A 57,671-nucleotide genomic window follows, 5' to 3' on the forward strand; every position below is an offset into this window, starting at 1 on the left:
GCGTACTTGGACTTGTCCACGTCCTCCTGGGTGTAGAAGACCCGCTTGTCCACAGATATGCCGCGGTGCAGCACGGCGGCCGCGGCGAGTGTTTTGAACGTCGAGCACATCGGGAACCGCTCATCGGCCCGGTATCGCACCGACGCACCGGTCCGCGGGTCGAAGGCGAACACACCGAGCCGGGCTCCGTGTTCGCGTTCGAGGTCACGCAACTGTTGGGTCACATTGGACGCGGACGCGGTCCCCTGAACCGCGACCGACAACAGCGCGCCCGCACCCAGTGCCAGGGCCGAACGACGGGAGGTGGCTTTCACACCGATTCCTCTCGATAGTCGTGAACGTCTATCAGGACGTCGCACGATCATGAAAGGTTGCTCAGACCACGAGGGCTTGCACCCGCGACCCGCCGTTGCCGCCCAGCTGCCGCCACGCCGCCCACGCTTCGGTCAGCCGGCGGACGCACTCGGTCAGTTCCTCCGGCGGCGCGGTGAACGGCAGCCGCAACCGGTCTTCGCTGCCGCCGCTCGCGTCCAGCGCACCGCCGGGCAGCACCGACACACCGTGGCGCAGCGCGAGTTGGGCGAAGCTGGACGCGTCGCAGCCGGGCAGCCGCACCCACAGGCACTGACCGCCGGCGACCTCCTCGAATGTCCAAGGCAACGCCGAACGCAGCGCCGCACACAAGTGATCATGGCGCTGTTTCAACACCTCGGCGCGGCGCCGGCCCAGCTCGTCGAGCCGTGGCACGAGCTCGGCCGCGGCGAGCTGCTCGAGCGCGGCGCTGCCGAGGTCGTGGATCACCTTCACCCTGGCCAGGCGCGCGATGTCCGCCTCGCCCGCCCGGATCCACCCGACCCGCAGGCCGCCCCACACCACCTTGCTGAGCGAGCCCACCGTGAGCACGTCCGGAGCGAACGCGGCGAGACCGGGCGGCGGGTCGCCGTCGAACGAGAGTCCGGCCTGCACCTCGTCATCGATGAGCTGGATGCCTTGCGCGACGGCGGTTTCCACGATCCGGCGCCGGACCAGTGTGGACATCGTCGTGCCGGTCGGGTTGTGGTTGGTGGGGTTGACGTACGCCAGGCGCGCACCACCCGGCGCGTCCAGCGGTACGACGGCCGCGGCGGCGTCGCGGAACACCTCGAGCGCGCCGGGATAGGTCGGCACCTGCACGGCCACGGTGTCGCCGGGACCGACGAACAGCCGCGCCAGCAGCGCGAGTGCCTGCTGCCCTCCCGTGGTGACCAGGATCTGCTCGGCGGTCGTCGGCACCCCGGCCTCGGTGTACCGGCAGGCCAGCGCCTCCCGCAGTGCGATGTGCCCCAACGGGTAGTAGCCGATGTCGCCGCTGTCCACGCCGGGCAACCGGGACAGCGCGCGCTCGTAGGCAGTGATCAACTCGGGTGGCGGCCCGTGCGGCGCGGTGCACGCGAGCGGCAGCACGCCGTCGAGCGGTTCGAGGTAGTTGACGAACAACGGGTTGATCGCCGGCACCGCACCCGGCAACACGGGCACCGCCGGCGCGACGCGGGTGCCCCGGCCCTGGTGGCGTTCGACCTTGCGTTCCTGGCGCAGCCGTTCGTAGGCGTTGACCACGGTGCCCCGGCCGACCGCGAGGTGTTCGGCCAGCGTGCGGTCCGGCGGCAACGGCGTGCCGGGCGGCAGCTGCCCGGAGTCGATGAGGCGGCCCAGGCGGTCGGCGAGCAGCAGGTACAGCGGCCCGCGACCGGCCGACCAGCGGCCGAGCTGACCGATCAACCGGTCGATTGGCTCCACAAGCAAACCAATTTAGCCGGAATTGGCTCTGTCTGGGAACCATTGGCCTGGCCAGGCTGAAGGACATGACGACATGGAAACCAGCCACCACTGCAGTGCACGTGTCCGCCCCCTCCCTGTCGAACTCCCGCCCCATCAGTGTCCCGATCTACCAGGCGTCGAACTTCGCGTTCGACGACCCCGACGCGCTCGCCGAGGCGCTGGAACGCCCGGACGGCGCCTTCGCCTACAGCCGCTACGCGAACCCGACGACCCGCGCGCTGGAGAACAAGCTCGCCGAGCTGGAAGGCGGCGTGGCCGCCGTCGCCACGGCGTCCGGCATGGGCGCGATCAACTCGGTGCTGCTGGCGTCGCTGCGGGCCGGCGACCACGTGATCGCGCAGCAATGCCTGTACGGCGGCACGTTCGCGACGTTCAAGGACCTCGCGGAGCGCTTCGGGATCGAGGTCACCTACGTGCCCGGCGACGACCCGGCCGAGGTCGCGGCGGCGGTGCGGCCGAACACGCGGCTGTTGTACCTGGAGACCATCGCGAACCCGCTCACCACGGTGATCGACCTGCCCGCGTTCCTCGCGGCGGGCAAGGAAAAGGGGCTGCTCACGGTCGTCGACAACACGTTCGCCACGCCGCTGCTGTGCCGCCCGATCGACCACGGCGCCGACGTCGTGCTGCACTCCGCGACGAAGTTCCTCGGCGGTCATTCCGACGTCACCGCGGGCGCACTGGTCTTCGCCGACGAGCAGCGGTACCGGCAGGTGTGGCAGCACACCATGGAACTGGGTGCGTGCATCGACCCGTTCGCGGCATGGCTGCTGATCCGCGGCATCCAGACCCTGCCGCTGCGCATGCGCCAGCACTGCGCGAACGCCGCCGTGATCGCTTCACGGCTCGCCGCACATCCCGCGGTCGCGGAGGTGCACTGGCCCGGCAACCACGCTGTCGCGCAACGGCTGCTGCCCCACGGGTTCGGCGGCGTGGTGTCGTTCGACCTCGCCGGCGGCCGGGAGGCGGGCCACACGCTCGGCAAGAGCGTGCGGCTGATCAAGCTCGCGGGCTCGCTCGGTGGCGTCGAGTCGACGATCATGCACCCGGCGAGCACCTCACACCGCCAGCTCGACGCCGACGCGCTGCGCGCGGCGGGGATCGGTGAGGGCACGGTCCGGCTGTCGGTGGGCATTGAGGACGTCGAGGACATCTGGGCGGATCTGACCCAGGCGTTGTGAGGCCTAACGCGCGCGAAGGTGCCGGATCACGTCCCGGTACCATCGCGCGCTCTGCTTGAGCGTGCGCTCCTGCGTGTCGTAGTCGACGTGGATGAGGCCGAACCGCTTCGCGTAGCCGTAGGACCACTCGAAGTTGTCCATCAACGACCACGCGAAGTACCCGCGCACGTCCGCGCCGGCCTGCCGTGCCCGTGCCACGGCCGCGAGGTGCGCGTCGAAGTACGCGATGCGGTCGGCATCCTGGACGACCCCGTCATCGAGCACGTCGTCGAACGCCGCACCGTTCTCGGTGATCACCATCGGCAGACCGGGGTACTCGCGGCTGATCTTCACCAGCAGCTCGGTGAAGCCCTCGGGCACGATCTCCCAGTCCATCGCGGTGACGGGTCGCCCGAACGGCACGACCCGCTCGTCGGGATAGGCGTTGAGCTCGTACCCCTCGGCGTCGACGCCGGTGTAGCGGGCGCTGGAGTAGTAGTTCACCCCGAGCACGTCCAGCGGCTGCGCGATGATCTCCAGATCCCCGTCCAGCACGGGGATCTCGATGTTCACCTTGGCGAGGTCGGAGAGCACGTCCTCGGGATAACGCCCGTACACCAACGGATCCAGGTAGATCCGGCGCGCCAGGCCGTCGTAACGCCGCGCCGCCTCCCGGTCGGCCAGGCTGTCGCTCGCGGGCGTGGCGTTGCCCATGTTCAACGAGATGCCGAACTCCGTAGGCAACGTGGCCGCCTCGCGCATTCGTTGCGTGGCAAGGCCATGGCCGAGCAGCAGGTGGTGCACCGCGTTGATCGAGGCCGGGAAGTCCTGTCTGCCCGGCGCCTGCCTGCCCTCGTAATAGCCCAGATGAGCCGAGCACCACGGTTCGTTCAGCGTCGTCCACGTGCGGACCCGGTCGGACAACGCGTCGAACACGAGCATCGAGTAGTCCGCGAACCGGTAGGCCGTGTCGCGGACGGGCCAGCCGCCCGCGTCCTCCAGCTCCTGCGGCAGGTCCCAGTGGTAGAGCGTGAGCCACGGGTCCACGCCGCGGCCCAGCAGTTCGTCCACCAGCCGGTCGTAGAACCCGAGGCCGGCCGGGTTGACCGGCCCCTTGCCGCCGGGCTGCACCCGCGGCCACGCCACGGAGAACCGGTAGGTGTCCACGCCGAGCGCGGCGATGAGCGCGACATCCTCGGGCATCCGGTGGTAGTGGTCGCACGCCACGTCGCCGTGGTCTGCGTTGTGCACCATGCCGGGCACCCGGCAGTAGGTGTCCCAAATGGACGCTGTGCGGCCGTCCTCGGCCACCGCGCCCTCGATCTGGTACGCCGACGTCGCCACACCCCAGTGGAAGGTGGCGGGCAGGGTGTCGATCACCGCATCGTGTGCGGCGATCGGTGCCGTGATGTCCAATGTGGTTCTCCTGTTCACACGACTGGATGCAGCCAGCAGGCGACGGTGCGGTCGTCGCCGGCGTGGCCGGTCGGGACGCCCAGTTCCGGGGAGTGGTCACCGCATCGATCCATCGCGCGCGGGCAACGCGGGTGGAACGCGCACCCGGCGGGCATCGCGCGCAGGTCCGGCGGTGAGCCGGGGATGCCGCTCAGCTCACGGCGCGGTCCCTTGAGCGCGGGGAACGACCGGAGCAGACCGTCGCTGTACGGGTGCAGCGGCGTGCGGTAGAGGTCCGCCGACGCGGCCTCCTCCACCACCCGTCCGCCGTACATGATCGCGATCCGGTCGGCGAACTCGGCGAGCAGCGACAGGTCGTGGGTGATGAACACGACCGAGAAGCCGAGCCGTTCACGCAGCTCGGCCAGTGTGCTGAGGATCTGCCGCTGCACCACCACGTCCAGCGCGGTCGTCGGCTCGTCCATGATCACCACGCGGGGTTCGAGCGCGAGCGCCATCGCGATCATCACGCGCTGGCGCATGCCGCCGGACAGCTGGTGCGGGTAGCTGTCCAGCCGGTCGGCCGAGATGTTCACCAGCGCGAGCAGTTCGCGGGCCCGCGCTTTTCTCGACATCGCCGAGGAACGCGGGGCGTGCGCCTTGATCACGTCCATCAGCTGCGTGGAGACCCGCTGCACCGGGTTGAGGGAGTTCATGGCGCCCTGGAAGACCAGGGCGACCTCGGCCCACCGGAACCGGCGCAGCTCGGCGTCGCGCATCCGCAGCACGTCCACGGTCTCGCCGTCGTCGGTGTGGAACAGCACCTCGCCGCCGCGCACCACGCCGGGCGGTGGCAGCAGCCGGGTCATGCCGTAGGCCAGCGTCGACTTGCCGCTGCCGCTCTCCCCCGCCAGCCCGAGCACCTCGCCCCGGTGCAACGTGAGCGTCACGTCCCGCACGGCCTGCACGGCGTCGGCGCCGAGTCCGTATTGGACGGTGAGGCCGCGGATCTCCAGCACCCGGTCGCTCACGACGCCTCCTCGGACAGCACTGGAGTGAAGCCGACGCGCATGCGCACACCGCGCGCGGACGTGCGGCCGCGCAGGCGCGGGTTGACGTACTCGTCGATGCCGAAGTTGACCAGCGACAGGGCGGTCCCGAGGACCGCGATCGCCAGCCCCGCCGGGACGAACCACCACCACGCGCCCTGCGCGAGCGCCTGCTGGCTCTGCGCCCAGTACAGGACCGTGCCCCAGTTCCAGCCGCCCGCGTCCGACACCCCGATGAACGCCAGCGTGATCTCCGAGACGACGGCGAAGAGCACGGTGCCGACGAACCCGGACGCGATCACGGCCGTGAGGTTCGGCAGGATCTCGAAGACGATGATCCGCCACGTCGACTCGCCGGTCGCCCGCGCCGCCTCCACGTAGTCGCGCCGGCGCAGCGACAACGTCTGGGCGCGCAGCACCCGCGCGTTCCACGCCCACGACGTCAGCCCGATGGTCAGCGCGATCGTCAGGTTGCTCGTCTGCGGCAGCGAGGACGTGATGATGATGATCAACGGCAGCGCCGGGATCACCAGGAAAACGTTCGACAGCGCGGAAAGCCCCTCCCCCGCCGACCCGCTGAGGTAGCCGGACGTGACGCCGACCAGCACCGACAGCACGGTCGCCACGACCCCCGCCACCGCCCCGACGAACACGACGCTGCGGGTGCCGACCAGCACCTGGCTGAAGATGTCCTGACCGAGGTGCGTGGTGCCGAACCAATGCGCGGACGACGGCGGCAGCAGCAGGTCACTGCTGCGCTGCGACGGGTCGAACGGCGCCAGCCACGGACCGGCCACCGCGAGCACCACGAACACCCCCAGCAGCAGGAGTCCCGTGAGCGCCTTGGGATTGGATCGCATCAGCCCTCCCGCCGCGTGCGCGGGTCCAGCGCCAGGTAGGCGACGTCGGCCAGCAGGTTCGCCAGCAGCACGGACAACGTGATGATCAGGAAGATCCCCTGCATCAACGGGTAGTCCTTGGCGCCCACGGCCTGGAACAACTGCAGCCCAAGTCCGGGGTAGGAGAACACGATCTCCACCAGCAGGGTGCCGCCGACGATGAACCCGAGGGCGAGCGCGAAGCCGGACACGTTGGGCAGCAGCGCGTTGCGTGCGGCGTAGGCCACCATGACCCGCCGCTCGCTCAACCCCTTGGCGTGCGCGACGGTCACGTAATCCTCGGAGGAGACCGTCACCATCATGTTGCGCATGCTGAGGATCCAGCCGCTGACCGACGAGATGAGGATCGTCACCGCGGGCAGCAGGCTGTGCCGCAGCACGCTGCCGACGAACTCCCAGTCCCAGCCCGGAACCAGGCCGGTCTCGTAGGCGCCGCCGGCCGGGAAGAAGCTCGCCGGCCCGGTGAGCAATGCGATCGCCACCAGACCGAGCCAGAAGTACGGGATCGACGACAGGAACGTCGTGATCGGGATCAGCGCGTCCGCCCACGAGCCGCGCCGCCACCCGGCGACGGTGCCCGCCGCGGTGCCGATCGCGAAACCGATCACGGTGGTGATGCCGACCAGGCCGACGGTCCACGGCAGGCCGGTGCCGATCACGTCCGCGACCGGGCTCGGGAAGAACGTGAACGACAGACCGAGGTCGCCGCGCAGCAGCTGACCGAGGTAGTGCACGTACTGTTCGGCCAGACTCTCGTTCTTGTCGAGTCCGAAAAGGACGTACAGCGACCGGACGGCCTCGGTCGTCATCTGGCCACGCTGCTTGGTGATCAGCGCCTGCACCGGGTCGCCCGGGATCAACCGCGGCACCAGGAAGTTGATCGTGACCGCCGCCCACGCCGTGACCAGGTAGAAGGCGAACCGCTTGAGGAGGAAGCTCACGTCTCCTCCCGGTACAGCCAGCAGGCCGCGAAGTGACCGCCGCCCAGTTCGAACCGCGGCGGCACCTCCGCCCGGCAGACGTCCATCGCGAACGGGCAACGCGGGTGGAACCGGCAGCCCGGCGGCGGGTCGATCAGGCTCGGGGGTTCGCCGAACCCGCCGTCCTTCTCGGCCACCGCGGGCCGGTCCGGGTCCGGCGCCGACTCGATCAGCAGCTGCGTGTACGGGTGCGCGGGTTCCTGCGTGACGGTCTCGCTGTCACCGCCCTCGACGACCTGGCCGGCGTACATCACGATCGTCTCGTCGGCGAAGTAGCGCGCCGAGGCGATGTCGTGGGTGATGTAGAGGATCGCCAGCTGCAGCCGTTCCTTGAGGTCGCGCAACAGGTTCAGCACCCCGAGCCGGATCGAGACGTCCAGCATGGACACCGGCTCGTCGGCCAGCAGCACCTCGGGGTCCGCGCCCAACGCGCGGGCGATCGCCACACGTTGCCGCTGACCGCCGGACAGCTCGTGCGGGAACTTGTCCAGGTACTGCTCGTTGAGCTGGACCTTGCGCAGCAGTTCCGCCAGCGAACGGTTCAGGTCCTCGCCCTGGTTGCCGTGGATCTTCAACGCCCTGGTGAGGTGATATCGGATGGTGTGCACCGGGTTCAGCGACGCGAACGGGTCCTGGAAGATCATCTGGACCCGCTTGCTGTACGCCCGGAACCGCTTGCCGGACACCGGTTCGCCGTGCAGCCGGATCGTGCCCGAGGTCGGCGGGTGCAACCGCGCGAGCAGCCGTGCGACCGTCGACTTGCCGGACCCCGACTCGCCGACCAGCGCGGTCACGCTGCCCTGGCGCAGCCTGATCGACACGTCCTCCACCGCGCGCACCGCGCGGGCTGCCCCGAAGCGCCGGACCGGGAAGTGCTTGGTGAGACCGTCGGCCTCCAGAACGGGGGCCGACGGCCTGCTGTCCGTCATCATGCGGCGGGCTTCAGGTGCATCACGATGTCCAGCGCGTTCTCCAGGGTCGGCTGCGCCGGGGCGTACGGGTTCTGCTCGTCCGGCCAGCCCACCCAGTTCTTGGTGCTGTACTGGCCACCGCCGTTGGCCGCCGAGGTGATGATCACCGGCATGTCCTCGACGAAGATCCGCTGCAGCTCGTGCAACGCGTTCGTGCGGGTCGTCTCGTCCGCGGCGTTGGCGAACTCGTCCAGCGCCTTGGTGGCGGCGGCGTTCTCGTACCGGCCGTAGTTGCCGTTGATGCCGCCGGTGCCGAGCGGCTTGTACAACGCACCGTCCATGATGGACTGATAGATGTCGTACAGCGTGGCGCCGTTGTTGGTCCAGTGCATCGCGGCCTGGAAGTCGCCGGTGTCCAGGGCCTTGGTCCACGAGTCGGCGTTCTGCAGGTTGACCGTCGCGGTGACGCCGATCTTGGAGAGGTTGTCCTTGATGATCTCCAGGTCGGTGACGTAGTCGGACCACCCGGACGGCACGGTCAGCGTGATGGCGACCGGCTGACCATCCTTGCCCTTCAACGTGGTGCCGTCGTAGCTGTACCCGGCGCCGGTGAGCAGCTTCTTGGCGCCCTCGACGTCGACGGTGACCTTCTTGTCCTTGTACTGCGGGGCGATGAACGAGTCACCGGCGGGCGTGGGGATGCCGGTGATGTTGTCGACCTTCGGGTAGAAGTAGCCGGCCTCGCCCTGGGTGAAGATGTCGTCGCGGTTGACCACCATGTTCGCCGCGCGCCGCAGCGCCGGGTCGTCCCACGGCTTCGACTTGGTGTTGAACCACAGGCCGTGCACGCCGAGCACCGGCGGGAACCACAGCTTGTGGTTCTTCGGGTCCTTGCTGGTGTAGACGGCCTGGTGGTTCGGGATGAACACGAAGCTCCACTCGGCCGCACCGGTCGCGAGCGCCGTGGTCTGCGCGTTGTTGTCGCTGAACGAGGTGTAGCGGAACTCCTTGACCTTGGGCAGTTCCTGCCAGTACGAGTCCCTCACGGTGAGCGTTACCGCCTGCGGCGTGAAGGACTTCAGCACGTACGGGCCGCTCCCGACGGGGTTCTTCACCGTCTCGGTCGTCGGGTTCGCGATGGCCGACCAGACGTGCTTGGGCACGACGAACTGTTCGAGGATCTTCTTCTGGTTGACGAACTGCGACTTCGCGAAGCCGAGCGTGACCTGGTTGCCGGCCGCCGCGATGTCGCCGTACTGCACGCCCTCGATGTTCAGGCCCGCGTTCTTCTTCAGCAGCTCGAACGTGAACGCCACGTCCTCGGCGGTCAGCGGCTTGCCGTCCGACCACGTCACGCCGTCGCGGATCGTGAGCGTCAGCTTGCGGTAGTTGTCCGACCAGTCGAACTTCGTGGCGAGCCAGGGCTTCGGCGCGTCGGTCACCTTGATCTCGTTGACCATCGCCAGCGGTTCGAAGATCAACCGCCGGTAGCCCAGCGACGACGCGGCCGACGAGTTGAGGAACGGGTTGTTGTTCTCGGTCTGGGGACCGTTGGGCATGCCGACGTTGAGCACACCCGCGGAACCGCCCGCGGTGCTCGAGTTCGAGGCCGAACACGCGCCGGTGAACACCACGGCTACAGCGACGACGACGGCGGACGTTCGCCTGAGTCGCATGGGGTCTCCTTGGGGGACAGGGTGAGGCGCCCTCGAGTTGGCGGTGAGTCAACAGCGGTGACCGTCGTCACGTCAATAACGAACAGGTCACGAACTTAGGCTTATTTTTAGACTCGAACTAAGCTTCCCGCCATGCCAGCGAAACGTGCGACCGTGCGGCACCTCCGCCGGCAGAACCGGTCGGTCCTGTTGTCCGCGCTATTCTTCGACGGGCCGCTGAGCAGGCAGGAGCTCAGCGCTGCGACCGGCCTGAGCCCCGCCACCGCCAGCACCATCACCGCCGAACTGCTGGACGAGGGCCTGCTCGCCGAGGCGGGCTCGGTCGAGTCGGACGGCGGCCGCCCGCGCGTGCTGCTGCGCATCAACCCGGACTTCGGCCGGGTGATCGGCGTCGACGTGGGCGAGACCGGCATCAAGGTCGAACTGTTCGACCTGGCCATGACCACGCTGGCCACCGTGGAGCACGCGATCGCACCGGGCGACCCGCTGGCGGTCAGCGCTCTGATCGCTTCCTCGGTGCGCGATGTCGTCGACGGTGCGTTGGACAACGTGCTGGGCGTGGGCATCGGCGTGCCGGGCACGGTCGAGCAGGGCTCCGTCGTGCACGCCCAGACCATCGGGTGGGACGCCGTCCCGTTGGCGGACATGATCCGTGCCGCCGGGATCACGGCTCCGCTGTTCATCGAGAACGGCGCGAAGACCCAGGGTCAGGCGGAGATGTGGTTCGGTGCGGGCCGCGGGGCTTCGCATGTGGTGATAGCGCTGATAGGTTCCGGTGTCGGCGCGGCCGTCGTCACCGATGGCACCCTCTACCGCGGGGGCGAGTGGGGGCACACCACGATCGTCTACAACGGACGACCGTGCCGCTGCGGTTCGCGCGGCTGCCTGGAGGCCTACGCGGGTGCCGAGGGGATGCTCGACCGGTACCGGGAAGCCTTGGGACACGACGTTCCCGGTTCCGACGAACAGTCCAGTGTGGACTCACTGCTGGATTCGGATTCGCCGATCGCTCTTGAGATCGTTGCCGAGACCGTCGGCTACCTCGGTGCGGGCATCGCGAACCTGGTGAACCTGTTCAACCCGGAGCGGATCGTGCTCGGCGGGTGGGCCGGGCTGGCGCTGGGTGCGCGGGAGCTGGACCGGATCGTGGCCGCTACCTCCGCGCACGCCCTGCGGCACCCGTACGGCCAAACCCGGATCGAGCTCGGCCAACTCGGGCCGGACGCCGTCGCCGTGGGCGCGGCGACCCTTCCCGTGGCCGCGCTACTCGAGGCCGGAGCCGACCCCCGGCAGGCCCGCGTGGTCGCCTGACTCTGCTCAGATTCTGGGCAGGTGAGCAGCGACGGCGTCGAGGGTGTCCTTGCCGAAGCTGCCGGCGACATTCTCGGCCTCGGCGACAATGACGATCTTGCCCTCGCGCTGACTGCCGTAACGCAGAAGTCCGGCACTGGCCCCTCACGATCATCTACTCGTGGCCCGTCAGCACCATTGACCGTGCCGCACACCCGGACGTAGATGCGCGCAGTGGCCGCGTTCCGTGCTCGCCTGACGTTGTCACGTCAGGGTTTCCACGACATACGCGGCCGCCTCGGCAATGACACCCTCGTCGTACTTCGCATCCGCGGCCGACTTGCTCGACATGATCGCGACGAGCAGCGGCGCCGAGTCCGGCGGCCACACGAAGCCGATGTCGTTGAGCGTCCCGTAGTCCCCGGTGCCGGTCTTGTCGGCGATCCGCCAGCCCTGCGGCACGCCCGCCCTGATGCGCTTGGCCCCGGTGACGTTGCGCTCCATCAGGTCACGGAGAAAGTCACGCTTGTCCGCGGGCAGGGCGTCGCCGAGGACGATCCGCTGGTAGCTGGTGCCGATCGCCCGCGGCGTGGTCGTGTCGCGCGGGTCGCCGGGCGTCGCCTCCACGATGGCGGGCTCGACCCGGTCCATCCGGGTCTCCGTGTCGCCGAGGCCGCGCAGGTACGCCGTCAGCTCGGCCGGACCGCCGATGTCGCGCAGCAGCAGGTTGCCCGCCGTGCCGTCACTGAAGCGGACCGCGGCGTCGCACAGGGCGCGGATCGTCATGCCCGTGGCGAGGTTCTGGCCGGTGATCTTGGAGCTCTTCATCAGGTCCGCCTCGGTGTAGCGGACGACGGTGTCCAGATGGGACATGGGGTTGCGGTGCAGGACCGCCGCCGTCGCGAGCCCCTTGAACGTCGAGCAGAACGCGAACCGCTCGTCCGCCCGGTGCGCGATGCTCGCACCGGAGCCGGTCGCCACCGCGAAGACGCCCAGTCGCGCGTCGAACTTCCGCTCGATTTCGAACAGCTTGTCGTGCCGCTCAGGTGTGGAGGTGGGCGGTGCGCCAGGTGTGGCGGCGCACCCCGCCAGCGGCAGCAGTGCGAACGTTTTGAGCAGAGTGCGGCGAGCGGTCATCGTTCCCCCGATTGATCGACTACCGCAAACCTACCCGGCGAGCACCTCGCGAAGCTTGGCAGCGAACGCCTCGGGCTGACCGGCGTAACCGTGCTCGCCGCCGAGGAAACCGCCGTGGTGGCCGGGAAACACGGTCGCTTCCTGCCCGAGCAGTTCGGCCATCGCGACCGAAGTTCGCCCGGTGAAGGTGCCCGCGGACTCCTCCCCCACGGCGATCACGATGCGAGTGGGTGCCGCGAGCAGCGCGTCGACGTCGGGCTGATAGTCGGTGATGGCCAGGGAGCGGTCCGACAGCAGCGGGTCGTCGCGTTTGCCGTCGTCCTCGGCCGGCATGCCGAACTGGGCGGGGTCGGCCGGGGGCTGGGCGAAGTACTCGTCGGTGAACTCGCCGTGCCACGAGGTCATCGCGATGAACGCGGCCATGCCGGCGCCCCATCCCTTGGACTGGTAGGCGTCCATGAAGCCGTTGCGCGCACGCTCGGCGGCCGCGGCGTCGGGCAGCACCCGGATGAGCGGCGGTTCGTGCGCGACGAGGGTGGTGACGTCGCCGGGGTGGGCCGCGACGAGCGCGAGTGCGGTGACCGCGCCGCCGCTGCTGGCGAACATCTCGACCGGGCCGGCGCCCACGGCTTCGATGACGGCGTGTACGTCGGAGGCCTGCACCACCGGCGAGTTGTCGACGCGGCCGTCGTCGCGGGTGCTGCGGCCGAGGCCGCGCGGGTCGTAGGTGATGACCATGCGATCGCCGAAGTACGACGCCAGCGTCGTGAAGCCTTCGGCGGTCATCGGCTGGCCGATCATGAACAGCGGCGCGCCCTCGCCGTTCACGTCGTAGGTGACGCCGTTGTTCAGCACGTGCGTGGCCATCGCAACCCCTCCCAGTGTCGAGAAACCGCAGCTTACGCCGGTCTCGAAGATATTCCTTGACACGACTATTCTGTACGGTGAATACTTCTGGCCATGGAGCAGATCGCAGCAGCACTGGGAGACGGAGCGCGGTGGCGCATCGTCGAACTGCTCGCCGAGCGCCCCCGGTCTGTCGGCGAGCTGGCCGAGCTGACCGGGTTGCGGCAGCCGCAGACCACCAAGCACCTGCAGACGCTGGCCCGCGCGGGGCTCGTCACGGTGTTCCCGCTGGGGCAACGGCGGGTCTACGCACTGGAGAGCGAACCGCTGACGGCGTTCGAACGCCGGTTGCACGAGCTGGTCGAGAGCGTGCGCGCGGACGAGCGGGACGTCATCGAGCGCTACCGCGCCGCGATCGAAGCGGAGACCGCGGACCGCGAAGGGTGGGCCGATGGGCGCACCTTCTCGTTCGAGCGCGAGATCGCCGCGTCACTGGAGGTCGTCTGGCGGCACTGGCTGGAACCGGAGCTGCTCGCGTCCTGGTGGGCGCCGTCGTCGATGACGGTCACCGAGTGCGTGCTGGAACCCGGTGGCCGCGCGGTTCTGGAGTATCGCGACGCCGAGGGGCGGTACCGGTCCGAAGGACGGGTCCACACCGCCGAGGAACCCGAGCACCTCGCGTTCGACCTGTCCGTAATGGACGCGTTCACCGGCCACTACGACGTGAGGCTCGACGCGGTCCCGGCCGGAACACGGCTGCGAGTTGATTTGCGCATAACAGAAACGACCACCGAAGCCCTCCCCTACGTCGCCGGAATCGCGACAGGCTGGGGCCAGGTCCTCGACAACCTCGTCAACACCATCACCAGGGGAGCCAAGTCATGAGCCGCAAGGTCACCGCGAACATCAGCATCACCCTAGACGGCCGCTACAACGGTCCGGGCGGGCCCGGTGACCTGGGCGCGATCGTCCCGTACGCGATCACCGAGACCGCGCGCAACCAGATGAACCGGATCTGGGAGAACGCGACAACAGCCGTGCTCGGCCGGCGCAACGCCGAGGGGTTCCTCGGGTTCTGGCCGTCGGTGGCCGTGGACGACAACGCCGACCCGCGCGACCGCGGGTACGCGAAGTGGTTGGTGGACACGGAGAAGGTGGTCCTCTCCACCACGCTGACCGAGGCGCCGTGGGAACGCACGCGCATCGTGAACGCGCCCGCCGCGGACGTCATCACCGAGCTCAAGGCCGTCGGAACCGGGGACATCCTCGTCAACACCAGCGCCAGCGTGATCAAGGCGCTCCTCGCGGCGGACCTGCTCGACCGGCTGTACCTGATCATCTGCCCGGAGATCGCGGGCGGCGGCGAGCGGTTGTTCGAGGACGGTCTGCCGGGGTCGAAGTGGCAGGTCAGCCACCAGGAGATCGGTGACGCGGGCGAGATCGCCGTGGTCTACGACCGCGTCCGTCGAGGAGAACAGCAGTGACCATCCTGATCACCGAGTCCGAGTCGGCGGCCCTGGTCGACGAGGACCTGGCGCTGGCCGCCGCGCGCGAGGCCTTCCTGGCGGCCGGCACCGTCTTCCCGGTCGTGATCGGGCACGCTGCGGTGCCGCACAACCGGTTCACGCTGAAGTCGGGCTCGGCCGACGGCCTCGCCGGTGTCAAGATCGGCAGCTATTGGCCCGGCAACTCCGATGTCCCGCGGCACAGCTCCACCATCGTGCTGCTCGACCCGGACACGGGCCGCCTGGCCGCGGTGGTCGAGGCGGCGACCGCCAACGCCTACCGCACCGCCGCGGCCGACGCGCTCGCCGTCGACACCCTCGCGCGGCCCGACGCCCGCACGCTGACCGTGTTCGGCACCGGGCACCAGGCGTTGTACGAGGTACGGGCGGTGACGAGGGTGCGGCCGATCGACCGCGTCCTGGTCGCCGGCCGCCGTCCCGACGCCGCGCGGACGTTCGCCGAGCAGGTCACCGCGCACACGGGTCTGCCCGCCGAACCCGCGTCGGCGCAGGACGCAGTGTCCGCCGCGGACGTGATCGTGACCGCCACGACCGCGCGCGAGCCCCTGTTCGACAGCGCGTGGGTCGCGCCGGGCACGCACATCTCCGCGATGGGCGCGGACGGTCCCGGCAAACAGGAGCTGCCGCCCGAGTTGTTCGCCCGCGCGTCGCTGTTCTGCGACCTGCCGGACCAGTCCGTGACCATCGGCGAGTTCCAGCACGCGAGCAAGACTCCGGTCGCGCTCGGGGCCGTGCTCGCGGGCGAGGCCGAAGGCCGTCGATCACCACAGGACGTCACGGTGTTCGACAGCTCCGGGTTCGCCCTCCAGGACCTGACGCTCGCTGCCGCGCTCTTGCGTAGGTCGGGGCGCTGGTGAATGTGAGAGCGCTACTCAGAAGTGATCTTGACGGACAGCGCAACGGCCCTGGCCGGCTAAGATCGTTTTCTTTCCACAGAACACGATCAGCCAGGCAGGGCCGTTGCGCTCCGCGTCTACGACCGGACTTGATCACGACGAAATCGAGGAGCCGGTCGCGCGGATCCACCTGATCCGCCCATCACCACCGGCCCGGACGGCCCCCAGTGTTGGGCCTGTACCGATCAGTGTTGCTCGCCGCTACCTGCTCCTGATCGGGCAGGTGCTGTGCCCGCACACCCCACCGTTACCCGAGGCCACCCCAACGACCTGGGCTGCCAAGGCACACCGGTGATCCGGCCCCGCCGCAAACGACCCGGCCACCCCGGCCACACCCCCGACAACCACCGTCTGGAACACAGGCATCCGCATCGTCACCACCTTCGAGCACTACCGCCAAGGCTGGTGATCCACTTCTGAACAACGCTCTTACGTTCGGGTACATCGGAGTTTTCGATCGTCATGTTCGCCGGCACTAAAGGAGGAAACCCCGCTATACCAAGGAAGGCAGCCGAAGCCTCCCTCCTTTACCGACAATGGGCGCATGGGGGCACCGGTCATCGGCCTGTTTCTGCTGGCACCGTTCGTCGGCGAGTTCCTGCTCGGCAACATGCGGGTCGACGAGCTGTGGCTCGGCGTGATCCTGATCCCGTTCTACGGCGGCGGCGCCCTGCTGGTCCGCGAGCTGGGCCGCCGAGCGGGCGGCTGGCCGGCCATGGTCCTGCTCGCGGCGGCGTACGCGTTGATCGAGGAAGGCCCGGTCGACCAGCTGCTGTGGAACGACTCGTACGCGGGCCACAACCTGCTGACCGGCGACTCGTACATCCCAGCGCTCGGCATGAGCGTCGAGCTCACGCAGGCCGTGCTCGCGCTGCACACCGTGTGGAGCATCTGCGTGCCGATCGCGATCGTGGAGACGTTCGTCCCCGCCCGGCGGACCACGCCGTGGCTGGGGAAGATCGGACTCACGGTCGTCGCGCTGATCTACACGAGCACCGCGACCCTGGTGTTCCTCGGCAACTACCTGGAGTCGCACTTCCTCGCGAAGCCCGCGCAGCTGATCGGCATCACGGTCGTGATCGCGGCGCTGATCGCGCTGGCGTTCCGCGTCCGGCCGCTGCCCGCGGTGCCCGGCAAAGCACCGCACCCGCTGCTCGCCGGCGTCGTCGCGTTCCTGGGCACCAGCCTGTACTGGGGACCGGCGAACCTGGTCACGGCCGGGTGGTACGAGTGGGTCGGCGTCGCGGTGTGGTGCCTGCTCGTGGCGGTCGGCGTGCCGCTGGTGATCGGGTGGTCGGGGCGTGACGGGTGGGGGCAGCGGCACGTGTTCGCGCTCGCCGCCGGAGCGGTCCTGACCTACGTGTGGGTGTCGTTCCCGGTACAGCCCGAGTCCGGTGGGTCACCCGCGGTCGACCTGGCGGGCAACGCGGTTTTCGGCGCGATCGCGCTCGTCATCCTGGTACTCGCTGGCCGGAAAGCAGGCGTTGTATTGTCCTCCAGGGGGATGTCGGCCGACTCCGGCGCGGCGGCAGCAGGAGGAAGTCCTTGATCGCGAAGTTCGTCCGGTTCGGGCTGGGCCCACTGGTCCGCTGGATCTACCGTCCACAGATCCACGGAGTCGAGAACATCCCGGCCGAGGGTCCGGTGCTGCTGGCCTCGAACCACCGCGCCGCGCTCGACACCGGCGCCATCACGTTCGCCACGCCGCGGCAGGTGAAGTTCCTGGGCAAGGCCGAGTACTTCGTCGGCAAGGGCTTCAAGGGACGGCTGATGGCGGGGTTCCTCGGTGGACTCGGCTACGTGCCGGTCGAACGCGGCAACGCCCAGGCCGGGCTCGCCGCGCTCGAGGCGGCCCGCAAGGTCCTCGACGCGGGCGGCGTGTTCGCGATCTACCCCGAGGGCACGCGTTCGCTGGACGGCCGGCTGCACCGCGGGCACACCGGCGTCGCCGCGCTCGCCCTGGCGACGCAGGCGAAGGTCGTTCCGGTAGCCCTGCACGGAACCGAGAAGCTGCAGCCCAACGGCGCCCGCATCCCGCGCCTGGCGAAGATCACCGTGCGGTTCGGCGAGCCGATGGACTTCTCCCGCTACGAGGGCCAGGACGCCTCGCCCGCCATCCGCCGCTCGGTGACCGACGAGATCATGTACCGGATCCTGGAGCTGTCCGGCCAGGAGTACGTGGACAAGTACCACAAGCGCCCGGACGCCCAGTAGGAAAGCACTGTGAGGTGTGCCCGGCCGGGCACACCTCACCGCGTCATATCACTGGAACGAGATCCGAGCCGCCACGTGCACGGTGACCGGCTGGTCCACCGCGCCGATCACGCAGCCGCCCGCCACCGTCACGCAGTCGACCGCACCCCAGTGGGCGCCGTCGAGCGTGTACCCGTCGAACGCCTTGTGCGCGACCAGCGTGGTCGAGCCGCCACCCGACGCGTCCGCGGTGATCGTCTTGACCTGCGACCTGTCGCAGACGATCACGCCGTTCGACGGGATCGCACACTCCGACACCTGCACCGTTCCCCCAGCGGTGAAGCCGCTGACCGTCGCGGTGACCTCGGCCCCGTCCACCAGCCCGGTCGACGGGGTCACGGAGATCCCGGGACCCGCGGCGAACGCGCTCTGCGGAAAGGCGAGTGCCAGCGCGACAGCGACGCCACCGAGCAGCACAGAATTCCTCTTCAACATCCACTCCACTTGTTCTGATCAACCGCGGCGGGCCACTCCCGCCGTGGAGTCGAGCCAGTAGCGGCGGCGCTGGAAGGCGTAGGTCGGCAGGTCCGGTGCCGCGCGGCCACCCGTCACGGCGGCCCAGTCCACCGGCAGGCCCCACGCGTGTGCGATCGCGAGCCCTTCGATCAACGCGCGCACCTCGGAGGTCCCCGTGGTGGGCACGAAGTTCATCGACGGGTCGTCGATGTGCCCTCCGAGTTCGAGGACGGCCGTGACCCCTTGCGCGCGCAGGGTGTCGATGGCGTCGGGCAGCCTGCCCGGTTGCCCGGCCCAGTAATCGGCGGACGCCAGCTCGTCGCCGGTGACCAGCTTGCCGGTGACGGTCGAGACGAGCGGGAGCCGCGGCGTGGCCGGCGTGGTCCGGGCGCTGCCGGTGCTGATCAGCTCGCCGGCGACGTCGAGCGGGAACGCGCCGGCGGCGTACGCGGCGGTCACCTCGCCCATGCCGTGACCGAGCACGTAGTCCGGCCGCACTCCCCACTCCGTGAGCAGCGCGAACAGGGCCGCCTCCACCGCGAACGCCTGGTGGTCCACGACCGCGCGGACGCGGTCCAGTGCGGCGGCGAACACGGGGAACGTCCGGTAGAGCTCGGCGCCGTCGCGGTGACCGGCGGAGAAGGCGATCGCGGTGGCCCCGCCGGTCGTGCCGAGCACGACGTTGTCCGCGGGACGTCCTTCGGCGAGCGCCCGCGTTCCCTCCCGGAAGTCCGGGCCGATGATCACGGCCCGGTGCTTGAACGCCGACCGGGTGGTGGCCAGTGCGTGCGCGGGATCCTGGGCGTGCCGGTACAGCCGGTGTGCCTGCTCCCGCAACGCTTCGGGAGTCTTCGCGGAGACGAGCCACGGCAGGGCCACGGCACTCTTGGTCGGCATCGTGGGAGCGGCCTGCTCGATGATCACGTGCGCGTTGGTGCCGCTGACGCCGAACGACGACACGGCCGCCCGCCGGTTCTCCCCCCACGGAACGGGTTCGGTGAGCAGGGACACGGCGCCGGCGGACCAGTCCACCCGCGGTGTCGGCTCGTCGACGTGCAGGGTGCGAGGCAGCACGCCGTGCCGCATCGCCATGACCATCTTGATCACCCCGGCGACGCCGGCCGCGCTCTGCGTGTGGCCGATGTTCGACTTCACCGAGCCGAGCCACAGCGGTTTCCGGCGCTGCTGCCCGTAGGTCGCGATGAGCGCGTTGGCCTCGATCGGGTCGCCGAGCGGTGTGCCGCTGCCATGCGCTTCCACAACGTCCACATCGGACGGTTGCAGTTTCGCGTTCTCGAGTGCCGCCCGGATCAGGCGTTCCTGCGCCGGGCCGCTCGGTGCGCGCAGCCCGTTGCTGGCGCCGTCCTGGTTGATCGCGCTGCCGCGGATGACGGCGAGCACCGGGTGCCCGTTGCGCCGGGCATCGGACAGCCGTTCCAGCAACAGCAGACCCGCACCCTCCGCGAACCCGGTGCCGTCAGCGGCCGCCGCGAAGGCCTTGCACCGGCCGTCCGGCGACACCCCGCGCTGCCGGCTGAACGCCACGTATGTCGCGGGCGTCGACATCACCGCGACACCCCCGGCCAGCGCCAGCGAGCAGTCGCCCTGCCGGATGGCCTGGGCCGCCATGTGCAGCGCCACCAACGACGACGAGCACGCCGTGTCGATGCTGATCGCGGGGCCTTCGAAGCCGAACGTGTAGGCGACGCGGCCCGACGCGACGCTGCCGGAGCTGCCGGTGCTGAGGTAGCCCTCGAGGCCGTTCGGGTCCGCCATCAGGCGTGAGCCGTAGTCGTTGTACATCACGCCGGCGAACACGCCGGTGTCGCTGCCGCGCAGCCTTGCCGGGTCGATGCCGGCGCGTTCCAGTGCTTCCCACGTGAGTTCGAGCAGCAAGCGCTGCTGTGGGTCGGTGGCGAGTGCTTCGATCTCCTTCATCGCGAAGAACTCGGCGTCGAAGTCCGGGGCGTTGTGCAGGAAGCCGCCTTCGCGGGTGTACGAGGTGCCGGGGCGGGTGCGGTCCGGGTCGTACAGGGTGCCGAGGTCCCAACCGCGGTCCGTGGGGAAGCCGGTGATGGCGTCCGTGCCTTCGGCGACGATCTGCCAGAGGTCTTCGGGCGACATGACGCCGCCGGGGTAGCGGCAGCTCATGGCGATGATCGCGATGTCGTCGCCGCCGGGCTCGGGGGTCGCGGTGACCGCCGCCGGCACGGGCGACGAATCGGCGAGTGCACCGCGGATGTGCTCGCCCGGCAACTCCGGCGGCGCCGCCGCGGGGGCCGGCGCGGTCCGGGCGTGCTCGGCCAGCCGCCCCGCCATCGCAGCCGACTCCTCATCCGCACCAACCAGCCCGACGCGGTCGCGCACGCCCGGCAACTCCGGCGGCACGGCCGCGGGGGCCGGCGTGGTCCGGGCGTGCTCTGCCGACCGCCCCGCCGACTCCTCATCCGCACCAACCACCGCGACGCGGTCGCGCGCGCCCAGCGACTCCGGCGGCACGGCCGCGAGGGCCGGCGTGGTCCGGGCGTGCTCTGCCGACCGCCCCGCCGACTCCTCATCCGCACCAACCACCGCACCCCGGATGTATTCCGCCAATGCCTCCGGCGTCGGGTGGTCGAACACCAGCGTCGACGACAACGCCACACCCGTCACGGCCACCAACCGGTTGCGCAGCTCGACCGCCATCAGCGAGTCGAACCCGAGCTCGCTGAACGCCCGCTCGGCATCGACCGCCGCGGGACCGTCGTACCCCGACACCGCGGCCGCCTCGGTCCGCACCAGGTTCAGCACCACCCGGCGCTGCTCGACCTCCCCCAGCCCGGCCAGCCGCAACCCCGCCCGCTCGACCGGCCGATCCGGGGCGCGCACGAGACCACGCAGGATCGACGGCACACCACCGGAGCGCAGCGCGGCCTGGTCCAGCGGCGCCGCAACCAACGCGACCTCGTCATGCCGCACGGCCCGATCGAACAGCTCGAGCCCCAGGTCCGCGCCGAGCGGGGCGATCCCCATCCGCGCGAGTCGCGCGCGGTCGGCGTCGCCGAGCCGGCCGGCCATCCCGATGTCCCACTGGCCCCACGCGATCGACGTGGCGCGCAGGCCGAGCGAACGCCGGTGTTCGGCGAGCGCGTCGAGGAAGGTGTTGGCCGCGCTGTAGGTCGCCTGCCCCGCGGTGCCGAGATACCCGGCCACCGAGGAGAACATCACGAACATCGACAGGTCCAGGTGCGCGGTGAGCCGGTGCAGGTGCCAGGCGGCGTCGACCTTCGGCCGCAGCACGGCGTCGGCGCGTTCGAACGTTTGCGAGGACAGCACGCCATCGTCGAGGACGCCCGCGGCATGCACCACCGCGGTGAGCGGGACACCGGCGATCAGGTCGGCGAGCGCCTCCGGGTCGGTCACGTCGCACCGGACCACATCAACGGAAGCACCCGGTATGTCGATGTCCGCGGTTCCGCTTCTGTTGGCGAGCAACAGATGCCGGGCGCCGTACCGGGTCACCAGGTGGCGGGCGATCAGCGAGCCGAGCGCACCCGTGCCACCCGTGATCAGCACGGTGCCGTGCGGTGCGAGCGAGACGGCACCGGACGGCTCGGGCGCACGGGTCAGCCGGGGCACGGTCACGACGCCACCCCGGATCGCGAGCTCCGGCTCACCACTGCCGACGGCCTCAGGCAGTGCCTCCCACGAGAGCGGATCGCCGTCGACTTCCACGAGCACGAACCGGTCCGGGTGCTCGGTCTGCGCGCTGCGGACCAGTCCCCGCACCGCCGCGTGCGGCAGGCTCCCGGACGTGACGATCACCAGCTTCGCCGAACCAGGACGGTCCAGCCACTCCCGCATCCGGTCGAGCGTCTCGCGCACGGCGGCCCTGGTCGCGTCCGGGACGTCGCCTGCGGCATCACCACACCGCATGACGACGAACCCCGAAGCCGGATCGCCGCATTCGACCGGCTGCCAGGCGAGTCGGAGCAGAGGGGCCGACGTTGCAGGCCGGAGCCGGAGTTCACCGATCGAGCCGACCGGCCTGCCCTGGTCGTCGGCGAACTCCAGGCGCACCGCGCGATCGCCGACCTGGGTCAGGGCGACGCGGAGGACGGAGGTGCTGGTCGGTGTCAGCGACACGTTCTGCCAGGAGAACGGGACCAGCGGCGGGGGCAGATGCAGGAACACGGCGTGCAGCGCGGAGTCGAGCAGCGCGGGATGGACCGCGAACGAACCGCCGGCGTGTTCAGAAAGCCGGGCCTCGGCGAAGATCTGGTCTCCGCGGCGCCAGGCGGCGGTGAGGCCGCGGAACATCGGGCCGTAGTCGTGACCCTTGTCCGCGAGCCGGTCGTACAGATCGGTGACGTCGACCTCGGAGGCGCCCGCCGGTGGCCACGACGACAGGTCCGGGACGTTCGGTGCGGAAGCGTCGAGAACGCCGGTGGCGTGCCGCGTCCAGGGCTCGGATCCGACCTGTGAGTGGAAGCCGATCTCACCACCGGAGATCGTCAGCTGGATCCGCACTTCGCCCTCTTCGGGCAACACCAGCGGGGTTTCCAGTGTCAGCTCGCGGATCGGCCCACCGAGCAACGCCAGCTCGGCGATCACCGTGCCGGGCACGAGCGTCGCGCCACCCACGACATGCTCGGCGAGCCACGGCTGGGCCGCGCGGGACAGCCTGCCGGTGAGCACCCGCCCGCCGTCGGCAAGAGAAACGGCCGTGGTGAGCAGCGGATGGCCGGTCGCCTCCTGGCCCAGCGCCGCGGGATCACCCGGATCGGCCAGGGCGTCCAGCCAGTAGGACCGGCGCTGGAACGGATACGTGGGCAGGTCGACGCGCCGCGCGCCGGGAAGGTAGGCGGTCCAGTCGACCGCGTGCCCGCGCGCGTGCAGGCCGCCGACGACCGCCGCGACGGTCTCGGATTCGGGCCGCTTGCCGGTCGACGCGGGCAGGAACGAACCGGCGACCGCCGATCGGCCGAGCGCGCTGAGCACGGCGGCCGGGCCGACCTCGACGTAGGTGGTCACGCCCAGGCGTTCCAACGTCTTGATGCCGTCGTGGAACCGCACGCCCTGCCGGACGTGCCGCACCCAGTACTCCGGCGTCGCGATCTGGTCCGTCGCCAGGTCGCCGGTCGTGTTGGACACCACCGGAATCGTGGGCGCGGCGAAGGACAACTTCTGCGCCACGCGGTGGAACTCGTCGAGCACGCCGTCCATCAGCGGCGAGTGGAACGCGTGGCTGACGTTCAACCGGGTGGTGCGCCGGAACGCCGCGGCGACGGCCAGGACCGCGTCCTCGGGACCGGACACGACCGTCGCTTGTGGACCGTTCACCCCGGCGATCGTGACGTCCGGGCCGAGCAGGGGCAGCACCTCAGCCTCACTCGCCTCGATCGCGACCATGGCACCGGTCGCGGGCAGGTTCTGCATCAGGGTGCCGCGGGCCGCGACGAGCGTGGTGGCGTCCTCGATGCTCAGCACCCCGGCGACGTGGGCGGCGACGAGCTCGCCGAGCGAGTGGCCGATCAGGTAGTCGGGGGTCAGCCCCCAGTGCTCGAACAGACGGAACAGCGCGACCTCGTAGGCGAACAGCGCCGGCTGAGCGTAGCCCGTCCTGTTCAGGGCGGCCGAGGAGGCGGGATCGAACATCAGCTCGCGCAGGGGTGCGTCGAAGTGCGCGCAGAGCTCGTCGAGCGCTGCGGCGAACACCGGGAACGTCTCGTAGAGCTCCTTGCCCATCCCGGACCGCTGCGCGCCCTGCCCGGTGAACATGACCGCCACCTTGCCGGGACCGCCGGTGGAAGCGATGTCGAGCGTGGCGAGACGAGCCCGCAGCTCGGCGTGGTCGGCGGCGACCACGACGGCGTGGTGCTGATGGCCGGTTCTGGTGGTGGCCAGCGAGAAGGCGATGTCGGCGAGGTGGTGATCGGTCGTGACGTGGCCGAGGAGCCGGCGAGCCTGAGCACGCACCGCCGCATCAGTCTGTCCACTGAGGACGAAAGGCAAGGCGTGCGCAACTTCCGGTTCCGTGGAAAGGGGTTGCTGCGGCGGCTGTTCGAGGATCAGATGGGCGTTCGTGCCGCTGATACCGAACGACGACACCGCCGCGCGGCGCGGCCCGCCACTCACCCACTCCGCCCGTTCGGTCGCCAGCGCGACCGAGGGCGTCCACTCGACGTGCGGTGACGGCGCGTCGACGTGCAGCGTCCTGGGCACCGTGGCGTGCCGGATCGCCAGCATCGCCTTGATCACCCCGCCGACCCCGGCCGCGGCCTGCGTGTGACCGATGTTGGATTTGAGCGACCCCAACCAGAGCGGACGCTCACGATCACGGCCGTAGGTGGCCAGGATCGCGTTCGCCTCGATGGGATCACCGAGGGTCGTGCCGGTGCCGTGCGCCTCGACCAGGTCAACGTCCGAAGTAGACAGACCGGCGTTCGTCAGCGCCGCCCGGATCACGCGTTCCTGTGCGGGGCCGTTCGGCGCGGTCAGTCCGTTGCTCGCGCCGTCGTGGTTGACCGCGCTCCCCCGCACCACGGCCAGCACAGGATGTCCGTGGCGTTGTGCGTCGGACAACCGTTCCAGCACCAGCAGTCCGGCGCCCTCACCGAACGCGGTGCCGTCGGCGGCCGCGGCGAACGGCTTGCACCGCCCGTCCGGCGCGAGCCCGCGCTGCCGGCTGAACTCGACGAAAGTGGCGGGGGTGGACATGATGGTGACGCCGCCCGCGAGCGCGAGCGAACACTCCCCCTGCCGCAACGACTGCGCCGCCAGATGGATCGCCACCAACGACGACGAACACGCGGTGTCCACTGTCATCGCCGGGCCTTCCCAGCCGAACGTGTAGGAGATCCGGCCGGAGGCGACGCTCGGGTAGCTGCCGTTGCCCAGATGTCCTTCGAGTCCTTCCGGAACCTTCGGCAACCGCGCCCGGTAGTCGCCGTACATCACACCGGCGAACACACCGGTGTCGCTGCCGCGCAAGGACTTGGGATCGATACCCGCGCGTTCCAGCGCCTCCCAGGCGACCTCCAGCAGCACCCGCTGCTGCGGATCCATCGCCAGCGCCTCGCGTGGGCTGATCCCGAAGAACTCCGCGTCGAACCCGTCCGCGTCGTACAGGAAACCGCCCTCACGGGCATAGGCCTTGCCCGCGGCCGCCGGGTCCGGGTCGTACAGGTCGCCCCAGCCGCGGTCGCGCGGGAACTCGCCGATCACGTCCCGCTCGGCCATCAGCAGGTCCCACAGGTCCTCCGGGGATCGGACTCCGCCCGGATAGCGGCAGCCGACGGCCACGATCGCGATCGCGTCGTCATCGAGCGGCACGCTTCGTTCAATGATCTCCGGTTCGACATCGCCGAACTGTGCGTGCAGGTGCGCGGCCAGTTCGGCCGGCGTCGGGTGGTCGAACACGACGGTGCTCGCGAGCCGGACCCCGGTCGCGGCGACGAGCCGGTTGCGCAGCTCCACCCCGATCAGGGAGTCGACGCCCAGGTCCTTGAACGCCCGGTCGGGCATGATCGCGTCGGCGTCGGCGTGGCCCAGCACCGCGGCGGCCTCGGCCAGGACGAGCGAACGACAGTCCTCCTCGGACCGTCCGGAGAACGACACCGCCTTGCGCTCCGGACGACGGAACAGGTCGCCGAACACCTCGGGCAGCCCGCCCGCGCGGGCCTGCTGGTGCAGCGACGCGGTGTCGAGCGCCGCCGCGACGGACACCGGTTCGCCCGCGCCGCCGAGGATCTCGTCGAACAGCGCGAGCCCGTCCTCGGCGCGCAGCGGCGCGATGCCACGCCGGCCCATCCGCGCGATGTCGAGTTCCGCCAAGTGCCCGGTCATGCCGCTCGCGTCGGCCCACAGGCCCCACGCGATCGACGCACCCGGCAGACCGGCGGCCACGCGAAGACGGGCGAGGCCGTCCAGGAAACCGTTGGCGGCCGCGTAGTTGGCCTGACCAGGACCGCCGACCGTGGCCACGACCGACGAGAACAGCACGAACGCCGCCAGATCGTGGTCACGCGTGAGCTCGTGCAGGTTCCAGGCGGCGTCCGCCTTGGGCCGCAGGACCGCGTCGAGGCGGGACTCGTCGAGGGACTGCAGGATGCCGTCGTCGAGTACTCCGGCGGCGTGCACGACCGCGGTGAGCTCGATGCCGTCGATCACGCGAGCGAGGGCGTCGTGGTCGGCCGCGTCGCAGGCGACGATGGTGACGTCCGCTCCCAGAGCCGACAGTTCCGTGCGCAGGTCGTCCGCACCGGTGGCGCGGCGGCTGAGCAGCACGAGGTGGCGGACACCGTGCCGCACCACGAGATGACGGGCGAGCAGGCGGCCCAGGGTGCCGGTGCCGCCGGTGATCAGGACGGTGCCGTCGGGGTCGAGCGTGCGTCCTGAGCCGAGCGCGTTTCCGGAGCCGTGCCCGTCCGACCGGGTGAGCCGCGGCACCCGGACTTCTCCGCCGCGCACGGCCAGCTGCGGCTCTCCGGTGGCCAGCGCCGGTGCGAGATCAGCCGACTCGACATCCCGGTCGAGCAGCACGAACCGGCCCGGGTTCTCCGCCTGTGCCGACCGCACCAGCCCCCACACGGCCGCCCCAGCAAGATCCGTGACGTCATCCACCGCGCCTTCGGTGACGATCACGAGCCGCCCGGCCTGCTCCTCGGCCAGGAACACCTGCATCCGTTCGAGAACACGTGCGGTAGCCGCCCGGACGGTCTGACCTGGTTCGCAGACGAACACGACGTCCTGGGTCTCGCCGGCCTCCGGGACGTTCACCGAACGCCAGGCCAGGTGCAGCAGTGTGCCGTCGCTCTGCGAGAGCAAGCGCGGGGAGAACGGCCGCAGCGTCAGCGAACCGACCGAGGCCACCAGCCGCCCCCGGTCATCGGTCATCACGAGCCGAACGGCGTTGTCCCCCAACGGAGTGCTGTGCACGCGAAGATTCGTCGCCGGCACGCCGGTGAAGTACACGCCGCTCCACGTGTGTGGCAGCACCGGCCCATCCATGCCGAGGACGACCGCGTGCAGGGCGGCGTCGGTCAGCGCGGGATGCACACCGAACCCCGTGCCGTCCGCCTCCACCTCGGCGAAGATCTCGTCACCGCGACGCCAGGCGGTGCGCAGGCCCTGGAACGCGGGACCGTAGTCGTACCCCTGGTCGGCCAGCCGGTCGTAGACGCCGTCGAGGTTCATCGGGATGGCTCCGGCGGGCGGCCACTCGATGGTCTCCACGGCAGAACCGCCGGACGTGAGCATCCCGCTCGCGAGCGATCGCATGCCGTCGCCGGACTCGGCGTACACCTGCACCGAACGCTGTCCACAGTCATCGGAGCCGACGAGCACCTGGAACCGGACCTGGTCCCGGCCGAGCAGCAGCGGCGCGTGCAGGATCAGCTCGTCGATCCGGTCGCAGCCCACGTGCCTGCCCGCCGCGAGCACCAGGTCGACGAAAGCCGTACCCGGCAACAACACGGAGCCGAACACCACGTGATCGGCGACCCACGAGTCCGCCGACAGCCTGCCGGTACACACCACGCCGTCGTCCGTGCCGAGCGGCACCACCGCGCCGAACATCGGGTGGTCCGCCGCCGCGAGCCCCAGCGCGGCCGGATCCGCGGCCCGCGCAGTGTCCAGCCAGTACCGGTTGCGCTGGAAGGGATACGTCGGCAGGTCGACGCGCCGCGCGGCCGGCGGGAACGCGGCGGACCAGTCCACCGCGACACCATGGGTGTGCGCCTGGGCCAGCGAGTCGAGGAACCGGCCGAGCCCGCCGTCGGCACGGCGCAGCGAGCCAACCACGACGGCGTCCACACCGGCCGCGTCGAAGGTCTCATGCAGGGCCGAGGTCAGCACGGGGTGGGGACCGCATTCGATGAACGTCGTGTGGCCGTGCTCGAGCAACAGCCGGGTGGTGCGTTCGAAGTCGACGGTCTCGCGGAGGTTGCGGTACCAGTAGCCGGCGTCCAGCGAACCAGCGTCCACAACGGACCCGGTCACCGTGGAGTAGAACGGGATCCGCGGTGCGAGCGGCTCGGTGTCGGCGAGCAGCGTATGCAGTTCCGCCTCGATCGGTTCGACCATCGCGGAATGCGACGCGTAGTCCACCGCGATCCGTCGCGCCTGCACGCCGTCGCGTTCACAGGCGGCGAGGAACCCGTCGATCGCCGCACCGGCGACGACCGTCGACAGTGGACCATTGACGACCGCGATCTCCAGTCCTGGAAGGAGGATTTCGCGAACCTGAGCCGCGGGCAGCTGCACCGAGGCCATGCCGCCGCCACCGGCGAGCGCGAGCAGCGCCCGGCTGCGCAGCGCCACGATCCGGGCGGCGTCGGACAGGGTGAGCGCTCCGGCGACGCACGCGGCGGCGATCTCGCCCTGCGAGTGGCCGACGACGGCCGCCGGGTGCACACCGAACGAGCGCCACAGCCCGGCGAGCGAGACCATCACCGCGAAGATCGCGGGCTGCACGACGTCGACCCGGTCCAGCGACGGCGCGTCCGGGTGCTCGCGCAGGACATCGGTCAGCGTCCAGTCGACGAACGGCGCCAGCGCCCGTTCACACGCCGCGATCGACTCCGCGAACACCGGAGAACACTCCAGGAGCTCCCGCGCCATCCCTGCCCACTGCGACCCCTGCCCCGGGAACACGAACACAACCTTCCCCGTGGAATTGCCCTGAAGGGCACCCTCAGGGCGTCTGATGTCCTGAGGGTGCCCTTCAGGGCACTTCACCAGCGCGGTGAGGTGGGTGCGGAGTTCGGAGTGGTCGGCGGCAATGACCGTGGCCCGGTGCTGGTGAAGGGTTCTGGTGGTGGCCAACGAGAAAGCCACGTCAGCGAGGTTGTGCTCCGGCGTGAGGTGATCGACCAGCCGCGCGGCCTGTGCCCGCAACGCCGGTTCCGTCCGCGCCGAGAGCACGAACGGCAACGGGTGCGCGACTTCCGGAGCCGCAGAAAGAGGTTGCCGCGGCGGCTGTTCGACGATCAGGTGAGCGTTGGTCCCGCTGATCCCGAACGACGACACGGCGGCCCGGCGCGGACCTTCGCTCACCCACGAAGCCCGCTCGGTCAGCAGCTCGACCGACGACGACCAGTCGACGTGTGGCGACGGCGCGTCGACGTGCAGCGTCTTCGGCAACACGGCGTGCCGGATCGCCAGCACCGCCTTGATCACCCCGGCCACCCCGGCCGCGGCCTGCGCGTGACCGATGTTGGACTTCAACGACCCCAGCCACAGCGGACGCTCCCGATCGCGCCCGTAGGTGGCCAGGATCGCGTGCGCCTCGATGGGATCGCCCAGCGTCGTGCCGGTTCCGTGCGCCTCGACGAGATCGACATCCGAAGTGGACAGACCGGCGCTGGCCAGCGCCTGCCGGATCACCTGTTCCTGTGACACACCGTTCGGCGCGGTCAGTCCGTTGCTCGCGCCGTCGTGGTTGATCGCGCTGCCCCGCACGACGGCCAGCACGGGATGCCCGTTGCGTTGTGCGTCGGACAGCCGCTCCAGCACGAGGATGCCGGCGCCCTCGGCCCACGCGGTGCCGTCGGCCGCGGCCGCGAACGGCTTGCACCGGCCGTCCGGCGCCAGCCCGCGCTGCCGGCTGAACTCCACGAACATCCCGGGCGTGGCCATGACGGTCGCGCCACCCGCGAGCGCGAGCGAACACTCCCCCTGCCGCAACGACTGTGCCGCCAGGTGAATCGCGACCAACGACGACGAACACGCGGTGTCGACGGTCATCGCCGGCCCCTGCAGGCCCAGCGTGTAGGACACGCGGCCGGACGCGACGCTTGCGGTGCCACCGGTGAGCGCGAACCCGTCGGCGCCGGTCGCGAGCCCCGGACCGTATTCCTGGCCGGTCACACCGGCGAACACGCCGGTGCTGCTGCCGACCAGCGTCGCCGGGTCGATCCCGGCGCGTTCCAAGGCCTCCCACGCGACCTCCAGCAGCACCCGCTGCTGGGGATCCATCGCCGCCGCCTCACGCGGACTGATGCCGAAGAACTCGGCGTCGAACTCGGTGGCGTCGTAAAGGAATCCACCCTCACGTACGTAGGACTTGCCCGCCCGCGCGGGATCCGGGTCGTACACGTCGCCCCAGCCGCGGTCGCGCGGGAACTCGCCGATCACGTCCCGCTCGGCCATCAGCAGGTCCCACAGGTCCTCCGGCGAGCTGACCCCGCCGGGCAGCCGGCAGCCGATGCCGACGACGGCAATCGGCTCGTCGGCCACCAAAGACACCGCCACCGGTGCGAGCTCCGTGGTCTCCCCGCGCAGGTGGCAGGCCAGCGCTTCCAGAGTCGGGTGGTTGTAGAGCGCGCTGGAGTCGAGCGGCCGGCCGGTCAGCTCGACGAGCCGGTCGCGCAGCTCCATCGTGCCGAGCGAGTCGAACCCGAGGTCCTTGAACGCCACTGTGGTGTCGACGACGTCGCGCCCCAGGACTTCGCGCGCCGCGGTCCGGACGACGTCGAGAACGTCCGTCGAAGGGGCGGCGGCGGGAACCTCGGGCAGCGATTCACCGACCCAGTAGGGCTTTCGCTGGAACCGGTAGGTCGGCAGTTCGAGCCGCGCCTTTCCGAGCACGCGGGTCCAGTCGGGCGACACCCCGGTCACGTGCAGGCGGGCCAGAGCGAGGGCGACCGCGGTGCTCTCGTCCAGGTCGCCGCGCAGGGTCGGCACGAACGTCGCCCGGCCGTCCGAGGCGGCGCGACCGGCGACGCTGAGCACGCTGTCAGGGCCGAGTTCGAGGAACGTCGTGGTGCCCTCGTCCAGCAGGGTGCGTATGCCGTCGTGGAACCGCACGGCGTCCCGCGCGTGGCGCACCCAGTACTCGGCGGTGAACCGGTCGACGGGCGCACCCGTCAGGTTGGAGATCACCGGAATTCGTGGTGGCGCATACGGGATCCCGGCCGCCACCTCGCGGAAGTCGTCGAGCATCGGGTCGATGTGCGGGGAGTGGAACGCGCGGGTGACGCGCAACCGCTTGGTGCGGTGCCCGCGGGCCTCGAAGACGGCCGCGATCGCGGTGACGGCGTCGTCGTCGCCGGAGATCACGGTCGCGGCCGGGCCGTTCACCGCGGCGATGCTCAGCGCGGCCTCGTGCCCCGCGAGCAGCGGCTGTACCTCATCCTCGCTCGCCGACACCGAGAGCATCGCGCCGCGCGCGGGCAGGGCTCGCATCAACCGGCCGCGCGCGGCGACCAGTGCGCACGCGTCCGCGGCGTCGAGGACGCCCGCGACGTGCGCGGCCGCCAGCTCGCCGATCGAGTGGCCCAGCAGGGCGCCGGGCCGCACGCCCCAGTGTTCGAACAACCGGAACAGCGCGACCTCGAAGGCGAACAGCGCGGCCTGCGCGTAGTCCGTCTCGTCGAGCAACGCGCCGTCCGACATCACCGTCCGCAATGAACGGTCGAGGTGCCGGTCGAACAAAGCGCAGAGCTCGTCGAACGCCGCCGCGAAGACGGGGTGGTCGCGGGCGAGCCGCTCGCCCATGCCGGGTCGCTGCGATCCCTGGCCGGTGAAGAGGAACGCCGGGGCGCCCTGTTCGGAGGCCGTGCCGGTGACCACTGTGGACGGAAGTTCGCCCGTGGCGAGCGCGGACAGGCCGGCGAGCAGGTCCTCGCGGGAGGAGCCGACGATGGCCGCGCGATGAGGGAAGTGGGTGCGGGTGGTGGCCAGCGCGCGGGCGACGGCGACCTCGTCGGTGTTCTCGGTGACGAACTGGCCAAGCGCTTGCGCCTGGGCGCGGAGGGCGGTTTCGTCGCGGGCGGACACCAGCCAGAGCGCGGGCGCACGCTCCTGGACGGGCGCAACCTCAGGTGCCGCAGGACCTTCCGCCAGCACGACGTGGCAGTTCGTGCCACCCATACCGAACGAGCTCACCCCCGCGACGAGCGGCCGGTCCGGCCGCGGCCACGCCCCGGTCTCCCGGCGCACGGCGAGCCCGAGTTCCTCCAGCGGTATCAACGGGTTCGGCCGCTCGAAGTTCAGGCTCGCCGGCAGCCGCCGGTGTTTGATCGCCAGCACGGTCTTGATCAGACCGGCGATCCCGGCGGCCCCTTCCAGGTGCCCGATGTTGGTCTTGACCGAGCCGACCTCGAGCGGCCCGTCGCGCCCGCCACCCAGTGCCGCCCCGAGCGCGGCCGCTTCGATCGGGTCGCCGCGCCGCGTCCCGGTGCCGTGGAGCTCGACGTACTGCACGGCAAGAGGATCGTGGCCCGCCCGCGCGTGCGCCGCCCGGATGACGTCGCGCTGGGCGTCGGCGTTCGGCACGACGAGCGCCTCGCCGGCGCCGTCGTTGTTGACCGCGCTGCCGGAGATCACGGCGTGGATCAGGTCCCCGTCGGCGATCGCCAGCGACAGCGGCTTGAGCACGACCAGCCCGCCGCCCTCGCCGCGCACGTACCCGTTCGCCCGCGCGTCGAAGGTGAAGCATTGGTAATCCGGTGACAGGGCGCCGAACTCGGCCACCGCGTCGGTGGTCTGCGGGACGAGGTTCAGGTTCACGCCACCGGCGAGCGCGATCGTGCTCGCGCCGGTGCGCAGGCTCTCGCAGGCGAGGTGGACCGCCACCAGCGACGACGACTGCGCGGTGTCGACGGTCATGCTCATGCCGCGGGCGCCGAGCAGGTACGAGATCCGGTTGGCGAGCATGCCGCGCTGCGTGCCGGCGAGCGTGTGCCGCGTGGCCGGCAGTCCGTTGCCGATCGCCGCGTAGTCGTCGCCGATCGCGCCGATGAACACGCCAAGGTCGCTGCCGTTCAGGTCGCGCGGCACGATCCCGGCGTGCTCCAGCGCCTCCCAGGCCAGTTCGAGCATGAGCCGTTGCCGCGGGTCCATCGCCGCGGCCTCCCGCGGCGTGATGTCGAAGAAGGCCGGGTCGAACGAGTCCACCTCGTCGAGAAAACCGCCCCGCACCACGCTCGGCACCCGGCCCGCCGGGGGTTCGGTGATCGCATTCATCCCGTCGTGCAGCAACCGCCAGAACGCTTCCGGACCAGGCGCCTGCGGAAGCCGGCACGACATTCCGATCACGGCGATGCGATCCAGTGTTGGCACAGGCACTCCGAATCGGGCGGACAGACGTGGTGCTCGACTTTAGTTACACCCGATTATCGGCCACTAAAATATGACTAAGAAACGACCGAAAAGGTGCCTAACACCGTGCTGAGCTGCGGATTTCATCGATTCCTCGACGAACTGCCGCACTCGGAGGTAATGTGCCCGGATGGGGTGCAGCCGAGGCTGCGCAAGATTAGGCACATGGGGGGAACCTGTGCTCGAGAATGTCCAGACAGTTGCCGTTGCCCAGAATTGGTGGCCCATCAAGGAAGCCGACCACATCCTGACCGCCGCGGGCGCCCACAACGGGCTGACCGCGCGTCTGGTGGAAGAGGCCGGCTTCGACTTCATCTGGGCGAGCGGTCTGGAGATCTCGGCATCGCTCGGCCTCGCCGACGCCGACATCGCCGGGCACAGCGAGTCCGCGCACGCCGTGAGCGCGATGCGGCGGGCCTCGTCGCTGCCGGTGATCGTCGACTGCGACGCGGGGTACGGCAACGCCGTCAACGCGTGGCACACGGCCAAGGGCTACTTCGAGTCGGGCGTCTACGGCCTGTGCCTGGAGGACAAGACGTTCCCGAAGATGAACAGCTTCGTGGAGCACGGCCACGCCCTCGTCCCCGTCGCGACCATGATCGGCAAGATCGAGGCGATGGCGAGCTGCAAGGTCGTCGAGGAGCAGCAGGTCATCGCACGCACCGAGGCCCTGATCGCGGGCGCCGGGGTCGACGAGGCACTGGAACGCGGTTTCGCGTACGCCGAGGCGGGCGCCGACGCGGTGCTCATCCACGACAAGACGAAGCACGCCGAGCAGCTGCTCGAGTTCGCCGCGCGGTGGACCTCGCCGACACCGCTGGTCTGCGTGCCGACGACGTTCTACGAGTTCACCACCGAGGACCTGGAGCGCGCCGGCTTCTCCGTGGCGATCTACGCCAACCAGGGGATCCGGTCGCAGATCGCGGCGGTCAAGCGCGTCCTGACGCAGATCCGGGCCGCGGGCAGCAGCCGCGACGTCGAGGCCGAGATCGCGCCGGTGAAGGAGGTCTTCGCCCTGCAGCGACTGGACGAGGTCTCGGCGCTGTTCGACAAGTACGTGCGTTGACGAGGAGAGAACCAATGACAGACATCGACACCTCCGCCTTGCACGCGCGGATCACCAAGTTCGTCGTCGAGCGCGCGGCCTACTACCTCGACCTGCCCGACGCCACGGTCGACGTCGACCGCCCGCTCGGCGACTACGGGGTCGACTCGGTCTACCTGCTCAGCATCGTGACCGACCTGGAGGAGGAGCTCGACATCGAGCTCGACCCGCAGCAGCTGGCCGACGTCCGCACCGTGCGCGAGCTCGCGGGCAAGGTCGCCGCCGAGGTCCCGGAGTGACGAACCAGCTCCCCGCCGCGTTCGAACTGGCCGCCGTCACCGCCGACCTGCCCGCCATCGAACGGCTGCTGGCCGACGACGCGGTCCTGCGCAGCCCGGTGATGCCGAAGCCCTATCGGGGGCGGGAGGCGGTGATGGAGCTGCTGAAGGCGTTGTCGATCGCGCTCGACGAGATCCGCTACCCCGAGCCGCCGATGGCGGACGAGGCCGGCGGCCGGTACGCGCTGCAGTTCGAGGCCGTCGTCGACGGAAAGGTGGTGCACGGTATGGACGTCCTCACCGTGCGGGACGGCCTGATCCGCGAGATCACGGTCTACGCCCGGCCGATGCCGGCGCTGATGTCGCTGGCGCGGGCGGTCGGGCAGGCGGCGGGAGCCGTCCGATGAACGCCGGGCCGTCGATCGAACTCGGCGACTTCTTCGACGACGACAACCCGTGCGGGCTGCGCGCCCTCAACGATCACTTCAGCCGCCGCGCCTATCCGCGGGAGGTCGAGGAGGCCGCACTGCGCGCGGGCTTCCACCACTACACGGTGCCGGCGGCGCTCGGCGGCCTGCTGACCGACCCCTGGGACCTCTTCCTCATGGCACGGCAGGTATCCCGGCGGTCGATCACGCCCGTCATCAAGTACGGGTCGAGCCTGCTGGGCGCGAACCCCGTGTGGCTGTGGGGATCCGAGGAACAGCAGGCGCTCGTCGCGAAGCGGTTGCTGGGCGGCGATGTCACCAGCTTCGCGGTGTCCGAACGCGACACCGGCAGCGACCTCCAGGCGACCGGCACCGAGTACCGCGTAACGGGTCCGGGCGAGCTGGAGCTGCGCGGCGAGAAGTGGCCCATCGGCAACGCGGCGCGGTCGTCGGTCTGCACCACGCTGGCCCGCACGGGCCGGGGCCGCCTGTCGATGCTGCTGGTCGACCGGGCCGCGGGCGGCGCCATCCGCACCGGCGAACCCTCCGCGTGCATCGGCATGTGGGGTCACGACCTCGGCGGGATCCACTTCGAGGGACCGGTGACCGGGTCCTTGGTGGGACCGGAGTTCGTCGGTGTCGCCCAGGTGCTCAAAACCCTCCAGATCACCCGCACCGCGATCTCCGGCCTGTCGCTGGGCAGCCTCGACAGCGCGCTGGCGATCGCGGTCCGGTATGCCGACCAGCGCAAGCTCTACGGGCAGGCCATCTCCGGGCTGCCCGAGGTGCGCGACGAGATCCTGACGATGGCGCTCGACGCCGCGCTCGGCGAGCTTTTCGTGCACGTCGCACTGCGGGCGCTCGTCCTGCGGCCGCAGAGCTTCGCCCTCTGGTCGTCGATCGCGAAGGCCGGCATGCCGCATCTCGCGGAAGGCGGAATCCGGGCGGCGCAACGGGTTCTCGGCGCTCGCAGCTTCCTCGACACGCCGTACGCCTGGCGCCTGCACCAGATCTCGACCGAGCACGACATCGCCGGCATCTTCGAGGGCACGTCACACGTGAACCTGCGCAACGTGATCGAGCAGGCCGGGACCGAACTGCGGGAACACGATCCCGAGGCGCTGCCCCCGCTGGTGTCGGTGGACGGGCCGCCGCTGACGTGGCGGCCGTCGGGGCGCGACCTGCGGGTCACCAGCCTCGGCGACAACCCGGTCATCCTCGACCTGATCCACGGCCTGGAGACCGGCACCACGCCGGTCGACCTCAGCCGCCGCGAGACCGACGTGCTCCTCGGCCGGTTGCGGAGCGCGAGCCGGTCGGCGGCCGCGGGCTACGCGCTCGTCTGGACGCACCTCTTCGGTGCGGTGTGCGGCTTCCTGAAGGTCAACGCCGACGTCCTGACCAGTCACCAGAAGGACATCGCCGAACTGGCCGCCATCCGCGCGCTGCACCTGCTGGGCATCCGGTCGGACTACCCCGAAGGCCCCACCGGCCGCGTCCTCGACCTGGTGCTGCAACGGACCCCGATCAGCATGCTGAACGAGAAGGCATAGCCATGTTCCTGGACCAGTGGGCGGACAACGTCGCCAACGACGCGGTGAGCACGGTCTGTTTCTGTGAGTTCGAGCGCGACGAGATCGTCATCACGAAGCGGTCGTTCGGCGAGATCGACGAGCAGGCGCGGCGCTTCGCGGCGGCCCTCGGCGAGCACACCGGCTCGTGCGTCGTCATCGCGCTGGACCACCAGGTCGAGTTCGTGTACGCGTTCCTCGCCTGCCTGCTGCGCGGGATTCCCGCCGTGCCGCTGCCGCCCCCGTCCGGCGGTTCGCGGGCGAAGGAGCGGTTCGGCCGGATCGTGAACGACAACGACGGCGTCGTGATCGTCACGTCCAGGAAGGCGATTCCGGAGGAGACCGACTACCCGCGTGCACAACTGCTCTATGTCGAGGATCTCCTGCAGTTGCAAGAGGTCTGGCCGGGCACACCGGAGGTGTCTCCCGGTGACGTGGCCGTGGTGCAGTTCACCTCGGGCTCCACGTCGTCACCCAAGGGCGTCCCGATCACGCACGGCGCGCTCACCGCGAACCTGCGGTCCATCGCCGAGCTGACCGCGGTGACGGCACAGGACGTCGGCGTCGGGTGGATCCCGTTCCACCACGACATGGGGCTCGTCGGGTCCCTGCTGCTGCCTCTGCACCGGGGTTTCACCGTGAACTTCATGTCGGCGTCGGCGTTCATCCGGCGCCCCGGCCGCTGGCTGGACCTGATCGACCGGGTACGGGCGACGATCACCGTCGCACCGGACTTCGGGTACCGCCTGTGCGTCGACCGCGTGCCCGCCGGCTGGCAGGGCGACCTGTCGTCGTTGCGAACCGTCCTCAATGGATCGGAGCCGCTGAGTCACGCGACGCTGCGGCGGTTCGAGGAGCGGTTCGCCGGTGCCGGCTTCGACCCGGCGGCCTGGATGCCGTGCTACGGGATGGCCGAGGCCACGCTCATGGTGTCCGGCCGGCGCCGGGGCACCGGCGCGGTGAGCCACGTCTTCTCGGCACAGGATCTCGACCACGCCGGAATCGCACGCCCGGTGGAGGACTCCGGCCGGCGGCTCGTCAGCTCGGGCCGGCCGGTGGGCTGCGAGGTGGAGATCCGCCAGGACGGGCGGGCGGTGCCGGACGGGACGGTCGGCTCGGTGGTGATCCGCGGGGACAGCGTCTTCGGCGGAACCTACTGCCGGTCGATCACGTCAGTACCGTCCACATCGGACGAACGGGTGTGGCACGAGTCCGGCGACCTCGGGTTCTTCCACGACGGCGAGCTGTACGTGTGCGGCCGGGAGGCGGATCTGATCAGCCGCAACGGGGTCAACCACCACGCCGTGGACATCGAGCGGAAACTGTCGGAGATCGCGATGCGCGACGTGCCGTCCGCGGCCTTCGGCATCGCGCGCGGAACGTACGACGAGGCGATGGTCCTGCTGGAGGCGCCACGGTCCCTGGTGCGCGAGTTCGACGGTCTCGTCGCCGTCCTCGACACCTGGGGCCAGGAGCTCGCGGCGGCGCTGGACCTCCCGCGGGTCGGCATCCAGGTCGTCCCGGTCGGGTCCCTGCCGCGCACGACGAGCGGCAAGGTCCAGCGCGGGCTCGCGCGCAGCCGGTTCTGCGACCGGAAGTTCGAAGCGTTCGGCACGAGCACCGTCGGACAGGACATCGTGGAGCTGGTAGTGCGGAACGAGGTGGCCACATCATGATCAGCCCACTGCGAGTGTGGCGTCAGCGCGACCTGCGGGTGTCCTTCGTCGTGCTGAAGTACGTCTTCCCCGGCCCGCTCCTGAAGGCGATCATCCGCCCGCGGGTGAAGGGGCTGGAGCGGCTCGCCGCCGAGGGCCCGATCATCCTGGCCCCGAACCACCTGTCCCCGTTCGACCCGTTCCTGCTGTCCCTGGTGTGCCCCAGGCGAATCGTGTTCCTCGCCAAGCGCGAGTACTGGGAAGCGCCGGGGATCCGCGGCCGGCTGATGCGGGCGCTGTTCCAGAGCCAGGGCCAGATCAGCACGATCCGCGGCGGGACGATCGGCGGCCTCAACGCCGTCGACGTCTCCGTGGCCAACCTGGAGCAGGGCAAGGTGTTCGGCGTGTTCCCCGAGGGCACCCGCGGCCGGCCCGGTCTGCTCTACCGCGGGCACACCGGGGTCGCGCAGGCGGCCTTCCGCACCGGCGTCCCGGTGCACCCCGTCGTGATCACCGGGACGTCCGAGTTCTCAATCGGCGCGCTGCTGTCCGGCAAGCTGTCGGGGTGCACGGTCGAGATCGGCGAGCCCATCGCGCCGCCGGACGGCAACGTGAAGAGCCCCAAGGAACTGCACCGCTTCACGAAGGAAGTGATGGCGAGAATCGCCGAGCTCGGGAACCTGGAGATCCAGGAGACGTTCTCCCCCGGCCGCGCGACGTGAACCCCGCCAGGTACACCCGGTAGTCCGCCCCGGTGAACCCCGCCCGAGCCCGTTCGGGGCTCAACGGCCGGGGCCGGGGCGCGATCTCGCCGCGCACGATCGGACAGCAACGTGAAGAGCCCCAAAGAACCACACCGCTTCACGAAGGAAGTGATGGCGAGGATCGCCGAGCTCGGGAACCTGGAGATCCAGGAAACGTTCTCCCCCGGCCGCGCGACGTGAGCCCCGCCAGGTACACCCGGTAGTCCGCCCCGGTGAACCCGACGCGAGCCCGCTCAGGGCTCAACGGCGCACCGGTCCCCGGCACGATCTCGCCGAGCACGATCCGCGGCACCAGGTCCGCCTGGATCTCCGCACACGCCATAGCGGCGCCCTTGCAACGGAAGCCGTTCAACAGGATCAGCCGGTCCACCCCAGGCGGCAGCATGCCCAGCAACAGGCCGGAATCCTGCACACCCGCGGGCAGATGGGGCAACGTCCACTCGTAGCCGGTCGCCGACACGACCACGTCGTAGCGCTCGGTGCTGCCATCGGCGAACAGGACGTCGTTCTCCCGCAACGAACCGACCGCGGGCCGGACCGTCACCAGCCCGTGCCGCAGCACGTGCAGGAAGAGATCGGACACCACGGGCATCGACTCCCCCGCGGGTTCCGGCAGGCCCCACTCCTCCTGGCGGCCGACCAGCAACCGCAGCAGTCGCCGTTTGACGGGCGACGTCACTCGGCGGGCGAGGCCGCCCGACCGCGGCGCCCGGACCGGCTTGCCGAGGATGTACTTCGGCACGATCAGGCTGCCGGAGCGCACGCTGACGTCGACCTCGTTGCCGCGCAACGCGAGATCGCTCGCGATGTCCACACCGGACTGTCCGGTTCCCACGACCAGGCAGCGCGCGCCCTCGATCGACGACAGCGTCCGGTACTCCGACGCATGCACATGCCGGTACGCCGTGCCACCGGGCGGAACGGCCAGCGCCCGCGGCCGGTTGTTGCGGCCGGTCGCGTTCACGATCCAGTCGAACTTCCCAGTGAACGAATCGGCCCGCACCTCCCAGCCGTCCTCGACCGGGACGCACTCCCGCACCCTGGCGCCGAAGACGCGTACCTCCCCGTCCTGCGGCATCGCCTGGGACAGGTACTCGGCGTACTCGCTCCAGCGCAGGAAACGGTCGCCGAACCGTGACCGGTCGTCGCGGAACACCGAGTCACCGGACGGTGTGATCATCAGCAGTGACGGATACACCTTGCTGGCAAGGGAATCCGCGCGCCACAACCCGCCGGGCGCCTGGTCCTCGGACAGCCAGGTCACGTCGAGGCCGCTGCGCCGCAGGCTCCGGACGGCGGCGATACCGAACAGCCCGGAGCCCAGTACCGCGACGGACATTCAGGCCGCGTCTTCCGGCTTCCAGCCCGGCGGACCGAAGAGGTACTTGAGGCGCTCACGGTTGTTACGCGCCTTGCGGACGTCCTGCCACAGGGCCTTGAACTCGAACGTCTGCAGGCCGATCACGTTCTCCGTCGGCGGCTTCTTCGTCAGGCCGTAGGTGGGCTTCTCCTCCTCGGCCTGGAACGTGCCGAACAGCTTGTCCCAGATGATGAGGATGGACCCGTAGTTCTTGTCCAGGTACTTCGGGTCCGAGCCGTGGTGCACGCGGTGGTGCGACGGCGAGACGAAGACCGTCTCGAACCAGCGCGGCATCTTCTCGATCTTGTCCATGTGCGCGAACACACCGTAGACCAGGTGCCAGGCGTGCATGAAGAACACCGCCTGCGGCGGGTAGCCCAGCAGCGGCAGCGGCGCCCAGACGAGCTTCTCGAACCACTGCGACCACTTGCGGCGGAACGCGGTCGAGACGTTGAGGTAGTCGCTCGAGTGGTGCACCTGGTGCCCGGCCCACAGCAGCCGCCGCTCGTGCGCCTGCCGGTGGTACACGTACACCAGGAAGTCCACCGCGATGAACAGCACGATCCAGTCGTGCGGCTTCTGCAGGCGGCGCTTGCTCGGCGCGACGTGCTCGTAGAAGTACGAGTACGGGATCGTCGCCAACGCCCGCAACGCGCTCGAGAAGCCCAGGCCGATCAGCCCTTGCGCGATCGAGGTGGCCGTGTCCTTCAGGTGGCGCTTGCGCTCGTCGCCCTTCTCGTCCTGGATCAGGTCGATCGCCTCGGCGACCAGGATGACGGAAATGGCGGGCAGCGCCCGCTTGATCGGGTCCTTGAACTTCAAGACCTCTCCCCCCGGAGTTTCGAACGTGCACTCGTCGGCCCGGCCTTGCGCAGCCGGCGCGACATCGGAACCTCGACGTACTTGTGCAACGCCCAGGCCGCGAAGGTGCAGATGGTGAAGTACAACAGACAACTGAAGACGGTCAGCGGGACCGGGAGGTCCACCGACGGCGCGGGGATGATCCCGAGCGTCGTGTACAGGTTCAGGATCACCGGCTGCAGCGGCAGGAACGCCAGCACGTGCACCAGGTAGAAGCTGTAGGACCGGTCGCCGAACCAGGTGAACGGCTTCACCCGCAACCAGGACATCCGGCCGCTCAGGTCCGCCTGGGACAGTGCGGCCATCAGCAGCAGCACGGCGGGCAGCAGACCACCGACGCGCTGGATCCGGTTGGGCAGGAACAGGAAGTCGACGACGAACATCACCGCGACGATGATCAGGGTGACCTTCATGCTCGGGCCCCGCCACGAACCCCGGCGCATCAGCATGCCCACCGCCGCCCCCGAGACGAAGTCGACGAGCCGGAACCCCGGGAAGATCATGGTGAACCAGAAGGTGAACTCGCCGCCCTGCTCGGAGTGGTTGAAGAACGTCGACCCGCCCGTCTGCGCCAGCGTGAACGTGTCGCCCACCAGATAGGGCAGCCACCACGCCAGGACGAGCGCGACGACGACCGTGATCCGCAGCATCCGGTCGGTCGCCCGGCTCAGCAGCACCAGCATCGCCGGGAAGACCAGGTAGAAGAAGACCTCGACGCTGAGCGACCACGAGACCGGGTTGATGCCGTAGATGATCCCCTGGTCCGGCACCCAGGCCTGCAGCAGGAAGACGTGCAGCAGGAAGTTGTCGAGCCCGACCGGCATGTGCAGCACGACCAGGGCGCCGGCCGCCAGGACGGTGGTGACGAAATAGATCGGGAACAACCGCGCGAACCGGCGTTTCCAGAACGCCTGGGCCGTGTCGTCCGGCCGGGCCGCCCACGCCATCACGAATCCGCTCATCGCGAAGAAGACGTTCATTCCGGCGTACGTGATCGGCACGAGGATCGACGGCGTCGGCGTCGTGACGAACCGCATGTGCCCGTCAACCGGCAGCAGATGCAGCGTGAAGAAGTGCGCCAGGAACGCGAGCGCGGCGAGCAACCCGCGCAGCCCTGTCAAAGAATGGAGCTGAACGCGAGGTGTCGGCCTGAGCGGAAGCGAACCGCTGATCTCCTTACTCAGGCTCATCAATTCCCCGATCAATGTTTCATCCGCTGGTATGCTCGAACGAAGTTTACGCATCGTCGGTCACCCGAGGGGTCCGGTCCCGGATTCTTAAGGCCCGCTTTAGCGCATTTTTAGGACCGGCTTTAGTGCATTTTTAGACGACCGCGAGGTTTCGGTATGGACCAACAGCTCACCGGCAGGACGGCGGTCGTGACCGGCGGCAACAAAGGGCTGGGACTGGCGATGGCCGAAGCCCTGCTCGCCGAGGGGTGCCAGGTGGTCTGCGCCTCGCGCACCCCCGGCCGGACCGGCGGACTGCGGGAACGCTTCGGCGAGCGGGTGCTGCACCACGAAACCGACGTCACGAGCCCGGAGTCCGTGGCCGCCGTGCTGCGGGCGGCCGAGGACGCGTTCGGCGGCGTCGACATCGTCGTGTCGAACGCCGCGGTCCGCCACGACGGGTTCGTGAAGAAGCTGAGCGTCGAGCACTGGCGCGAGACCGTCGACACCTGCCTCACCGCCACGTTCCTGCTGACGAACGCGGCCATCCCGCACCTGACCAGGCGCGGCGGCGGGCGGATCATCAACGTCTCCTCCGGCATGGCCCGGCGGCCGACGCCCGGCGCGGCCGCGTACAGCGCGGCCAAGGCCGGCGTCGAGATGTTCACCAAAACCAGCGCCATCGAGCTCGCGCGCTACGGGATCACCGTCAACTGCCTCTCACCGGGCCTGTTCGACCTCGGCATGGGCCTGGACCTGCAGCAGGTGCCGGGCCTGTGGGAGAAGCACCTGGCCAAGATCCCGCTCGGCCGCGCGGGCACCGGCGAGGACATCGGGCGAGCGCTCGTCTACCTCTGCACCGCCGCGAGCAGCTACGTCAACGGACACGTGCTCGAGGTCGACGGCGGCTACCTCGGCTGACCACTCAGGGAGTGAACACAGTGCGCACACCACCGGATCTCACCGAGCGGATCGGCCCGATGTTCGCCCAGCGGCCGACCGACGACTCCGCGTACGAGTTCTACGACGCGATCCGCGAGCAGTCGCCGTTCGCCATTCCGGGGCTGAACATGGTCTGCGTCGGCAAGTACGAGCACGTCGCGGCGGGGTTCCGGCTGCCCGGCCTGGTCAAGCAGGACCCGGAACGCCGCGACCGCAAACACCCCGGCTGGCGGGACCGGATCGGCCTGGCGCAGTTCTACCAGTCGCTGCTCTGGCACAACGGGGACACGCACCGCCGGCTGCGCGGCCTGGTCAACAAGGCGTTCACGCCGAAGCGGGTCGCGGACCTGTCCGGCGGCGTCACGGAGATCGTCACCGGTCTCTACCGGGACATGGCGGCGGCCGGCCGCGAGGCCGACCTCGCCCGTGACCTGTGCTCCCGGATCCCCATGCACGTCATCGGGAACCTCGTCGGCGTCCCGACGGCCGACCAGTTCGAGCTGCTGCCGCACGTGCTCGACTTCCTGCTGGTCATCGACCCCGTGCACGCGGCGGAGGCGACCGAGCGGGCCGTGGCGTCCGGGCAGATCCTGCACGACTACTTCCTCGACCTGGTGGCACGGCGGCGGCGCTCACCTCAGGACGATCTCGCCTCGGCCTTGATCGCCGTCCGCGACGACTCCGCGGCGCTGTCGGAGGCCGAGCTCATCCAGACCGTCTACCTGCTGTTCGCGGCGGGGTTCGAGACGACGTCGAACATGCTGGGCAACGGCTGCGTCGCGCTGCTGACCAGGCCGGAGGCCGCCGAACGGCTGCGCCAAGGCCACGCGCGGGCGTTCACCGAGGAGGTCCTGCGGCACGACCCGCCGCTGCACTTCGTCAGCCGCATCGCCGAGGAACCGGTCGTCATCGGCGACACGCGGATCGAGGCGGGCACCGAGGTCGTGTTCCTGCTCGGCTCGGCGAACCGCGATCCCGCCGCCTACAACGACCCGCACGCGTTCGTGCTCGACCGGTCCCGCACGCCGCTGGCGTCCTTCGGGTTCGGCTCCCACTTCTGCATCGGCGCCGGGCTGGCCCGCCTGGAAGGCGAGATCGTCTTCGGCACGCTGCTCGAGCACTTCCCCGGCATCGCGCTGTCCGGCAAACCCGTGCGGCGCAAGACGTTCAACATGAACGGCTACGAGTGCGTCCCGGTCACGCTCAGCTGACGACCTTGCGGGGCGAACGGGCGAACAAGGCGCACACCAGGGCGATCATCAGAATCGCCGCCAGCACCAGCAGCGTCGGCCGCACCGCGCTGATCACCGACTCACGCAGGACGTCACGCGCGGCCACCGCCCCGGCCACGCCACCGGGCGCAGGAGCTCCACTGCCCGCGAACTCCGCCGCCCTGCCGATCGACGACATCGAGTCGGCGACGAACCGCCCGGTCACGCTCAGCTGACGTCCTTGCGGGGCGAACGGGCGAACAAGGCGCACACCAGCGCGATCATCAGAATCGCCGCCAACACCAGCAGCGTCGGCCGCACCGCACTGATCACCGACTCGCGCAGGACGTCACGCGCGGCCACCGCCCCGGCCACGCCACCGGGCGCAGGAGCTCCACTGCCCGCGAACTCCGCCGCCCTGCCGATCGACGACATCGAGTCGGCGACGAACTGCTCGAACGCCGGGCGGTCGGCCGGCGGGACCCGGTCGGACAGGGCGGCGGTGTGGGTCGTCACCGCGGTCGCGAGGAACGCCTGCATCAGCACGGCCATCACGGAACCGCCGATGACGGAGCCGAACTGGCGGGCGGTGTGCAGGATGCCCGACGCGGCCCCGGCGAGCTGCTTGGGGACGTTGTGCATGGCCATCGAGTTGAGTGGAGTGAACGTGCAGCTCAGGCCCATGCCGACGAGCAGCAGGCCCGGCATGAGCACGGGCCACCACGTGTCGACGTCCGCGACCGCCGCGAACCACAGGATGCCGACGCCGAAGAACACCGGCCCGGCCATGAAGACGCGTTTGCCGCCGAGCCTGTCCGCGAGCTTCCCGGCGAGCGGTGCGCAGATCGCGACGGTGAGGAACATCGGGAACATCAGGGCGCCGACCTGGGCGGGCGTGAACTCCAGCGCGTACTGGCCGAACATCGCCATCGGCAGCATGGTGCCCACGATGACCAGCGAGACCACGGTCGTCGCCGGCACCATCAGCGTGTAGTTGCGGTCCCGGAAGTACTGGAACGAGATCAGCGGAGACCTGCCCTGCCTGCGCCGCTCGACGACGACGAACGCGGCGAACAGCACCGCCGAGACCACCAGGATCAGCCCGTAGACCGCGCCCCACCGGTGTTTCGCGCCCTCGATGAGCCCGAACGACAGCCCGGTGAGCGCGAGCGTGACCAGGGTGGCGCCCAGCCAGTCCAGGCTCTGCCGCTGCCGTGCCCCGGCCGCGGGCAGCACCAGCGCGCCGACGACGATCAGCGCGCACCCGATCGGCAGGTTCAGCACGAAGTTCGACCGCCAGCCGGCGAGCGAGGTGAGCGTGCCGCCGATCAGCGGGCCCAGCACGGACGCCAGGCTGGAGACCGCGCTCCAGATCCCGATGGCGGCGCCGCGCCGCGCGGGCGGGTACGCGGCCACGATGATCGCCATCGCCTGGGGGTAGAGCATCGCCGAGCCGACGCCCTGCGCCGCCCGTGCCACCAGCAGTGCGGTGAGGTTGGGCGCGGCGGCGCAGGCCAGCGAGGCGGCCGTGAAGACGGTCGCGCCGATGAGGAACATCCGCTTGTGCCCGAACATGTCGCCCAGGCGGCCGCACAGGATCACCAGCGCCGCGTTCGCGATGAGATAGGCGTTGATCACCCACGTCATCGCCGCGAGGCTGCTCTCGAACTCCCGCGCCAGCACCGGGGTGACGATGTTGATGATCGACATGTCCAGGGAGGACATGAACGACCCGAAGCTCACGACCGCGAGGATCAGCTTCGGGTCACGAACGCTGGTGACGGTCACTTGACCTCGGCAATCACGGGTGCCAGTGCTTCCATGTACTGCTCGTGCACGCTGATGTACGTGACACCCCACCGCTGACGGCGTTCCCGCAGGATCTCCGCCATCTGCGCGGTGGTGCCGATGAGCCCGGCCGGGGCCTCCAGGCGCTGCTCACCGGACATCGCCGGCGCGATCGCCTTCAGGTCCTCCGCGGCAGCGGCCCGGTTCTCCGTGGGGTGCACGTGGTGGATCATCAGGTTCAACTCCAGCGACGCGAAGCGCGAACCAGCTCCGGCACGGACCTTCGCCACCCGGTCGTCGAGCTCCTCGGCGGTGATCGCGCGCAGCGTGCCGGGCTCGTCGGCGAGCACGCTCAGCCCGACGATGTCGGCGTACCGCGCGGCCAGCCTCAGCGTGCGGTCGCGGCGCCCCGCGACGAGCAGCGGCGGCTTCGGCAACGCGCCGGGTGTGGACTCGTCGGACCGCGCGACCTCGATCGCGCGGCGCAGGTTCTCGACCCGGCCGGACCGGCTGGGGAAGGGAATGCCGGCCTGCTGGTACTCCGCCTCGACGTACCCGGCGCCCAGGCCGAGCTCGAACCGGCCGCCGGTCATCAGCTGGGCGGTGGCGATCTCCCTGGCGAGGATGCTGCCGTTCCAGAAGCCGCTGTTCAGCACGAACGTGCCGACCTTGACCTTGTCCGAGGCCTCCGCGGCGAGCAAGGTCGCGGGAAACGGCGACGGCATCCACAGATGGTCGGGCACGGCGAGCACGTCGAAGCCGAGCTCGGCGGCGCGCTGACACTTCGCGACGAACTCCTCGCGCGTGCACCGCTTGTGCAGGCTCACGCCGAAGCGGAACGGCCGCGAGGAGAATTCGGGTATGGCCGAACTATTGCCCGCAATTCCAGCTGACGACACTTATCCCCCCAGGTGACCGACCGTCGCGCGGCCATCGGATGATACACCCCCAGCCTCAAGCCGAGAGCTCGTCATATCAGCGGGCCGCATACCGCGACCCAATGTCTTTGATCTTCCTTGACACCCACCTACCCACTGCTACGCTCGGAGTAGGCGATCTGTACAAACATTGCCAGATAGAAGAGGCGGCCTGGGGAGGCCCGCCTGAGGTGATCTCAGCATATTTGGGGGAAACTTTGCAATCCGCATCCATCTGCTGACGTCCGAGTGACGTTTTCTCATGCACCGCGGCCCGGCGACCGTGGGCATTCCCTGCTGCGCGTTTTCCGACGATGACGTCGAAGTACGCCACACGCTGTGCGATCACGGCTTTGCCATGCCCGAAAACTTGGAGAGAGACGAGTTATGACTGCCGAGCCCATCGCAGTGGTCGGAGTCGGCTGCGCGCTTCCCGGTGGTGTTTCCAGCGCACCCGACTTGTTCGCCGCCCTACGAGACGGCCGCGACTGCATCAGTGACATCCCCGCCGACCGATGGAGCGTCGACGGGTTCTACGACCCGGACCCCGTGCGGCCGGGCAAGACGACCGCCCGGCACGGCGGCTTCGTCGACGGCGTCGACGAGTTCGACGCCGGGTTCTTCGGCATCTCCGGGGCCGAGGCCGCGCGCATGGACCCGCAGCAGAGACTGCTGCTGCAGACGGTGTGGCAGGCACTCGAGTCCGGCGGGCAGAACCCCGACGAGCTCAAGAACACCGACACCGGCGTGTTCATCGGCGCGTCCAACACCAACAGCCACGCCTCGCTGAAGCTGCACCAGGACGGGTTCCCCGGTCTCACCGGGTACGACGCCACCAGCGACGCCATCAGCGTGACGGCCGGCCGGATCTCCAGTTTCCTTGGGCTGCAAGGCCCCTGCCTCACCGTCGACACCGCCTGTTCCGGCTCCCTCGTCGCCCTGCACCTGGCGCGGCAGAGCATCCTGTCCGGCGAGTGCGACGCGGCGATCGTCGCCGGGGTCAACGTGATGGTGTTTCCCGCCGTGCACATCGCCTTCTCCAAGGCCGGTCTGCTGTCGCCGACCGGCCGAGTCCGGGCGTTCGACGCGAACGCGGACGGATACGTGCGCAGTGAGGGCTGCGTGGCCGTGCTGCTGCGGCGCGAGTCCACGGCTGTCAGCCGCGGCGACCGGATCATCGCCAGCGTCATCGGCACCGCGGTGAACCACCACGGCCGCTCGGTCGCCATCACCGCTCCCGACGGCACCGCCCAGCAACGGGTGATGCGCACCGCGCTCGCCCAGGCCGGTGTGAAGCCGGAGCAGATCGGTTACGTGGACGCGCACGGCACCGGGACGCCGGTCGGCGACCCGATGGAGATGAGCTCGATCGTCGAGGTGTACGGCGAGTCCCGGCCGGCCGGGCAGCCGCTGCACGTCGGTTCGGTGAAGAGCAACTTCGGTCACCTGGAGGCGGGTGCGGGCCTGCTCGGGCTGGTGAAGGCCGCGCTGTCGCTGGAGCACGAGACGATCTTCCCGAGTGTCCACTTCGAACAGCTGAACCCGAAGATCGACCTGCGCGGCGCCGACATCCGGGTGCCGACCGCGCCGACGGCCTGGCCGCGCAACGGTGAGCCCCGGCTGGCCGGGGTGAACTCCTTCGGTTACAGCGGCACCAACGCCTGTGCCGTCCTGCGTGAGGCGCCCCAGCCCAAGCCGGCCGCGCAGACCGAGGCTCGCCCGCACGAGCTGCTGGTGCTGTCGGCCAAGTCGGAGGAGAGCCTCGACGAGCTCGCCGGGCGCTGGGCGGACTTCCTGTCCTCGGACGACGCCGTGCCGCTGCCCGCCGCCGCGAACACCGCCGCCACCGGGCGCGCGGCGCTGCGGCACCGCCTCGCGGTGGTCGGCACGAGCTCCGCCGACGCCGCCGAGCACCTGCGGCGCTGGCGCGGCCGCCGCGGCAACGCGTCCGTTGTGGACGGTCGTGCGCGCAAGAACACCAAGGTTGCCTTCGTGTTCACCGGCCAGGGTTCGCAGTACGAGGGCATGGGCAGGCAGCTGTACGAGCACGAGCCGGTGTTCGCCGCGGCGATCGATCAGTGTGCCGCGGTCATCGACCCCGAGCTCGGCACGTCGTTGCGCGACATCGTCTTCGGCGAGCTGCCGGGCGATGGGGCCGAGGACACGCGCTTCGCGCAGCCCGCGCTGTTCGCGATCGAGTACGCGCTCGCCGAACTGCTGCGCTCGTGGGGCGTCGAGCCGTCGGTCGTGATCGGCCACAGCGTCGGCGAGATCGCCGCCGCGTGTGTCAGCGGCCTGCTCGCGTTCGAGGACGCGGCCCGCTTCAGCGTGCTGCGCGGCCGGCTGATGGGCGCGCTGCCCCGCGAGGGCAAGATGCTCGCGCTGGGCACGTCCGAGGACGTCGCGCGGAACTGGTTGGCGGACAAGGAGAACATCGCCGTCTCCGGCGTCAACGGCCCGCGCAGCGTCGTGGTGTCCGGTGCGGCCGAGGCGGTAGACGAGGTGGCCGAGCTGGCGGACGAAGCCGGTGTCCGCGCCACGGAACTGAAGGTCTCGCACGCCTTCCACTCGCCGCTGATGGACCCGATCCTGGCCGAGCTGGCGGAGTTCGCCGCCACGTTCGAGCCGGGCACGCCCGTCATCCCGATGGTCTCGACGCTCACCGGGGAGATCCTCACCGGCGAGGAAGGACCGGAGTACTGGAGCAGGCAGGCCCGCGAGGCCGTGCGCTTCCACGACGGCGTGCGCGCGGTGATCGAGTCCGGCTGCACGGCGATCGTGGAGGTCGGCCCGCACCCGGCGCTGTCCCCCGCCATCGCCGGCGTCGTCGGCGCCACCGACATCCGGCTGATCCACACGCTCCACCGCGACCGCGAGGACGTGCGCAACGTGCTCCGCACGGCGGGCGCGCTGTTCGTCACCGGCGCCGGGATCGACCCGGCCACGTTGTTCGAAGGTGCTGCGCACCAACGAATCGCCGCGCCGCTCTACCCGTTCCGCCGCGACCGCTACTGGTTCTCCGCCGACGGTCCGGGCACGCCCTCAGCCGTCGTGGAAAAGGCGGCGCCGGTGGTCACCACGCGGCTCGGCTACGAGACCATGCTGACCACCACCACGCCGTGGGTCGACCACCGCGTGCTCGGCAAGACCGTCTTCCCCGGCAGCGGCTACCTGGAGCTGGCCGTCCGCGCCGCGGGCGGGGACGCGGGACCGGTCGTGCTCCGTGACGTCGGGTTCCTCCGGCCGCTCGTGCTGGCGCCCGGCCGTAAGGTCGGCGTCGGGGTCCTCCTGCGCGACACGAACGCGGGCACGACGTTCACGGTCACCAGGCGGGACAAGGACGACGACGGTGTCGAGCACTGCCGGGGTGTGATCGGTTCCCCGGACGCGGCCGTCGAACCGGTCGCGCTCGACGACCTGCGAGCGGCATTGACGACCTCGGTCGTGCCCGGCCGGTTCTACGGGCGGCTACGCGAGGCCGGCATGGAGTACGGGGCGAGCTTCTCGACCGTGCGCGAGCTGTGGACCGGCGAGCAGGCCGGCGGAGAACAAGGCAGCGGCGAGGCGCTCGGCCGGATCACCGCGGTGCCCGACGGCGCACCCGAGGAGCGGCACGGGTTCCGCTTCAGCACCCTGGTCGACGGTGGCCTGCACCTGGTCGCCGCCGCACTGGGCACGTTGCCGGGCCGCGCGCTGAGCGGCGCGTACCTGCCGTTCCGCGTGAACCGGCTGACGGTCACCGGCCCGCTGCCCGCCCAGGTGTGGGGCCACGTCCGCGTGGAGCTCAACGACACCGGGTCGGCCGCCGTGGCGACGCTGCGGCTGACCGGCGACGACGGCACCGTGCTCGTCGAGCTCGACGGGGTCGAGCTGCGGCACGCGGACTCCCTGACCACGAACGGCACCGGCGGGACGTCCGCCACGGCGTCGCGGCGGACGGGTGAGTCCCGGGCCGAGCTCGTCGCGCGGATCGAGCCCCTGTCGCGCGACAAGCGGCTGGCGGTCGTGACCGAGTGGGTCGTCGAGGAGGTCCGCGACACGCTGGGCCGGCTCGCGGCCGAGTACGAGCACGAGTTCGACCTGGGCAACCTCGATCCGTCGAGCGCGCTGCTGGAGATCGGACTCGACTCGCTCATGATCACCGAGTTCCAGCGCCGCATCCAGGAGAAGCTCGACTTCCGCTTCGCGGCCATGGAATCCGTCGACTACCAGAGCATCGCGGACCTCGCCGAGTACATCCTCGACCAGGTGCTCGCGCTCGCTCCCGCCGAATGACGCCCGCCACCACGATCCACAAAGGACTGAAGCCGTGCTCGACGCCAAGTTCGTCAACGACTACATCGACACACATCTCGACAAGCGGCAGGTGAACAAGGTCCAGCACGGCTTCCCGTCGCCGCGCTACTGGACCGACCCGTACGTCCCGGTCAAGGAGGTGGCCGAGGACCGGCGCCTGATCCGCGAGGCGAACCGGTCCACGCCGCTGAACCTCTACGTCGGCGTGCCGTACTGCATCAAGACCGATCCCGGCAAGTGCGGCTACTGCCTGTTCCCCGTCGAGGAGTTCCAGGGCAACGAGGCGCTGGAGAACTACTTCGGTTACCTGCAAAGGGAAGCCGCCATGTACAAGGAGGCGCTGGAAGGCGCCACCCTGGGCGGCGTGTACTTCGGCGGTGGCACGTCGAACCTGTACAAGGAGCCGATGTACCACAAGCTGATGGACCTGGTGCGGGACCTGTTCCCCAACATCAGCCCGGCGGCCGACATCACGCTGGAGGGCATCCCGCAGCTGTTCTCCCGCGCCAAGATCCAGGCGATCCGCGACTCGGGCATGAACCGGATCAGCATGGGTGTGCAGCAGATCAACGAGCGGCTCAACAAGCTCAGCGGCCGCAAGCAGACGTTGAAGCACACCACGCAGACCCTGGACTGGGCCGCCGAGTTCGGTCTCGCGGCCAACCTCGACCTGATCTTCGGCTGGCCGCAGCAGACGGTCGAGACCATGGTGGAGGACCTGGAGAAGGTCGTGTCCTGGGGTGTCCACGACATCACCCACTACGAGCTGAACGTGGGCGGTCCGACCGACTTCGCGCTCAACCGCTACCACGAGCTACCGGCTCCGCTGAGCAACCTGGAGATGTACCGGGTCTCCCGCGACCTGCTCAAGTCCCACGGCTACGAGCAGCTCACCGCGTACAACTTCCGCAAGCCCGGCGACCCGTTCGGCCGCGACTACGAGGAAGGCGTCGTCCCGCGCCTGGACAACCTGGACTCCATCGGCCTCGGCTACGCGGCGATCTCGTTCTTCGGCGACACGATGCTCGAGGACGGGCACGCGTGGTCGTTCATCAACCAGCGCAACATCGGCCGCTACCGGTCCATGATCGACAACGGCGAGTTTCCCGTGGAGCAGGGTTTCCGGCACACCAGGCAGGACTGGCGGCTGGCGATGCTGTTCCGCAACCTGCTCGGGCTCAGCGTCGACCGGACAGCCTACCGCGAGGCGTTCGGCATCGACGTGTACGAGGAGTTCCGGTCCATCTGGGACGCGCTCGGCGAACGCGAGCTCGTCGAGGTCACGCCGGAGGCGGTCACCCTGGTCGGCGACGGCCCGTTCTACACGCCGATGATCCAGGCGCTGCTCGCCGAGGAGCGCTACAAGGATCTGCGCGAGCGCGAGGTGAGCCACAAGACGGCCCCCACGGTGCTGAGCCTGTCCGCTCCGCAGCCGCTGGCGAGTGCGAACGCGGCGACCGAGTGAGCAACGCGATCGCTCCCGACGCCCGGCTGACCGGCGACCTGCCGTTGGCGGGCAAGCGGTTGGTGGTCACCGGCGGTTCGCGCGGCATCGGCGCCGCGGTGGTGCGGCTCGCCCTGGCGCAGGGCGCCGAGGTGGTGTTCGGCTACCACAGCAACGCCGGCGCGGCCCGTGCGCTGTGCGCGGAGATGAACGAGGCCCACCCCGACCGGCAGTGCCTGGCGCTGCCGGCCGAGGTGTCCGACGCGGCGGCCGTGGACGGGTTCGCGACCGCCGCACTGGAGTGCCTGGGCACGCTCGACGTGCTGGTCAACAACGCGGGCATCGTCCGCGACAGCTCGTTCGCGCGGATGGCCAGGGACGACTGGGACGACGTGATCGAGACCAACCTGGGTGGCGTGTTCAACGTGACCCAGCAGCTGGTGCTGCCGATGGTGAAACAGCGCCGAGGTGCCGTGATCAACGTCAGCTCGGTCGTCGGTGTGCACGGCGCGGCGGGCCAGACCGGTTACGCGGCGTCGAAGGCCGGGGTCATCGGGTTCACCAAGGCACTGTCCAAAGAGGTCGGCCGGTACGGCGTCACCGTGAACGCGGTGGCGCCGGGCCTCATCGAGACCGACATGACGGCCGGGCTGCCCCAGGAACGCGTCGAACTGATGAAGGCGCTCATCACCGCCGGGCGGTTCGGCACACCCGAGGACGTCGCGCACACCATCTGCTTCCTCGCCTCCGACCGGGCGCGCTACATCACCGGTCAGGTCATCGAAATCTCCGGAGGACTGGTTCTATGAGTTTCGTTCAGGCCGACGAGCCGGCCGTGCCGCAGCCGGAGGAGGACGTCGAAGTCCCGTCCTTCTGGCGCGCGCTGGGCCTGCCCGGACTCGCCGACGTGCACGTGCACTTCATGCCTTCGTGGCTGATGCAACGGGTGTGGGCGCACTTCGACAAGGCGGGTCCGCTGGTCGGCCGCGAGTGGCCGGTGCGCTATCGCTGGTCCGACGACGAGCGCGTAGCCTACCTGCGCCAGCTCGGGGTCCGCCAGTTCAGCGCGCTGTCCTACGCGCACCGGCCGGGTCTGGCCACCGAGCTCAACGAGTGGGCGCTCGAGTTCGCCCGCAAAACGCCGGGGTGCCTGCGTTCCGCGACGTTCTACCCCGAGGAGGGCGTGGCGGACTACGTGACCGAGGCGCTGGACTCGGGTGCGCAGGTCTTCAAGGTCCACCTGCAGGTCGGCCGGTACGGCACCGACAACCCGCTGCTGGACCCGGTGTGGGGACTGCTGTCCGAGGCCGGGGTGCCGATCGTGATGCACGCCGGCCACGTGCCCATCGGCAACGAGCACACCGGGCCGGACCCGTTCGCCGCGCTGCTGGCCCGCTTCCCGCGGCTGCCGGTGATCGTGGCGCACATGGGCATGCCGGACTACGAACCGTTCCTGCGCATGGCCGAGGAGTACGAGCGGGTCGCGCTCGACACCACGATGGCGTTCACGACGTTCTTCGAGGGGATCATCCCGTTCCCGCGGGAGCTGATGCCCCGGCTGCACGCGCTCGGTCTCGCCGGGAAGGTGTTGCTGGGCAGCGACTTCCCGAACTTCCCGTGGGCCTACGCCGACCAGGTCGCCGGACTCGCCCGGCTCGACCTCGACGAGGACTGGCTGCGGGCGGTGTGCTGGCACAACTCCGTCGCGCTGTTCGGGTCGCCGCTCGACTCGGTCGCGACGGCTGCCGACCGGTGACCGCCGTGGACGTGACCACCGAACCTGTTGTCGCCCGGCGGGGACTGCGACTGGTCTTCGTGTGCCTCGGCCTGTTCATGGTCTACCTGGACACGACGATCGTGAACGTGGCGCTGCCGGAGATCCAGCGCGACCTGGACGTCGGCGTCAGCGGCCTGCAGTGGGTGTTCGACAGCTACGTGCTGACGTTCGCCTGCTTCCTGCTCACCGCGGGCCGGCTCGGCGACGTTCTCGGCCGCGGCCGGGTGTTCCTCGTCGGTCTCGCCGGGTTCACGGTCACGTCCGCGGCGTGCGCGCTCTCGACCAGCATCGAGGCGCTGCTGGTGTCCCGATTCCTGCAGGGCGCCTTCGGCTCGGTGATGATCACGACGTCCCTCGCGCTGGTGCACACGATGTACTCCAGCCCGCGCGAACGTGCCCGCGCGGTGAGCGTGTGGGCGGGCATCGGCGGCCTCGCCCTGGCCACCGGGCCGGTGCTGGGCGGCGTGCTGGTGGAACAGGCCGACTGGCCGAGCATCTTCTGGCTGAACATCCCGATCGGTCTCGTGTCCATCGTCGCGCTGCTGCTGTTGCCGTCGCTGCCGAAGGCCACCGAGTCGCGGCACCTCGACCTGGTCGGCCAGGTGCTGTTCGCGGGAGCGGTCGCGGCGCTCACCTACGGCCTCATCCAGGCGAGCACCGACGGCTGGACGGCGGGCCGGGTGCTCGCGTCGTTCGCGGGCGCCGGTGTGGCGGCGGTGCTGTTCCTGTGGTGGGAGTGGCGGTGCGCGGAACCCATGCTGCCACTGGGTTTCTTCCGCAACCGCGTCGTGGTCTTCGCCTGTGCCGTCAACTTCCTGGTGTTCTACGGGTTGTTCGGCGCGATGTTCCTGCTGACGCTGTACCTGCAGTCGATCAACGGCCTGTCGGCGACCGAGACCGGTGTCCGGTTCCTCGCGTTGAGCGTCACGATCGCGGCGGGTTCGCTGATCGCACCCCGTCTGGCACATCGCGCCGGCCGCGGCTACGCCTACCTGTCGGCGCTGGGCGCGTTGCTCACCGGCGTCGGCCTGCTGGCGCTGCTGCGGCTGGAGGTGGGCAGCGGCTACGACACCTACTGGTGGGCGCTCGTGCTGCTCGGCCTCGGCATCGCGTTCGCGATGGGACCGGCCACCATCGCCCTGCTCGGGTCGGTGGAGCAGGACCGCGTCGGCGTCGCGGCCGGTGTGTCGCAGACGTTCCGGCAGATCGGCGGCGTTCTCGGGGTGGCGCTGTCCGGAACGCTGGCGCTGCAGCACGTCCGCGACGGTCTGCCCGGCGCGCTGTCCGGGCTGCCCTTGCCACCGCCGGTGCGGGACAAGCTGATCGAGGCGGTCGGCAGCGGGCGGCTGACGCCGTCGAACGAGCTGCCCGCGCCCTTGCAGGCGGCGGTGACGAGCCGGGTCGGGCCGTTGCTGGTGGACGGGATGGCCGTGTCGTTCACGGTCGGCGCGTGCATCGCGCTGGTCGGCGTCCTGACGCCGCTGATCGTGTTGGGAATGAAGAAGAACTAGAGCCGCCCACCCGGCCACACCGCGCAGTGACCAGCCGGGTGGGCAACCAGCCGAGCCGCCCACCCGGCCAGACCCCCAGTGAGACCGGCCGGGTGGGTGCCCCCAGACCTGATGCGTCGTGAGTGGTTTCCGTCGCCATGGCGACGGAAACCACTCACGACATCGCGTCCAGCAAACGCTTGGGGTGCATGCCATCCACCATGCCGACGAACGGCGGGTGAATGCTGTAACCGAGCATCCGCCGGATGTCCTCGGACACCGCGCGCACGACGTCCCGGCTCGTGGACAAGGTGAACGCCTCCTGCGTGCGCAGCCACGGCTGGCAGTACTGCGCGGTGGCCGCCAGCCGGGGCGCGCCGCTGCGGTTGGCGCCGCCGCCGTGCCACAACGTGCCGACGAACAGCACACACGAACCAGCGGGCATGACCGCACTGATCCGCACGTCGGAGTCAGCGGGGAATCGGCCGTCGGGCCAGCGATGGCTGCCGGGCAGGATGACGGTGGCGCCGTTGTCCTCGGTGAACTCGTCGATGGCCCAGACGGTCGCGGCCGACAGCGCCGGGCGCGGGCGCGGCACCGGGTACATGCCGTCGTCGGGGTGCATCAGCTGGGCGTCCTCACCGGGCTGGATGTTGATGACCTGCAGCTGGGAGAGCAGGTAGTTGGGCAGCAGCAACCGGTCGAGCAGCGCCAGGACCCGCGGGTGGTCCACGAGACGGTCCACGGCGCGGGTCTTCTCCAGCACGCTGTAGATCCGTTGCGTCTGATGGCCTTCGAACGCGTTGCGCCCGGTCCGCCCTAGCAGCGGGACGATCTCCGCACGGAGTTCGGCGCACTCGGCCGGGCTGAGCAGTCCGGGCAGGATGACGTAGCCGTGTTCGATCAACGACGCGAGATCGGCTTCGAGCTGGGCGGGGTCGACGTCGCGGTCGGCGCCGCCGGTCGCCCGGTGGGTGCGGGCGAGGTCTGAGGACAGGTCCTCCAGCCGGTGCACCTGGGGGTGGTCATCGATCATGGCGCCCTCTCTCGGTATCAGACGTACCAGCGGCTCCGGCGACGAAGGCCCACAGTTCGGCGGCTACGAGGGCGCGGTCCGGACGGGGTGAACGGGTCAGTGCGACCGCGACCGCGGTGTGGACACCACCGAGGATCGCGGCGACGAGCATCTCGGGGTCCCGGTCGGCGGGCAGGTCGCCGTCGCGCTGGGCGTGCGCGATGTTGCGGGCGCCCCGCCGGATCGCCGCGTGCAGGCGTTGCATCTCGATGCCCGCGGCGTCT

At 70.0% G+C, this 57,671-nt stretch carries 40 protein-coding genes (2 of these 40 running past the window's edge); 20 read left to right on the forward strand and 20 right to left on the reverse strand.

Annotation, left to right across the window (positions count from 1 at the left end; translation table 11 throughout):
• Both bla (QSK35_RS06745) and QSK35_RS06750 read right to left on the reverse strand, forming a co-directional pair.
• A protein-coding gene (bla, locus tag QSK35_RS06745) for a class A beta-lactamase (RefSeq protein WP_285743311.1) crosses the window boundary here: on the reverse strand, positions 1-314 show its 5' end (the start). The gene continues 553 nt to the left of window position 1, outside the view; the window shows 314 of its 867 coding nt (coding positions 1-314); its start codon is at positions 312-314; the stop codon falls past the left edge of the window.
• A gap of 61 nt (positions 315-375) precedes the next feature.
• Positions 376-1,776 (reverse strand): aminotransferase-like domain-containing protein, encoded by a 1,401-nt coding sequence (locus QSK35_RS06750; RefSeq protein WP_285743312.1) that lies wholly within the window; start codon positions 1,774-1,776, stop codon positions 376-378.
• A 65-nt stretch (positions 1,777-1,841) separates the two neighbouring features.
• Between QSK35_RS06750 and QSK35_RS06755 the strand changes: the two genes are divergently transcribed.
• On the forward strand, positions 1,842-2,999 hold the full coding sequence (locus QSK35_RS06755; protein ID WP_285743313.1) for a trans-sulfuration enzyme family protein: 1,158 nt from the start codon (positions 1,842-1,844) through the stop codon (positions 2,997-2,999).
• 3 nt (positions 3,000-3,002) lie between these two features.
• On the opposite strand, the gene QSK35_RS06760 is transcribed toward QSK35_RS06755, so the two are convergent.
• Genes QSK35_RS06760 through QSK35_RS06785 form a run of 6 tightly spaced genes read right to left on the reverse strand, consistent with a single transcriptional unit; the run spans position 3,003 to position 9,888 of the window.
• A complete protein-coding gene (locus QSK35_RS06760; RefSeq protein WP_285743315.1) occupies positions 3,003-4,394 on the reverse strand; it encodes a GH1 family beta-glucosidase in 1,392 nt (463 codons plus the stop codon).
• A 14-nt stretch (positions 4,395-4,408) separates the two neighbouring features.
• Positions 4,409-5,404: an ABC transporter ATP-binding protein gene (locus QSK35_RS06765; protein ID WP_285743316.1), complete on the reverse strand. Its 996-nt coding sequence runs from the start codon at positions 5,402-5,404 to the stop codon at positions 4,409-4,411.
• On the reverse strand, positions 5,401-6,282 hold the full coding sequence (locus QSK35_RS06770) for an ABC transporter permease (RefSeq protein WP_285743318.1): 882 nt from the start codon (positions 6,280-6,282) through the stop codon (positions 5,401-5,403). The genes QSK35_RS06765 and QSK35_RS06770 overlap by 4 nt, the downstream gene beginning before the upstream one ends.
• Positions 6,282-7,262, reverse strand: coding sequence for an ABC transporter permease (locus QSK35_RS06775; RefSeq protein WP_285743320.1), 981 nt, complete (start codon positions 7,260-7,262; stop codon positions 6,282-6,284). The genes QSK35_RS06770 and QSK35_RS06775 overlap by 1 nt, the downstream gene beginning before the upstream one ends.
• Positions 7,259-8,233, reverse strand: a complete 975-nt coding sequence (locus tag QSK35_RS06780; RefSeq protein ID WP_285743322.1) for an ABC transporter ATP-binding protein — start codon at positions 8,231-8,233, stop codon at positions 7,259-7,261. The genes QSK35_RS06775 and QSK35_RS06780 overlap by 4 nt, the downstream gene beginning before the upstream one ends.
• Positions 8,230-9,888 carry an ABC transporter substrate-binding protein gene (locus QSK35_RS06785; RefSeq protein WP_285743325.1) on the reverse strand — a complete coding sequence of 553 codons (1,659 nt, stop codon included), beginning with the start codon at positions 9,886-9,888 and terminating at the stop codon, positions 8,230-8,232. Before QSK35_RS06785 ends, QSK35_RS06780 begins: the two co-directional genes overlap by 4 nt.
• Before the next feature lie 132 nt (positions 9,889-10,020).
• Here QSK35_RS06785 and QSK35_RS06790 point away from each other — a divergent pair, with 132 nt between their 5' ends.
• Positions 10,021-11,199 carry an ROK family transcriptional regulator gene (locus QSK35_RS06790; RefSeq protein WP_285743327.1) on the forward strand — a complete coding sequence of 393 codons (1,179 nt, stop codon included), beginning with the start codon at positions 10,021-10,023 and terminating at the stop codon, positions 11,197-11,199.
• Between the two features lie 243 nt (positions 11,200-11,442).
• Here the strand turns inward: QSK35_RS06790 and bla (QSK35_RS06795) are convergent, their stop codons facing one another.
• Together bla (QSK35_RS06795) and QSK35_RS06800 are read right to left on the reverse strand one after the other, a co-directional pair.
• Positions 11,443-12,315, reverse strand: coding sequence for a class A beta-lactamase (gene bla / locus QSK35_RS06795; protein WP_285743329.1), 873 nt, complete (start codon positions 12,313-12,315; stop codon positions 11,443-11,445).
• Between the two features lie 30 nt (positions 12,316-12,345).
• On the reverse strand, positions 12,346-13,182 hold the full coding sequence (locus QSK35_RS06800) for an alpha/beta fold hydrolase (RefSeq protein WP_285743330.1): 837 nt from the start codon (positions 13,180-13,182) through the stop codon (positions 12,346-12,348).
• Between the two features lie 93 nt (positions 13,183-13,275).
• Between QSK35_RS06800 and QSK35_RS06805 the strand changes: the two genes are divergently transcribed.
• From QSK35_RS06805 to QSK35_RS06825, 5 genes are all read left to right on the forward strand, one after another.
• On the forward strand, positions 13,276-14,046 hold the full coding sequence (locus QSK35_RS06805; protein ID WP_285743331.1) for a metalloregulator ArsR/SmtB family transcription factor: 771 nt from the start codon (positions 13,276-13,278) through the stop codon (positions 14,044-14,046).
• A complete protein-coding gene (locus QSK35_RS06810) occupies positions 14,043-14,645 on the forward strand; it encodes a dihydrofolate reductase family protein (protein WP_285743332.1) in 603 nt (200 codons plus the stop codon). Before QSK35_RS06805 ends, QSK35_RS06810 begins: the two co-directional genes overlap by 4 nt.
• On the forward strand, positions 14,642-15,544 hold the full coding sequence (locus QSK35_RS06815) for an ornithine cyclodeaminase family protein (protein WP_285743334.1): 903 nt from the start codon (positions 14,642-14,644) through the stop codon (positions 15,542-15,544). Before QSK35_RS06810 ends, QSK35_RS06815 begins: the two co-directional genes overlap by 4 nt.
• 583 nt (positions 15,545-16,127) lie before the next feature.
• On the forward strand, positions 16,128-17,132 hold the full coding sequence (locus QSK35_RS06820; RefSeq protein ID WP_285743336.1) for an AF_0692 family protein: 1,005 nt from the start codon (positions 16,128-16,130) through the stop codon (positions 17,130-17,132).
• The gene (locus QSK35_RS06825; protein WP_285743338.1) at positions 17,129-17,797 is read left to right on the forward strand and encodes a lysophospholipid acyltransferase family protein; all 669 of its coding nucleotides are present in this window, start codon (positions 17,129-17,131) and stop codon (positions 17,795-17,797) included. Before QSK35_RS06820 ends, QSK35_RS06825 begins: the two co-directional genes overlap by 4 nt.
• Positions 17,798-17,845: 48 nt before the next feature.
• Here QSK35_RS06825 and QSK35_RS06830 read toward each other — a convergent pair whose 3' ends face one another.
• Together QSK35_RS06830 and QSK35_RS06835 are read right to left on the reverse strand one after the other, a co-directional pair.
• Complete coding sequence (locus tag QSK35_RS06830; RefSeq protein ID WP_285743345.1) at positions 17,846-18,268, reverse strand: enediyne antibiotic chromoprotein; 423 nt, start codon at positions 18,266-18,268, stop codon at positions 17,846-17,848.
• A 21-nt stretch (positions 18,269-18,289) separates the two neighbouring features.
• Entirely contained in the window at positions 18,290-33,337 is a 15,048-nt protein-coding gene (locus tag QSK35_RS06835) for an SDR family NAD(P)-dependent oxidoreductase (protein WP_285743347.1), read from the reverse strand.
• A gap of 217 nt (positions 33,338-33,554) precedes the next feature.
• Here QSK35_RS06835 and QSK35_RS06840 point away from each other — a divergent pair, with 217 nt between their 5' ends.
• From QSK35_RS06840 to QSK35_RS06865, 6 genes are read left to right on the forward strand one after another with little or no spacing between them, the layout of a single operon-like run.
• Entirely contained in the window at positions 33,555-34,442 is an 888-nt protein-coding gene (locus QSK35_RS06840) for an isocitrate lyase/phosphoenolpyruvate mutase family protein (RefSeq protein ID WP_285743349.1), read from the forward strand.
• Positions 34,443-34,456: 14 nt separating this feature from the next.
• Entirely contained in the window at positions 34,457-34,720 is a 264-nt protein-coding gene (locus tag QSK35_RS06845) for an acyl carrier protein (RefSeq protein WP_285743351.1), read from the forward strand.
• The gene (locus tag QSK35_RS06850) at positions 34,717-35,106 is read left to right on the forward strand and encodes a nuclear transport factor 2 family protein (protein WP_285743353.1); all 390 of its coding nucleotides are present in this window, start codon (positions 34,717-34,719) and stop codon (positions 35,104-35,106) included. Before QSK35_RS06845 ends, QSK35_RS06850 begins: the two co-directional genes overlap by 4 nt.
• Positions 35,103-36,680 carry an acyl-CoA dehydrogenase family protein gene (locus tag QSK35_RS06855; protein WP_285743355.1) on the forward strand — a complete coding sequence of 526 codons (1,578 nt, stop codon included), beginning with the start codon at positions 35,103-35,105 and terminating at the stop codon, positions 36,678-36,680. The genes QSK35_RS06850 and QSK35_RS06855 overlap by 4 nt, the downstream gene beginning before the upstream one ends.
• A 2-nt stretch (positions 36,681-36,682) precedes the next feature.
• Complete coding sequence (locus QSK35_RS06860) at positions 36,683-38,374, forward strand: AMP-binding protein (RefSeq protein ID WP_285743357.1); 1,692 nt, start codon at positions 36,683-36,685, stop codon at positions 38,372-38,374.
• Positions 38,371-39,075, forward strand: a complete 705-nt coding sequence (locus QSK35_RS06865; protein WP_285743359.1) for a lysophospholipid acyltransferase family protein — start codon at positions 38,371-38,373, stop codon at positions 39,073-39,075. The genes QSK35_RS06860 and QSK35_RS06865 overlap by 4 nt, the downstream gene beginning before the upstream one ends.
• A gap of 139 nt (positions 39,076-39,214) precedes the next feature.
• Here QSK35_RS06865 and QSK35_RS06870 read toward each other — a convergent pair whose 3' ends face one another.
• From QSK35_RS06870 to QSK35_RS06880, 3 genes are read right to left on the reverse strand one after another with little or no spacing between them, the layout of a single operon-like run.
• Positions 39,215-40,456, reverse strand: coding sequence for an NAD(P)-binding domain-containing protein (locus QSK35_RS06870; protein WP_285743360.1), 1,242 nt, complete (start codon positions 40,454-40,456; stop codon positions 39,215-39,217).
• Positions 40,457-41,299, reverse strand: a complete 843-nt coding sequence (locus QSK35_RS06875) for a sterol desaturase family protein (RefSeq protein WP_285743362.1) — start codon at positions 41,297-41,299, stop codon at positions 40,457-40,459.
• On the reverse strand, positions 41,296-42,459 hold the full coding sequence (locus tag QSK35_RS06880; RefSeq protein WP_285743364.1) for an acyltransferase family protein: 1,164 nt from the start codon (positions 42,457-42,459) through the stop codon (positions 41,296-41,298). The genes QSK35_RS06875 and QSK35_RS06880 overlap by 4 nt, the downstream gene beginning before the upstream one ends.
• Before the next feature lie 225 nt (positions 42,460-42,684).
• On the opposite strand from QSK35_RS06880, the gene QSK35_RS06885 reads away from it, so the two are divergent.
• Positions 42,685-43,428 (forward strand): SDR family NAD(P)-dependent oxidoreductase, encoded by a 744-nt coding sequence (locus QSK35_RS06885; RefSeq protein WP_285743366.1) that lies wholly within the window; start codon positions 42,685-42,687, stop codon positions 43,426-43,428.
• A 20-nt stretch (positions 43,429-43,448) separates the two neighbouring features.
• A complete protein-coding gene (locus tag QSK35_RS06890) occupies positions 43,449-44,660 on the forward strand; it encodes a cytochrome P450 (protein WP_285743368.1) in 1,212 nt (403 codons plus the stop codon).
• Here QSK35_RS06890 and QSK35_RS06895 read toward each other — a convergent pair.
• From QSK35_RS06895 to QSK35_RS06905, 3 genes are read right to left on the reverse strand one after another with little or no spacing between them, the layout of a single operon-like run.
• Positions 44,653-44,886, reverse strand: coding sequence for a hypothetical protein (locus tag QSK35_RS06895; RefSeq protein WP_285743369.1), 234 nt, complete (start codon positions 44,884-44,886; stop codon positions 44,653-44,655). The two genes, QSK35_RS06890 and QSK35_RS06895, sit on opposite strands and share 8 nt — an antisense overlap.
• Before the next feature lie 2 nt (positions 44,887-44,888).
• The gene (locus QSK35_RS06900) at positions 44,889-46,448 is read right to left on the reverse strand and encodes a DHA2 family efflux MFS transporter permease subunit (RefSeq protein ID WP_285743371.1); all 1,560 of its coding nucleotides are present in this window, start codon (positions 46,446-46,448) and stop codon (positions 44,889-44,891) included.
• Positions 46,445-47,275 (reverse strand): TIGR03621 family F420-dependent LLM class oxidoreductase, encoded by an 831-nt coding sequence (locus tag QSK35_RS06905; protein ID WP_285743373.1) that lies wholly within the window; start codon positions 47,273-47,275, stop codon positions 46,445-46,447. Before QSK35_RS06905 ends, QSK35_RS06900 begins: the two co-directional genes overlap by 4 nt.
• 477 nt (positions 47,276-47,752) lie before the next feature.
• Here QSK35_RS06905 and QSK35_RS06910 point away from each other — a divergent pair, with 477 nt between their 5' ends.
• From QSK35_RS06910 to QSK35_RS06930, 5 genes are read left to right on the forward strand one after another with little or no spacing between them, the layout of a single operon-like run.
• Entirely contained in the window at positions 47,753-51,640 is a 3,888-nt protein-coding gene (locus tag QSK35_RS06910; protein ID WP_285743375.1) for a type I polyketide synthase, read from the forward strand.
• Positions 51,641-51,674: 34 nt separating this feature from the next.
• Positions 51,675-53,126, forward strand: a complete 1,452-nt coding sequence (locus QSK35_RS06915) for a coproporphyrinogen-III oxidase family protein (RefSeq protein ID WP_285743377.1) — start codon at positions 51,675-51,677, stop codon at positions 53,124-53,126.
• The gene (locus QSK35_RS06920; protein ID WP_285743379.1) at positions 53,123-53,914 is read left to right on the forward strand and encodes a 3-oxoacyl-ACP reductase family protein; all 792 of its coding nucleotides are present in this window, start codon (positions 53,123-53,125) and stop codon (positions 53,912-53,914) included. Before QSK35_RS06915 ends, QSK35_RS06920 begins: the two co-directional genes overlap by 4 nt.
• A complete protein-coding gene (locus QSK35_RS06925; protein ID WP_285743381.1) occupies positions 53,911-54,861 on the forward strand; it encodes an amidohydrolase family protein in 951 nt (316 codons plus the stop codon). The genes QSK35_RS06920 and QSK35_RS06925 overlap by 4 nt, the downstream gene beginning before the upstream one ends.
• 5 nt (positions 54,862-54,866) lie before the next feature.
• Positions 54,867-56,393 carry an MFS transporter gene (locus QSK35_RS06930; RefSeq protein WP_285743382.1) on the forward strand — a complete coding sequence of 509 codons (1,527 nt, stop codon included), beginning with the start codon at positions 54,867-54,869 and terminating at the stop codon, positions 56,391-56,393.
• Positions 56,394-56,547: 154 nt separating this feature from the next.
• On the opposite strand, the gene QSK35_RS06935 is transcribed toward QSK35_RS06930, so the two are convergent.
• A complete protein-coding gene (locus QSK35_RS06935; protein ID WP_285743385.1) occupies positions 56,548-57,408 on the reverse strand; it encodes a phytanoyl-CoA dioxygenase family protein in 861 nt (286 codons plus the stop codon).
• A protein-coding gene (locus QSK35_RS06940) for a TetR/AcrR family transcriptional regulator (protein ID WP_285743386.1) crosses the window boundary here: on the reverse strand, positions 57,398-57,671 show its final stretch. 341 nt of this gene lie beyond the right edge of the window; 274 of the gene's 615 nt are visible here — the last part of the coding sequence; the start codon falls outside the window, past its right edge; the stop codon is at positions 57,398-57,400. Before QSK35_RS06940 ends, QSK35_RS06935 begins: the two co-directional genes overlap by 11 nt.

Source organism: Lentzea sp. NBRC 105346, from assembly GCF_030269605.1.
Taxonomy (GTDB): domain Bacteria; phylum Actinomycetota; class Actinomycetes; order Mycobacteriales; family Pseudonocardiaceae; genus Lentzea.

Coding starts and splice junctions, on each gene's coding strand:
- QSK35_RS06755 (WP_285743313.1), top strand. CDS start 1,842: ATGACGACATGGAAACCAGCCACCACTGCAGTGCACGTGTCCGCCCCC.
- QSK35_RS06770 (WP_285743318.1), bottom strand. CDS start 6,282: ATGCGATCCAATCCCAAGGCGCTCACGGGACTCCTGCTGCTGGGGGTG.
- QSK35_RS06780 (WP_285743322.1), bottom strand. CDS start 8,233: ATGATGACGGACAGCAGGCCGTCGGCCCCCGTTCTGGAGGCCGACGGT.
- QSK35_RS06785 (WP_285743325.1), bottom strand. CDS start 9,888: ATGCGACTCAGGCGAACGTCCGCCGTCGTCGTCGCTGTAGCCGTGGTG.
- QSK35_RS06790 (WP_285743327.1), top strand. CDS start 10,021: ATGCCAGCGAAACGTGCGACCGTGCGGCACCTCCGCCGGCAGAACCGG.
- bla (WP_285743329.1), bottom strand. CDS start 12,315: ATGACCGCTCGCCGCACTCTGCTCAAAACGTTCGCACTGCTGCCGCTG.
- QSK35_RS06800 (WP_285743330.1), bottom strand. CDS start 13,182: ATGGCCACGCACGTGCTGAACAACGGCGTCACCTACGACGTGAACGGC.
- QSK35_RS06805 (WP_285743331.1), top strand. CDS start 13,276: ATGGAGCAGATCGCAGCAGCACTGGGAGACGGAGCGCGGTGGCGCATC.
- QSK35_RS06810 (WP_285743332.1), top strand. CDS start 14,043: ATGAGCCGCAAGGTCACCGCGAACATCAGCATCACCCTAGACGGCCGC.
- QSK35_RS06820 (WP_285743336.1), top strand. CDS start 16,128: ATGGGGGCACCGGTCATCGGCCTGTTTCTGCTGGCACCGTTCGTCGGC.
- QSK35_RS06845 (WP_285743351.1), top strand. CDS start 34,457: ATGACAGACATCGACACCTCCGCCTTGCACGCGCGGATCACCAAGTTC.
- QSK35_RS06855 (WP_285743355.1), top strand. CDS start 35,103: ATGAACGCCGGGCCGTCGATCGAACTCGGCGACTTCTTCGACGACGAC.
- QSK35_RS06860 (WP_285743357.1), top strand. CDS start 36,683: ATGTTCCTGGACCAGTGGGCGGACAACGTCGCCAACGACGCGGTGAGC.
- QSK35_RS06865 (WP_285743359.1), top strand. CDS start 38,371: ATGATCAGCCCACTGCGAGTGTGGCGTCAGCGCGACCTGCGGGTGTCC.
- QSK35_RS06870 (WP_285743360.1), bottom strand. CDS start 40,456: ATGTCCGTCGCGGTACTGGGCTCCGGGCTGTTCGGTATCGCCGCCGTC.
- QSK35_RS06885 (WP_285743366.1), top strand. CDS start 42,685: ATGGACCAACAGCTCACCGGCAGGACGGCGGTCGTGACCGGCGGCAAC.
- QSK35_RS06910 (WP_285743375.1), top strand. CDS start 47,753: ATGACTGCCGAGCCCATCGCAGTGGTCGGAGTCGGCTGCGCGCTTCCC.
- QSK35_RS06925 (WP_285743381.1), top strand. CDS start 53,911: ATGAGTTTCGTTCAGGCCGACGAGCCGGCCGTGCCGCAGCCGGAGGAG.
- QSK35_RS06935 (WP_285743385.1), bottom strand. CDS start 57,408: ATGATCGATGACCACCCCCAGGTGCACCGGCTGGAGGACCTGTCCTCA.